Below are 56,632 nucleotides of genomic sequence, written 5' to 3'. Positions count from 1 at the left end.
TCCAGTTGTTCTGCCGCATGGCCATCGTGTTGATCATCGAGCGGGCCCGGCCGAGGTCGAGGGCGCCCGCCGCGACCTGCTCCACGAGGTCGCGCACCTGGGCCAGCTCCTGCCGCAGGTGGTCGTGCACGTCGACGAGGTGCTGGCCCGACGCGCGCTGGCGCGCGCTGTAGCGGACGGTGAGATCGCTCTCGGGGCCCTCCGGGCGCTCGGACTCGTCCCACAGCCGCTCGCTCGACAGCCGGGTGCCGTCGTCCGCCGTGGGGGTCGCGAGGGTCTCGTTGTGCGCGCGCACCGCCACGGCCCCGGGCGACGCGACCTCGATGACCTCGACGGCCTCGGCTTCCTCGGCGCCCTCGGCCTCCTCGGGTGCGTGAGCCGCGCCCGGGCGGGTGCGCTCGGCGGTGACCAGCTCGCGGACCGCCGGCGCCACCTCCATGGCGAAGCGCTCCAGGTCCTCGTCGCCGCCGGCCTGCACCATGAGGATGAACGCGCTCATGCCCTCGGTGACCGCGAGCTCGGCGAGCTGCTCGACCCAGACCTTCGGCGGGCCCTGCAGGAACTCGCGGCCGTCGCCGCGGAAGGTGCCGGCGATGTTGTAGAGGCGGCGCACGTCCTGCGGCCGCCGGCCCGCGGCCTGCGCGGCCTCGTCGATGCGCCGGTTGGACTCGGCGAGCTGCTCCGGCGGCATGTACGGCGAGCTGGGCAGCCACCCGTCGGCGAGCCGGCCGGTGAGGGCGAGCGCGCGCGGCTTGATCGCGCCGACCCAGATGCCGATGTCGTGCGCCGCACCGGGGCCGGGGTGCGCGCCCCGCAGCCGGTAGTACTCCCCGTCGACGCGGGCCGAGCGCTCCTCGCTCCACAGCGCCCGGATGACCGCGATGCCCTCCTCGAGCGCCTGCAGCGCCTGGCCGGGGGTGCGCCGCGCGACGCCCATCCCCTCGATCGCGTCCCAGAACCCGCCCGCGCCGAGGCCGAGCTCGACCCGGCCGCCGGTGAGCAGGTCCAGGCTGGCCGCGGCCCGGGCGAGCACCGCGGGCGGGCGCAGCGGCAGGTTGGCGACGTTCGGGAACACCGTGATCCGCTCGGTGTGCGCGGCGATCACCGACAGCTGCGTCCAGGAGTCCAGGAAGCGGCCCTGGTACGGGTGGTCCTGCAGGCTCGTCAGGTCCAGCCCGAGCTCCTCGGTGCGCACCGCGAGCCGCAGCGCCTCGGCGGCGTTGGCGGCCTCGGCGGGCAGGAACGTCCCGAAGCGCAGATCGTGGCCATAGTCGGTCATGCAGATAATATTTCACACAGAAGGTTCACGGTCCAAGCGGTGTGGTGCAGAACTCCTCGATCGCGTCGAGGTGGGTCGGCTGCAGCCCGCGCCGCGGGTCCGGCCGGATGAGCAGGGCCCGGCCGTCGCGGACCAGCTCGTCGTGCAGCGGGCCGGGCCCGGGCACCTCGACGTCGTCGGTCCACACCAGCCGGCGCCCCTCGCGCAGCACGGTGCGGGCCGCGGCGAGCTTGGCCACCGAGAAGTCGGGCACCTCCCCGAACGCGCGGTCCAGGCCCGGCAGCTTGAAGAGGCGCTCGACCTCGCCCGGCCACGCGCACCACGTCGAGCACCAGCGCACCTCGGCCACGCCGTCGCGGTGCAGCCGGCGGATGCGCTGCACGAGCGCGGGCGCCCAGCGCAGCCGCCACTCGGCGCCGAGCGCGTGCGCGCGGCCCTGGAACGGCGCCGCGCCCCAGCCCGGGCGCTTCACGTTGATGACGCCGTCGACGTCGAGCAGCCACACCGGCGGCGGCTCGCTCCACAGCTCGTCGCTCAGGTCCGGCATGGGGGGAAGGTACCTCCTCCGCGCCCCGGCACCAATGGGCCGATTCGAACAACGGCGCGATAAATACATTGTGCGGGCGGCACGGAATGCGTAGGGTATTCATCAGCACCGAGAAGACACGAACCGGGAAGAAGGAGGAAGCCATGCAGCGGCGCCGCGAGCTCGAAGCCAAGCGCGCCATGGGCGGCCTTACCCTTCCGGTCGCCGGTTATGCCTGTCTGACCTGCGATAACGCCTCGGGTCGGTGGAGCGGCTAGCAGCCCGCTAGCGATGCCTCCGCCGCCCTCCCCACCGGGGACCGGGCGGCTTTTTCGTACCTCCGCTCCACCATTCACGACGATTCGTGAATGGGCGATCGAACGCGCCCCGTGCATTCGTGCAATTGATAAGTACACAGTGGATGGCACACGCATGGTGGTTCTTTGTGTGCCGCACGGCGGGCTGTCCCGCCGGCGGCGCCATGGGCTTGTGGCGCAGCGGTAGCGCATCGGTCTGGCAGACCGAGGGTCAGCGGTTCGAATCCGCTCAGGTCCACTCACGCCGTCGTAGCTCAGTGGAAGAGCAAGGTCCTGTCGAGGCCGAGGTCGCCGGTTCGAACCCGGTCGGCGGTGCGTGGTGCAGTTGCCCTCGTAGCCCAACGGCAGAGGCACGACGTTGAGGACGTCGACGGTGCGCGTTCGAATCGCGCCGGGGGCACTTCGTGTGTGACGTGCGTGTCTGACGTGCGTGTCTGGCGGGGCGCGGTGGACGAATGGGGAGAGTCACCGGGTTTTCACCCCGGAACGTTGCGGGTTCGAGTCCCGTCCGCGCTTCGACGTGCCGCTAGCTCAACGGGTAGAGCAGCCGACTCTTAATCGGCGTGTTCGGGGTTCGAGTCCCCGGCGGCGCACTAGCAGGGTAGAGGAGCTCGGTCGTCCTCGCCGGTCTCATAAGCCGGAAATCGCGTGGTTCGAATCCCGCCCCTGCATCCACGTTCCGATGTCGCCCAACGGCAGGGCAGACGGCTGTTAACCGTCCAGGTCCCGGTTCGAATCCGGGCATCGGAGCCCGCACCACCTTTCCGACGGGACCGGCCGCGTCAACGGGGGCCGGCCGGTCCCGTCCCTCGAGCGGGCGCGCCGACGCTGGAGAGTCGGGGCTGGCTGTAACCCAGCTGCTGTTGCTGAGGGGGTTCGAATCCCTTCGCCCGCACACCTGCCTTCGTAGCTCAGCGGAGAGAGCACCAGGTTCCGAACCTGAAGGCCGCTGGTTCGAGTCCAGCCGGAGGCACGCACGGCCATATGCCCGAGTTGGTCCAAGGGGCTCGACTGCAAATCGAGACATGCCGGTTCGAATCCGGCTGTGGCCTCGTCACCACCCCGCGTGTCGCCATCCACTGTGGACTGACCACCGCAGGCGGAGCGTCGGCTGCTCGGCCGCCCCTCATAAGGGCGGAGTGCCCGGATCGACACCGGGGCCTGCGACTCGTCCCGGCCGTTTCGCATCCGGGCGTATCCGATTTATACCCCGGCAGGCGGCAAGTGGCTTGCAAGCGCCCGGGCGGCGGGGTCAGGCCGGCGGGGCGTTCCACAGGCGCAGGGACGGGGCGCCGTGCTCGTGGCCGAGCACCGAGACCGTCGCGGTGCCGAGGGTCAGGTGGGCGCCGAACGCCAGGGGCTGCTCCAGCCACCGCGCCGCCAGCGAGCGCGACGCGTGGCCGTGGCTCACCACCGCCACGTCGCCCAGGACCAGCATCGGGCGGAGCTTGCTGATGAAGCGGTCCATCCGGATCGTCACCTGATCCGGGGACTCGCCGTCCGGGCAGCCGTCGCGCCACAGGTCCCAGTCCGGGGCCTCGGCGCGGATCTCGGCCGTCGTGCGGCCCTCGTAGGTGCCGTAGTCCCACTCCGCGATGTCGTTGTCGATCTCGGTGACGATCAGGCCGGCCAGCTCGGCGGTGCGGCGGGCCCGGTGACGGGGGCTGCTGACGACGGCCACGAAGGCGCGGTTGGCCAGCGCTCGGGCCAGGGACCGGGCGCCGTCCTCGCCCGCGGCCGTGAGGTCCAGGTCGGTCGTCGAGGTGTGCTTGCCTGCGGCGCTCCACTCGGTCTGCCCGTGCCGTACGACCACGATCTCACCCATCCGCACATTGTGCCGGTTGCGGCCGCGCCGTGCCCGCAAACGTGCACGACCGCGGCCCGCCTGGGCGATCGGCGGGCGGCGCACTACGCTGCACCGGGTGGACGGGGTTCTGGTGCTCTGGGATGTGGACCACACGCTGGTCAACGTGGACGGGCTGGGGCGGGAGGCCTACAACCTGGCCTTCAAGCGGCGCTTCGGGGTCGAGCCGGCGCATCAGCCGCCGATGGCCGGGCGGACCGACCTGGCGATCGCGAAGGACATGCTGCGCCTCAACGCGGTGCCGGTGACCGTGGGGAACCTCGAGGACCTGCGCGCGGGGGCCGAAACGGCGATGGACGAGCTCGCGCACCTGCTGCCGGTGCGGGCGCGGGCGTTGCCGGGGGCGGCCGAGGCCGTGGCCGAGGTCCGCACGCGCACGGTGCAGTCGCTGCTGACCGGCAACGTGCGGCACATCGCCGAGGTGAAGCTGACGCCGTTCGGGCTGGCCGAGCACCTGGACCTCGAGGCGGGGGCGTACGGGTGGAGCCACGAGGTGCGCGCGGAGCTGGTGGGGATCGCCCGGCACAACGCGCACAGCCGGCACGGGCGGCGCTTCGACCGGGTGGTGCTCGTCGGGGACACGCCCGAGGACGTGGTCGCCGCGCTGACCAGTGGCGTCGGGGTGGTGGCGGTGGCGACGGGGCGGTACACCCGCAGCGAGTTGGAGACCGCGGGAGCCCACGAGGCCCTGGACGACCTGGCCGACCTGGACCGGGTCCTCGACGCGATCAGGCGGGCCGCGCGCTAGGGCGGTGCTCGTAGGGCGTCGACAGCACGACGGTCGTGCGGGTCGTGACGTTGGCCGCGGAGCGGATCTCCTGCAGCAGCCGCTCCAGGGCGAGCGGGTTCTCCACGCGCACGAGCAGCATGTAGAAGTCCTCGCCGGCCACGGAGTAGCAGCTCTCGATCTGCCGCAGCTTGGCCAGCCGGTCGGGGGCGTCGTCGGGCTGGGACGGGTCGAGCGGCCGGATCGCGACGAAGGCGGTCAGCGAGAGGCCGAGCGCGTCGTGGTCGACCTTCGCGGTGTACCCCTTGATGACGCCGCGCTGCTCCAGCCGCCGCACCCGCTGGTGCACGGCCGACACCGACAGCCCGACCCGCTCGGCCAGGTCGGTGTAGGACAGGCGGCCGTCGACGGCGAGGGCCGCGACGATCGCGCGATCGGTCTCTTCCACGTGCGAACCCTAACCTGCCGGGCAAGCGGTTACAGCGATCGGGAGATCACCACCCGCTGGATCTGGTTGGTGCCCTCGAAGATCTGCAGGACCTTGGCCTCGCGCATGTACCGCTCGACGGGGTGGTCCGACACGTATCCGGCGCCGCCGAGCACCTGGACCGCGTCGGTGGTGACCCGCATCGCGGTGTCGGTGCAGAACAGCTTGGCCTTGGCCGCCTCGGCGGTGTGCGGGAGCCCGGCGTCGCGCAGGCGGGCGGCGGCGAGGTACAGCGCCCGGGCGGCGGCGATCTGCGTCGCCATGTCGGCGAGCATGAACCCGACGCCCTGGAACTCGGCGACCGGCCGGCCGAACTGCTCGCGCTCGCGGGCGTAGGCGGCGGCGTAGTCCAGCGCGGCCTGGGCGAGCCCGACGGCGCAGGCGGCGATGCCGAGCCGGCCGCCGTCCAGCGCGCTCAGCGCGATCCGGAAGCCGCCGCCCTCCTCGCCGATGAGCCGGTCGGCGGGCACGACGGCGCCGTCGAAGACGAGCTGGGCGACGGTCGAGGAGCGCAGGCCCATGGTCTTCTCGGGCGCCTGGGCCTCGACGCCGGGGGTGGCGCCGTCGATGAGCAGGCAGGAGATGCCGGCCGCGCGCCCCTCGGTCTGCGGGCCGCCGGTGCGCGCGAAGACGTTGTAGAAGTCGGCCTGGCCGGCGTGGGTGATCCAGGCCTTGGTGCCGCGCACCGTCCAGCCGTCCGGCCCGGCCGCGGCCCGGGTCTTGAGGGCGGCGGCGTCGGAGCCGCTGTGCGGCTCGGAGAGGCAGTAGGCGCCGAGCTGCTCGCCGCCGAGCATGTCGGGCAGCAGCTGTTTGCGCTGCTCGTCGGAGCCGAAGGCGGCGAGGGGGTAGCAGGCGAGGGTGTGCACGGAGACGCCCTCGGCCACGGCCAGCCAGCGGGCCGCGAGCTCCTCGAGGACCTGCAGGTAGAGCTCGTAGGGCACCCCGGCCCCGCCGACCTCCTCGGGGTAGGGCAGGCCGAGCAGCCCGGCCCGGCCGAGGACCTTGAACAGCTCGCGGGGGAAGCGGCGCTCGGCCTCGAACTCGTCGACGCGCGGCGCCAGCTCGCCGTCGGCGATCTCCCGGACGAGCCCGATGAGCGCCGCGCCTTCGTCGGAGAGGAACGGCCGGTCCACGGTCATGCCGACACCTCCGCTTCGCTCCGGCGCCGGCATGACGAAGCCCTGCGCCTCTGGTGAGCGGCCACTCCGCTTCGCTCCGTACCGCTCACAGGATCACCAGCTCCGTCCCGATGGTGTTGAGGCGCTCGACGCCGTCCTCGGTGCACACGACGATGTCCTCGATCCGCGCGCCGTGGCGGCCGGCCAGGTAGATGCCCGGCTCGATCGAGAACGCCATGCCGGGCTCGAGCGGGGTCTCGTTGCCGGCCACGATGTAGGGGTCCTCGTGCCCGTCGAGGCCGATGCCGTGGCCGGTGCGGTGCAGGAACGCGTCGCCGAAGCCGGCCGCGGCGATGTGCCGGCGGGCGGCGGCGTCCACGGACTCGGCGGTGACGCCGGGGCGCACGGCCGCGACCGCGGCGCGCTGGGCCTCGTGCAGCACTGCGTAGTAGGCGGCGAAGTCCGCGGGCGGCTCGCCGACGCAGTAGACGCGGGTGGAGTCGGAGCAGTATCCGTCCGGCATCGCCCCGCCGATGTCCACGACGACCGGCTCGCCCGCGCGGATCACCCGGTCGGAGACGCCGTGGTGCGGGCTGGCCCCGTTGGGCCCGGCGGCGACGATGGTGAACTCGACCGTGGCGTGCCCGGCCTCGCGGATGGCGGCCGCGATGTCGGCGGCGACCTCGGCCTCGGTGCGCCCGGGCCGCAGCCACTCCCCCATCCGCCCGTGCACCGCGTCGATCGCGCGGCCGGCCCGGCGCAGCGCCTCGACCTCGGCCGGGGTCTTGCGCAGGCGCAGGCCGCGCAGGACGGCGCCGGCGAGGGCCTGGGTCGCGTCGGGCAGCGCGTCGCGCAGGGCGAGGACCTGCTCGGCCCACATGCGGTTGCCGAGCCCGACGGCCTTGGCGCGGTCACCGAGGAGGTCGCGCACGATGTGGTACGGGTCGCTGCCGTCCTCGTGATCCACGAGCCGCACGCCGACGGACTCGGCCGGGGACGCCTCGGCCGCCGGGCGCTCGAGGCGCGGGACGATGAGCACCGCGTCGCCGTCGGCGGGCAGGACGAGTAGCGTGAGGCGCTCCAGGGCGTGCGCGTCGTAGCCGGTCAGGTAGCGAAGGTCCGCGCTCGGGCCGATGAGCAGGGCGTCGAGCCCGGCCTCGGCCGAGGCGCGCTGGGCGGCGGCCAGCCGGTCGGGGGAATACAGCTCCACACGCACAGCTTAACGTTCGTTTGGTTTTTGTGTGACCCGTGGGACTCCGGGCCGCGGGGCGATCCCGGCGGACAGGGTGATTGATCTCGGAAGGTGGCGTAGTCTGAGCGCGAAGCTTGAGTAAGGGCCCGACCTCCAGAGACGAGCCGCGCATCTCCATGAGCCGCCCAAGCGCGCTGACGCCCACCGAACGGGTCGCCGACCCGTTCGTCCACGAGGCGTTGCTGTACGAGGGCGTCGTGGGCTTCCTCGACGGCACCATGAAGGTCATCTACGAGGGGTTCTCCCTCGACGAGCCGACCATCGTCGCCGCCACGCCCACCAACGTCAAGCTGCTGCGCGAGCGGCTGGGCGCGTTCGCCGAGGGCGTCGAGTTCCTCGACATGACCGAGGCCGGGCGCAACCCGGGCCGGATCATCCCCTGGGTGCTGTGCCGGTTCATGGACCAGCACCCGGGCCGCCGGGTGCGCATCGTCGCGCAGACGGTGTGGCCCGAGCGCAGCGCCGAGGAGTATCCCGGCTGCCTGCAGCACGAGGCGATGGTCAACGTGGCCCTGTCCGGCCGCGACGTGACGCTGCTGTGCCCGTACGACCTCGCCCGCCTCGACCAGAAGCGCATCGACGACGCCCAGCGCACGCACCCGGTCATGGTCGACGACAACGGCCGCTACCCGTCGGGCACCTACGACCCCTACGGCGCCGTCGACGCCGGCAACGTGCCGCTCTCCGAACCCCCGGCCGGCGCGACCACGCTGCGCTTCGAGCTCGAGAGCCTGGTCGAGGTGCGCCGCCGGGTGGCCGAGGTGGGGCTGGACGCCGAGCTGGTGCCGGATCGGATCGTGGACCTGCAGAGCGCCGTCAACGAGCTCGCCACCAACAGCATCCAGCACGGCGGCGGCTCCGGCACGCTGCGCACCTGGTACGACGACCGCCGCGTGATCTGCGAGGTGCGCGACTTCGGCCACCTCACCAACCCGCTGATCGGCCGCCTGCGCCCGCCGCACGGCCGCGGCCGCGGGCTGGTGATGGTGCACTTCCTGGCCGATCTCGTGCAGCGACACACCAGCACGACCGGGACCACCACCCGCGTCCACGTTCTGCGCTAGCCTCCCCAGGGTGGACCGCCCTCTGCTGCTGATCGACTCGGCCAGTCTCTACTTCCGCGCGTTCTTCGGCGTGCCCGAGGCCGCCGCGAAGGCCCCGGACGGCACCCCGGTCAACGCCGTGCGCGGATTCCTCGACATGCTCTCCACGCTCATCAAGGGCCGCCGGCCCGACCGGATGGTGTGCTGCCTCGACGAGAGCTGGCGCCCGGCCTGGCGGGTCGCGCTGCTGCCCTCGTACAAGGCGCACCGGCTCACCCCGGCCGGCGGCGAGGAGGTGCCGGACGCGCTGTCGGCCCAGGTGCCGATCATCCTCGAGTTCCTGACCGCGCTCGGCATCACCGCCGTGGGCGCGCCGGACTTCGAGGCCGACGACGTCATCGGCACGCTCGCCTTCCGCGAGCCCGGCCCGGTCGAGGTGGCCACCGGCGACCGGGACCTGTTCCAGATCATCGACGACGACAAGCCGGTGCGGGTGCTGTACTGCGGGCGCGGCGTCGCCAAGCTCGAGGTGCTCGACGACGCCGGGGTGCACGGCAAGTACGGGGTGCCGGCGGCCGGCTACGCGGACCTCGCGGCCCTGCGCGGCGATCCGAGCGACGGGCTGCCCGGGGTCACCGGCGTCGGAGAGAAGACCGCGGCCCGGCTCGTGGACCGCTACGGCAGCCTCGACGGCATCCTCGCGGCGCTGGACGACCCGGGCTCGGGCTTCGCGCCGGGGCTGCGGGCGAAGATCGAGGCCGGGCGGGAGTACCTCGCGAGCGCGAAGGACGTCGTGGCGGTCTCGCGCGCGGTGCCGCTGCCCTCGCTGGAGACCAGGCTGCCCTCGGCGCCGGCCGACCCCGACGGGCTCATCGCCCTGGCCGAGCGGTGGGGCCTGGCCGGTGCCACCAAGCGGATCGTCGACGCCCTCTCAGCCTGACCTGTCAGCCTGAGACGCGCACCGGCTCCACGCGCCAGATCCGGTCGCAGTAGTCGCGCACGGTCCGGTCGGAGGAGAAGAAGCCGCACCGGGCCGCGTTGAGCACCGACATGCGGGCCCAGCCGTCCTGGTCCCGCCAAGCCCGCTCGACCTGCTCCTGGCAGTCGAGGTAGCCGCGGTAGTCGGCCATGGCCAGGTACTCGTCGCGGCCGAGCATCGCGTCGACGACCGGCGCGAAGAGGGACCGGTCGCCCTTGGCGAAGGCGCCGCTCGCGATCAGGTCGATGGCCGCACGCAGGTCCGGGTCGGTCTCGTAGTACGCCCGCGGGTTGTAGTCCCGGCGCAGCTCGGCCGCGTGGGCGGCGTCGAGGCCGAAGAGGAAGAAGTTCTCGGCCCCGACCCGGTCCCGGATCTCGATGTTCGCGCCGTCGAGGGTGCCGATGGTGACGGCGCCGTTGAGCGCGAGCTTCATGTTGCCCGTGCCCGACGCCTCCTTGCCGGCCAGCGAGATCTGCTCGGACAGGTCGGCGGCCGGGATGATGACCTGCGCCTTGGTCACGTTGTAGTCCGGCTGGAGCACGACCTTGAGGTGGCGCGACACCACCGGGTCGGTGTTGACCGCCTCCGCGACCGCGTTGACGAGCCTGATCAGCAGCTTCATGGAGTGGTACCCCGGGGCGGCCTTCCCGCCGAAGAGCACAGTGCGCGGCACGACGTCCAGGCCCGGGTCGTCCCGCAGCCGGTTGAACAGCGTGATGACGTGCAGCAGCTTCAGATGCTGGCGTTTGTACTCGTGGAAGCGTTTGATCATCACATCGCACAGCGAGTCCGGGTCGAGGACCACCCCGGTCGACTTCTCCACCAGCGCCGCGAGGCCGACCTTGTTCGCGCGCTTCACGGCCCGCCATTGCTCCAGGAACGCCGGGTCGTCGGCGGCCGGCACCAGGCCCTCGAGCCGGTCGAGATCGGTGATCCACCGCTCGTCGCCGAGCCGCTCGGTCACCAGCTCCGACAGCCGCGGGTTGGCCAGGCGCACGAACCGGCGTGGGGTGACGCCGTTGGTGACGTTGTGGAACTTCTGCGGCCACAGCTCGGCGAAGTCACGCAGCGTCGTCTCGGCGAGCAGCTTCGTGTGCAGCTCGGCGACGCCGTTGACCGCGGTGGAGGCGACGACCGCCAGGTGCGCCATCCGCACCCGCTTCTCCGGCTCCTCCTGGATGATCGAGAGCCGGCGCATGCGGTCGCGGTCGCCCGGGTACGTCGCCTCGACCTCCTGCAGGAAGAAGTAGTTGATCGCGTAGATGATCTCCATGTGCCGGGGCAGCAGCCGCTCCAGCACGGCCACCGGCCAGGTCTCCAGGGCCTCGGGCAGCAGCGTGTGGCAGGTGTAGTTGAAGGTGCGCCGGGTGATGGACCACGCCAGGTCCCAGTCCAGCTTCTGCTCGTCGACGAGCAGGCGCATGAGCTCGGTGACGGCCATGACCGGGTGGGTGTCGTTGAGCTGGATGACGACCTTGGCGGGGAACGCGTCCCAGCCGGAGTTGCGCAGGCGGTACCGGCGGATGATGTCGCGCAGGGAGCACGCGACGAGGAAGTACTGCTGCTTCAGGCGCAGCTCGCGGCCCTGCTCCGTGCTGTCGTCGGGGTAGAGCACCTTGGAGATGTTCTCGGCGCGCGTGATGTCCTCGACGGCCTCCTTGTACTGCCCGGCGCCGAACCGCGACAGGTCGAAGGACTCGCGGCTGGCCCGCGCCTGCCACAGCCGCACGATGTTGACGGTCTGCGTGCCGAAGCCGGGCACCAGCATGTGGCTGGGCTCGCCGCGCACGGTCTCGCCGGGCGTCCACTGCCGCCGCAGCCCGCTCGGGTCGTCCAGCGCGGGCGCGGTGGTGCCGTAGAACCCGACCCGCTGCCGGTCGTCGGGCGCGGAGAACTCCCACGGGTTGCCGTAGAACGTCCAGTCGTCGGGCCGCTCGACCTGGGCGCCGTCGCGGAAGGCCTGCTTGAAGATGCCGAACTCGTACCGGATGCCGTAGCCGACCGCCGGGATGTCCAGGGTCGCCATCGAGTCGAGCAGGCACGCGGCGAGCCGACCCAGGCCGCCGTTGCCCAGCCCCGGCTCCACGTCGAAGCCCTCGAGGTCCTCGAGGCTCGTGCCGAGCTTGCTCGCGATCTCGCGCACGTACCGCTCGGTGTCGGTGTAGAGCAGGTTCTGCCGCAGCTGCCGGCCGAGCAGGTATTCGGCGGAAAGGTAGTACACGAACCGCGGGTTGGCGTCGTAGTGCGCGGCGGCGGTCTTCGCGTACCGCTCGATCAGCCGGTCCCGCACCGTGAGCGCGAGCGTGTGATACCCGTCGGAGCCGCTGGCCGACTCGAGGGTGGTGCCGCGCTGGTAGTACAGGTTGCTGATGAGATCCTGCTCGAACTCATCGAGCGTGCTGCCGACGGAGCGCATTCTGGGGCGGGGCCGGGCATCGGTCACTGCCCTATTATCCGCTTTCGGTCGCGCGGCTCGCGGGAGTTCACGGTCCCGCCGACGAGCTGCCCCCGCACGGTCGCCATCGTCGGGCGAGATGTCGGACGCTCCGCGATCCGACATCTCGGACTTTTCGCCCGACAGGCGATATGTCGGCATCTAACGCCCGGAGACGGCCGTCGGCCGCCGACCACCCCGAAGCGACCCGGCCGCCGGCGCGGTCGCGCAGCGCCGGGGCGAGGGCTGGTCGGGGCGAGGGCCGCCAGAGCGGCACCAGGCGTGCGGGCGGCGCGGGCCCGGCCAGCGCGTGTCCGGCGAACGGCCGTCGGCCACATCGCCGCCAACCACCCCGACGCGGCCCGGCCGCCGGCGCGGTCGCACAACGTCGGGGCGAGGGCCACCAGAACCGCACCGGGCGCGCGGGCGGCGCGGGCCGGCGCCGGCATGGCTGGCGCGGGCCGACGCGTGTCGGGCGAGATGTCGGACGCTCCGCGATCCGACATCTCGGATTTTTCGCCTGCCAGGCGATATGTCGTGAATCAGCGCCAGGAGACGACCGTCGGCCAACGCGGGACGGGCCGACGCCGCCGGTGCCAACGCGGCCAACACGGGACGGCCGACGCCGCCGGTGCCAACGCGGCCAACGCGGGCACGCGCTGGAATACAAGCCGGACGTCTGCTGACAGCTGTCGGTGCGCCGCGACCAAGACTGGCGCAAGCGCCGCGGACGACACCAAGGTGCTCACCAGCGCCGCCGCCCGTGCCGCCGGCGCGGGGCCAGCACGCGGCCGACGCCGACGGTGCGGGCCGATATCGCCCGGCCGCCGCCGACCAGGCCGAGGCGCGGCGCGGCGCGGCGGGCAATACAGCACGCCGTCGGCCAACCGTCGCGCTCCGCACAAGTAGGGCCGGGCGCCCTGCCGACCTTCACGGAAATGGGCGCGAAGAACCGCGCCTCATCCGTACCGCCGTGTCCGATAAATCGGACAGCCCCGGTTTACCCAGAGACGACGGGCAATGCGAAATGGATCACCCGGAAATGCGACGCTCAGCGGCCGCGCTGGCGACGGGCGTCCGCGATGCCGTTGGCCGCCCGGGCCGCGAAGCCCTGCCCTGGAGCCTTGCCGCCCTGCGCCGGAGCCGCGCTCGCGCCGCCGCCGATGGGGCCGCCGCCGAAGATCGGGCCGGCGTCCTCGCGCATTGCGCGGCCGGCGGCGATCTTGTCGCGCACTGCGGCCGCCTCGGCCTGCTCGCGCTCCGACGGCACGGCCATCACGGCGCTGGCCAGCGCGATGACCACGACCAGGACAAAGAGGACGATCGGGGCCAGGAACCAGTTGACGTCCACGCCCGGCACGGTGTCGGTGGTGTGCGTGAGGTGGACCTGCATGGCGTACATGCCGGTGTAGTGCATGCTGCAGACCGCCACGCCCATCACGGCCGCCGCGGCGACGGTTGCGATCATGCCGCGCACGACGATCGTGAACCACAGGGCCACGGTCGCGGCGACGATCGCGATCGCGTAGGAGGCGATGAACAGGCTGGTCTTGTACTCGAAGTTGCCGTTGACGTTCATCGCCTTCATGCCCGTGTAGTGCATGAACGCGACCGAGACGCCGGTGATCGGGCCGCCGACGAGGACCTTCCACAGCTTCGGCTTGCCCAGCCCGACGATGAACAGGCCGATGCCGACGGTGATGACCGCGATGAAGAAGCTCGCGACCGTGATCGGCACGTCGAAGCGCAACGGGCTGTCCTGCACGCTGAAGCCGACCATCGCCATGAAGTGCATGACCCAGATGCCGGTGCCGCCGATCGACCACGCGGCGAGCACCAGCAGCCAGGCGCGGCGGCGGGCGTCGGTGGCGATCCGGGCCCGGGCGGTGCTCACCAGGCCCAGCAGGGAGCCCAGGAATGACATGGCGAAGGCGAAGATCGGCGTGATGGCGCCGTAGGTGAAATGGTGCAATTGGCCCACGATGTCCTCCGTCAAAGCACGCGTGCAGATATGCACCGCGAACCGGCGAGAGCATCATTGCGGATCCGAGGGATTTTTGCGAATCCCCCTCACGTGCGAAAACGCAAAAACTATCCCATTACGCTATACGCGAGTACGCCACGAGTAACGGCCGTCATCGCCTGCCGCGCCGTACGCCGGATCGTCTCGGGCGCCCCGGAGGCGTCGGTGAGCTGCCCGAGCAGGTCCAGCACCTGCCGCGACCAGCGCACGAAGTCGCCAGCTGGCATATCGCCCTCCAGCCCGTGCACGCTGCCGAGCACCTTGGTGAGCGATTCGCCACGGGCCCAGCGGTACATCGGCCACGCGAACCCGAGATCCAGCTCACGGGTCAGCTGCAGGCCCCGCGAGTCCTCGTCGTCGCGCAGGTCGGCCCAGAGCTTCAGGGTCGCGTCGATGGCGTCGGTGACCTCGCCCCGCGGTACCGATGCCCGGTCTTCCGCTTCCCGGCGGGCCTCGTAGACGAGCACGCTGACCGCGGCGGCCAGCTCGGCCGGGCCGAGCTTGTCCCACACCCCGCGGCGCAGGCACTCGGCGACGAGCAGGTCGGTCTCCGACCAGATGCGGGCCAGCATGCGCCCGGCGTCGGTGACCACGCCGGCCTCGGAGAGGTAGCCGCGGTCGGTGAGCAGCCCGCAGACCCGGTCGAAGGTGCGCGCCAGCGAGCCGGTGCGGCTGGCGACCTTGCCGCGCAGGCCCTCGGTGTCGCGCTCGAGGCGGTGGCGACGCTCGGCCCAGCGCGCGTGCTCCTCGCGGTCGGGGCAGCGGTGGCAGGGGTGGCGGCGCATCGACGCGCGCAGCGACTCCAGCTCGTGGTCGTCGGCTGCGGCGGCGTTGCGGGACCGGGTCGGCCGGCCGCGCTCCGGCGGGGCGAACTCGACCCGGCGCAGCTGGGAGGCGAGGTCGCGGCGGTCCTGGGCGGAGCGGTAGTTGAACTGCCGCGGCACCCGCACCCGGCCGAGCGGCTCGACGGGCTGGGTGAAGTCGGCGCCGGAGATGCGCCCGGCCCAGCGGTCCTCGGTGAGCACGAGCGGGCGCGGCTCGCCGAAGCCGCCGGTGCCCGGGTCGATGACGATCGCCAGGCCCGAGCGGCGCCCGGCGGGCACCCGGATCACGTCGCCGGAACGCAGCCGCTCCAGCGACTCCAGCGCGGCCGCCCGGCGCTGCTGCACGCCCTGGCGCGCGATCGTCTTCTCCCGGTCGGCGATGGCCACGCGGATCGAGAAGTACTGCTCGAAGTCCCCGAGGTGGCAGGCCATCTCCCCGGCGTAGGTCGCCATGGTCTCGGCGTTGCGCTGCACCTGGCGGGCCAGGCCGACGACCGAGCGGTCGGCCTGGAACTGCGCGAAGGAGCTCTCCAGCAGCTCGCGCGCCTCCGCGAAACCGACGCTGCCGACGAGGTTGACGGCCATGTTGTACGACGGACGGAAGCTCGACTTCAGCGGGTACGTGCGCGTGGAGGCGAGCCCGGCCACGTGGCGGGGATCGATCTCCGGGGCCCACACCACGACGGCGTGGCCCTCCACGTCGATGCCCCGGCGCCCGGCCCGGCCGGTGAGCTGCGTGTACTCCCCCGGGGTCAGGTCGACGTGGGCCTCGCCGTTGAACTTGACCAGCCGCTCGAGCACCACGCACCGGGCCGGCATGTTGATGCCCAGCGCCAGGGTCTCGGTGGCGAAGACGGCCTTGACCAGCCCGCGGACGAACAGCTCCTCGACGACCTCCTTGAACGCCGGCAGCATCCCGGCGTGGTGGGCGGCGAGCCCGCGCTCGAGGCCGTCGAGCCAGTCCCAGTACCCCAGGACCTGCAGATCCTCGCTCGGGATGTGCTTGGTGCGCTCCTCGACGATGGTGCGGATCTCGACGCGCTCGTCCGGCCCGGTCAGGCGCAGCCCGGCGCCGAGGCACTGCTGCACGGCGGCGTCGCAGCCGGCCCGGCTGAAGATGAACAGGATCGCGGGCAGCAGACCCTCGCGGTCGAGCCGCTCGACGATCTCCTGGCGATAGGGGCCGGTCCAGCGGCCGCGCTTGCCGCGGCGCAGGTCGCCGCCGGCCAGTTCGACGCGGCGGAGCATTTCGCGGTGGTACCGCAGCAGCTCCGGATGCACGTCGTGCTTCTGCGCCGCCTCGGCGTCGTGGAACAGGTCGAACATCCGCTTGCCCACGAGCATGTGCTGCCAGAGCGGCACCGGCCGGTGCTCGCTGACGACCACGGTCGTCTCGCCGCGCACGGTCACGAGCCAGTCGGCGAACTCCTCGGCGTTGGAGACGGTCGCGGACAGCGAGACGAGCGTGACGGACTCGGGCAGGTGGATGATCACCTCCTCCCACACCGCGCCGCGGAACCGGTCGGCGAGGTAGTGCACCTCGTCCATGACCACGAAGGAGAGGCCCTGCAGGGTCGCGGAGCCGGCGTAGAGCATGTTGCGCAGCACCTCGGTGGTCATGACCACCACGGGCGCGTCGCCGTTGATCGCGTTGTCGCCGGTGAGCAGGCCGACCCGCTCGGCGCCGTAGCGCTCGACGAGGTCGTTGTACTTCTGGTTCGACAGCGCCTTGATGGGCGTCGTGTAGAAGCACTTGCGCCCCTGCCGCAGGGCCAGGTGCACGGCGAACTCGCCGACGACCGTCTTGCCGGCGCCGGTGGGGGCGCACACGAGCACGCCCGTGCCGCGCTCCAGCGCCGCGCACGCCTCGGCCTGGAAGGGGTCGAGGGCGAACGCCAGCTCCTCGGCGAACTCGGTGAGCGCCGGCTGCCGCGAGGCGCTCGCGGCACGCTGCCGCGCGGCCTCATAGCGGTCTGCGGGGCTCGTCCCAATGTCCTCAGTACCGCTCACGCTCCCAAGGCTAGGCGAAGCAAGCCCGGATCCGCTCCTAGGTATCGTGCTGGCGTGCCGGAAAGCGACGAGTCACTCCCTTCCCGACGGCCGATCGAGGCGGTGCTGCTGGACTTCCACGGGACACTTGCGCAGGTCGAGGACCCGGTGCGGTGGGTGACCCGGGCCGCCGAGAGCCTCGGCAACACCCTCGACCGCGGCAAGGCGACTGTTCTCGCCGACCGGCTCACCACCGCCGGGCGGGCCGGCGGCCCCAAGCCGCAGCGGGTGCCGGCGCACCTCGCCGAGGTGTGGGCGGATCGCGACCTCTCCGCGCACGCGCATCGGGCCTGCTACACGGGCCTGGCCGCGACCGTCGACGAGGAGCTGGCCACGCCGTTGTACGACCGGCTGCTGCTCGCCGACGGCTGGGAGCTCTACGCCGACACCGTGCCGACGCTGCGGGCCCTGCGCGCGGCCGGGGTGCCCGTCGCGGTGGTCAGCAACATCGGCTTCGACCTGCGCGCGCTCGCCGCCGAGCTGGGCTTCGCCGACCTGGTGGACGCGTTCGTGCTCTCCTACGAGGTCGGGCGGGTCAAGCCGGACCCGGCCATCTTCTGGAACGCGTGCGCCGCCCTGCGCGTCGACCCCGAGCGGGCGCTCATGGTCGGCGACACCCCGGCGGACGCGGGCGCCGCGGCGGCCGGCTGCTCCGTGCTCGTACTCCCGGAGAGTGAACCGGGCAAGGTACACGGACTGGGAGGAATCCTGCGGCTGCTGTAAGGGCCGGTTCGGGACGGGATTGAATTCCGGCCGCGCCGGGAAACAGTGTCGCAACACCGCCTCTGTGCTTGTCGCGATGGTGTTCGGCGACGACAGTGCAGGCAACGACACGAATTCTTGCTGCGGAGGTACATCATGCCGTTGAACCGCTGGGACCCCACGAACGCCCTCGCCCGCCTCGAGCAGGACATGGGCAACGCCGCGCATCACGCCCACGCCGCGTCGGTGCGCACCGCGACCGACGGCGACGATCTCGTCATCACCGTCGAGGGCATCGACCCGTCCAACGTCGACGTCCAGGTCTCCGGCGGGCGCCTGACGATCAAGGGCGCGGGCGGCAGCAGTACCTCGGAGAGCCACGACGCCGGCGGCGCGCACTTCTCGTCGTCCTCGTCCAGCTCGTCCTCGTTCTCCCGGAGCTTCTCGGTGCCGGAGGACGTCGAGCAGTCGGACGTGTCCACCGAGCCCTCGGCCAACGGCGTCAAGGTGCGCATCCGCAACGCCGCCTGAGTGCTCAGGCCAGGAGGGTGAGCGCTCCTGGTACACACGACATGGTCACGGGGAGTGGACAGATCCGCTCCCCGTCGGCGTATGCGGTGATCCCCGCCCCGTCGAGCCTGATCTCCTTGGCCCGGTGCGTGCTGACCCGGCGGTCGCGCACGTGCGTGCCCTTGAGCACCTTGGGCCGCAGCCGCATGAGCGTGAGCCGCCCGAGCGGCTCGGCGACGACGACGTCGAGCAGCCCGTCGGTGGGGTCGGCCCCGGGCACGATCCGGAAGCCCCCGCCGTAACTCTCGGTGTTGCCGACCGCGACCAGCACGGAGTCGAAGACGGTTTCCGCGCCGTCGAGGCTCATCGTGTACCGCCTGGGCCGCAGCGCCAGCAGCTCCTCGACGATCGCCCGGTTGTACCGCTGCGGCCCCTTCGGCCACCGCATGCGATTGGCGCGCTCGTTGACGAACGCGTCGAACCCGGCCGCGAGCACCGCCCCGAACCAGGCCCGGGTTCCGTCGCCCCCTTCCAGCCACACCAGGTCGATCGCGCGCGTCCGCCCGCTCCGCAGCGCGTCGGCCACGTTCCCGGCGGCCTCGATCGGGTCGGCCGGCAGCCCCAGCCGCACCGCGAAGTCGTTGCCGGTGCCCGCCGGGACGATCCCGAACGGCGTCCCGGTCCCGGCCACGGCCTGCAGCCCGAGGTGGACGGTCCCGTCACCACCCATGGCCACGAGCGCGTCACACCGCCCCTCGGCAACCGCTCGGCGCGCCTGCTCCTTCGCGTCCGCGGCCGTGCTCCCGCCGAGGATCTCGACGCTCGCCCCGTACGCGCTCAGCCTCTCCAGCACCGCGGGCAGCAACGCCGCCCGGCGACCCTTGCCGGCGGTGGGGTTGGCGAGCAGCGCGATGTTCACGGGCGAGACTGTAAACGTTCAACGACTCCACCGCGACCAACCGCCGCGCCGCTTCTCGCCGCGGTTCCGCCTCGACCGCGCCGCACCACTTCCCCATGCCGCCCGCGCCGCCGCACTTCCGCCGCGCCGCGCCGTCTCGCCATGCCGCCGCCGTTTCTTTGATGCGCTCGCTTCGACCTCGCCGCACCACTCAGGCATGCCGCCCGCGCCGCTTCTTTGATGCGCTCGCTTCGGCCTCGCCGCGCCGTCTCGCCATGCCGCCCGCGCCGCTTCTTTGATGCGCTCGCTTCGACCTCGCCGCACCGCTCCGGCATGCCGCCCGCGCCGCGCCGCCGCGCTACACCGCTCCTTGAGGCCCTCCGCGCCCCACCACCGCGCTTTCGGCCGCCGACCTCGCCGCATCGCTTCTTGATGCCACTCACGCCGCCGCATCGCTGTTTCATCCCGCCGGCCGCATCACCGTCGCGCCGCCGCCCGCCTCGACCTCGCCGACCGGGTCCCACCCGCGGGCTCGTGGCTCCTCCGCCTTCGCGCCTCGACTTCCGCCGCCTCACCTCTGCACCGCGAGACCTCGCGCTCCCCCGCCCGGACACCGCGCCGGCCGCATCGACCCGCTGCTCGGCCGCGCCGCTGACTCGGGGCCGATCCGCCTCGCACCTCGAACTTCCGCCGCCTCGGCCCTCGCACCGCCAGCCCCGCCCTTCCCCGCGCCCGGGCGCGCCGCCGCCCGATCCGCCGATTCCGGATTTATCACCCGGCGGGGCATAAGTCCGAAAAGTCGCGGCGCGGAGCGCCCGACTTTTCGCGCAAAAACGGCGCCCCGGTCTCGAAAGACCGGGGCGCCGTGAACGAGCGTTGTTTACGTGTAATCGTCGAAGCGGCTGTCCAGCGGCTTGGGCTTGTCGACCGCCGTCGGCGCCGCCACCGGGGTCGGGGCGTCGATCTGGTCGAAGCCGTCGATCGGGCTCGCCGCCTCGACCGGTTCGACCTCGTAGTCGTCCAGCGAGGAGACCTCGTCGTCGCCGATGCCCGCGTACGACGGGCGGTTGCGGTTGCGCCGCTTGTCGTTGACCAGGGCGAAGATCACCGCGCCGAAGTACAGCAGCGACATGCACAGGGCCAGGAACGTCATGCCGAACGGGTCGGCCGTCGGCGTGGCGACCGCGGCGAAGACGAAGAAGATGAAGACCGCGATGCGCCACCAGCCCAGCAGGCGCTTGCCCGTCGCAATCCCGGCGACGTTGGCCAGCATGATGCCGAGCGGGAACTCGAAGGCGACACCGAAGACGGCCATCATGCCGGTCACGAAGTCGACGTACGACATCGCCTCCAGCATGATCTGAGTCTCTGGATTGACGAAGCCCACGAGGAACTCGAGGCCCTTCGACACCACGATGAACGCCAGCACCGCGCCGCCGGCGAACAGCGGGGCGGCCAGGCCGGCGAACACGTAGGCCCAGCGGCGCTCATTGCGGTGCAGGCCGGGTGCGATGAAGGCCCAGAGCTGGTACATCCAGAACGGCGCCGACAGGATCAGGCCGACCCACAGCGAGATCTTCAGCTTCAGCAACAGCGGGTCGGTGACCTTCAGGGCCACGAACCCGCAGCGCCAGTCGGCCGGCAGGACCCCGTTGTTGTGCTGCAGTTCGAGCTTCTCGGCGAGCTGGCAGTACGGTTCTTGGAGGATCGCCAGGACGTGCCCCGAGAGCAGGTAGCCGACGATCATGCCGAGCACGATCGCGATCGAGGCTCGGAAGAGCCGGGTCCGGAGCTCCCGCAGATGCTCCAACAACGTCATGGAGCCATCTGCGGCGCGCTCGAAGTTCGACGGCGGCTTACTCCGCCGCCGGGCGAGGATGCTCACGACCGGAGCGCGCCTCAGCGCTCGCGAGCGTGGTCAACCGGGTCGACGCGCGGGCTCGGGGAGGCCTGGTTGTCGGCGATCTCACCCCGCAGCGGCTCACGACCCGACTGCGCCTCGGCCTTGGCGTCGACGTCGTCGTCCGCGAGGCCCTTGGTCTCCGCCTTGATGATCCGCATCGAGCGGCCGAGCGAACGCGCCGCGTCGGGCAGGCGCTTCGCGCCGAACAGCAGGATCAGCACCACCACCAGGACGATGATGTGCCACGGCCTAACTGCACCCATGTGAAGCCACCTCACTATGTTTGAGCTGCCGCACCCATCGTACTGACCACCGGAGGGTGAGGGCAGAGGCCGGGGTTTGCGGGATGGAATCCGGCCGCTGAAGTCCTGACGAGTGTTGACGCCGCGCGGCCCGATCGTCAACCATCCGACCGGACAAAGGTGCGGTTTGCCCTGGTTTAACTGCCAGGATTGTTAACTGTTCTCAACCGCCCGCTGCTTGGCGGCCTGCTGAGCGGCCATCGCCTCCAGCTGCGGCAGCATCTGCTCGACGGTCTGCTGGAGCGTCGCGAGGCGCGGCTCGACCCGGCGCTGGCCGTCCTCCAGGCGCGCCTGCATCGCCCGGGCCGCGTTGTCGAACGCGCGCAGCCGGCTCATGACGCTGAGCGCGACGACGATCAGGACGATCAGCGCGAGCAGGACGATGCCGCCCGAGATCCACCACAGCACGTGATCGACCTTAGTGCACGTAGGCCGCCAGCGCCGCGTTCGCCTCGGCGACGACCGCCTCGGCGAGCACGGCCGGGGCCACGACGGTGACCTCGGCGCCGAGGCGCAGCACGAGCCGCCGGGCCCAGTCGAGGTCGGAGGCGCGCAGCGAGACCGTCCAGTGCTCGCCGGGGCCGCGCTCGACCGTCTCGCACGGGTACTGCTCGGTGATCCACCGCGCCCCCCGCCCCACGCGCAGGGTCACCAGCGGCAGGTCCGGCGTCGGGGTGAACAGCGTGCCCGTGCGGGTGTCGGTCGGCCGGGCCCGCAGCGGCACCTGCGCGGCCTCGTCGAGCTCGGTGGAGGCGTCGATGCGGTCGACCCGGAAGAGCCGGACGGCCTCGGCCCGGCGGCACCACGCCTCCAGGTAGGCCCACCGCCCGACGACGAGCACGCGCATCGGGTCCACGACGCGCTCGGTGGTCGCGTCGCGGGTGGCCGTGTAGTACGTGATCCGCAGCGCCCGCCGCCGGTCGACGGCCCCGCGCAGCTCCTCGAGGCGGTCGGAGGCGCCGGGGAGCCGCACCGCGACGGGCGCGTCGGCGAGATCCCCGGCCGCGTGCTCGATCTTCGCGAGGGCCCGGTGCACGCCGTCCCCGGCGGTGACGCCCGGCGTCTCGGCGAGCATGCGCAGCGCCACGATGAGCGCAAGCGCCTCGTCGGGCGTGAGGCGCAGCGGGCGGCCGATGCCGGCGTCGTAGGTCAGGGTCACGCTGTCGCCGACGAACGCCATGTCGATGAGGTCGCCGGGGCCGTAGCCGGGCAGCCCGCACATCCACAGCAGCTCGAGGTCCTCGCGCAGCTGACGGTCGGTGATGCCCTGGTCGGCGGCGGCCTCGGCGATGGTGATGCCGGGGCGGGCCTGCAGGTAGGGCACCAGGTTGAGCATGCGCGCGAGGCGGTCCGCGGAGTTCGTCATGCCGGCACCCCGACCTGCGAGCCGGCGGGATCGTAGGCGGCGGCGATGGCCCGCAGCCGGCGCACGACACCGTCACGCAGCTCGGGCGGGTCGAGGACGACCAGATCCGCGCCGTACCCCACCAGCCAATCGGCGAACAGATCGGCGTCGGAGTAGCTCAGGGTGAGCCGGTCACCGTCGGGCCCCGGCACGCACTCCTCGGCCCAGCGCCTGACCCCCGCGGCCTTCTCCGGCCGCACGAGCACCGTGGCGCGGCCGACCCGCTCGACGGGCCCCGAGAAGCCCGCGACCTTGGCGATGAGGTCGGTCTTGGGCGGCTCGTAGGCGCCGCGCCGGCCGATCCGCCGCACCCCGCTGACGATCCGGGACAGGCGGAAGCAGCGCTCGGCGCCGCGGTCGAGGTCGTGGCCGACGACGTACCACCGGCCCCGCCAGCACACCACGCCCCACGGCTGCAGGCGCCGCACGCCGGCGGCGTCGCGCTCGGGGACCTCGTAGGAGAAGGTAACCGCCTGCCGGTCACGTACCGCCGCCGTCAACGGCTCGAAGGCCGGGTCGACGGTGACGACGGCCTCGACGCCGAGGGTGGCGTGCGGGTCCACGTCGATGCCGCCGGCCCGCAGCTTGGCCAGGCCCGAGGACGCCGCCGCGGCCAGGCCGGTCTGCTGCCACAGCCGCACCGCGATGCCGACCGCGGCCGCCTCGTCCGGGGCGAGCGGGATGTCGGGCAGCGCATACTCCCGCCGGGCGATGCGGTAGCCCTGCTCGTTGTCGAAGATGCTCGCCGTGCCCATCTCCAGCGGCACACCGAGCTCGCGCAGCTCCGACTTGTCCCGCTCGAACTTGCGCTGGAACGCCTCGTGGTCGCGCTCGTCGTTGGGATCGTGCTCGTAGCCCGGCACGATCGCCGCGATCTGCTCGGCGGTCAGGAAACGGCGCGTAGCGAGCAGGCAGATCACCAAATTCACCAGGCGCTCGGTTCGAGTCCGCGACACGCAAGCGAACCTACCAGCCCGAACGCCTGTTCTGCGCCACCCACGCGGTGAGCGTTCACACCGTCACCACGGCAGCGCGCTGTGTCGCTGCGTTACTGTGTGCGCCGTGATTCGCTGGCGCTGGGGAACCGTTGTCGACACCCGCCGGGAGTGGCACGGGAGCCTCGAGCTCGACGTCACCGTGGAGGCGCGACGCCCCGAAGATCCGGCTTCGGTACGGGCCCTGGCCTACCCCGCCCTCGTCGGCGTCCCCCGCGCGGGTGACCGGGTGCTGCTCAACCTCAACGCGCTCGCCCTCGGCCTCGGCACCGGCGGCTACGCGCTCGTCGTGGCCGTACCGGACCGGCTGCCCGACGACGTGGACGTTCCCGGGCACGTGGTCAAGGCGCGGTACACCCCGCTGCAGGCGATCGTCCTCGCGGCCGACGAGGAGGCCTCGCCCCTGCGCGGGGAGCTGGCCGGCGCCGTGGACCTCGGCGGCATGCCCGTGGTCGTGGCGGACCTGCACTCGGCCCTGCCCGCGGTGCTCGCCGGCGCGCTGGCCGAGCGGCCCGGGCTGCGCGTCGCGTACGTGATGACCGACGGCGGCGCCCTGCCCGCCTGGTTCTCGCGCACCCTCGACGGCCTGCGCCCCCTGCTCGCCGGCACGGTGACCACGGGCCAGTCCTTCGGCGGCGACCTCGAGTCGACGAACGTGCACAGCGGCCTGCTCGCCGCCCGGCACGGCCTGCACGCGGACCTCGCGATCGTCACCCAGGGCCCCGGCAACCTCGGTACCGGCACGAGCTGGGGCTTCTCGGGCGTCGCGGCCGGCGAGGCGGTCAACGCGGTGCACGCGCTCGGCGGGCGCCCGGTCGCGGCCCCGCGCATCTCGGACGCCGACCCGCGCCCGCGCCACAACGGCGTCTCCCACCACAGCCTCACCGCCTTCGGCCGCGTGGCCCTGGCCCCGGCCGACCTCGTGATGCCCTCGGACCTCTCCCCCGCGCTGGCCGGGCCGGTCCGCGCGGCGCTGTCCGCGCTGTGCCCGCCGCACGCGCTGGTGGAGGTCCCGTCGGCGGATCTGGCGGGGCCGCTGGGCGAGCTGCCGGTGAAGCTGTCGACGATGGGCCGCGACCTGACGCAGGACACGGCGTACTTCCTGTCGGCGGCGGCCGCGGGCCGCTATGCCGCGACACTCGCCGTTTGACGCGACCGGCCCGGTCCGCGCGGCGCTGTCCGCCCTGTGCCCGCCGCACACGCTGGTGGAGGTCCCGTCCGCGGATCTGGCGGGGCCGCTGGGCGAGCTGCCGGTGAAGCTGTCGACGATGGCCGCGGGCCGTTATGCCACGACGCTCGCCGTTTGACGCGACCGGCCCGGTCCACGCGCCGCTGTCCCGCGCTGCGCCCGCCGCACAGGCCGGCTCTCGACGATGGGCCGCGACCTGACCGACGACACGCGCCCTCGCCGGCCGCTATGCGGCGACTCTCGCTGTTTGACGCGATTCGTCCGCGCGTTGCCGCGATATGTCGGGCGCTTCGCTAACCCGACATATCGGATTTATCGCCTGACGAGGTATAAGTCCGATATGTCGTGGCGCGGAGCGCCCGACATATCGAAGATCGCCAGAGAGAGTTTCCCACGACGCTTTCGAGGGAGCCGGCAGATGAAACCAGCGTGACCCGCCGCGGGCCTGGCAGCGTCGGCGCGCCAGCGCCGAGCGGTGTCTGGCGGGAGCGACGGTCCGCACCCCCGCGGACCCGAGTCAGGCTTTGGCGAGGGCCGCGTTCGCGACCGACCGCAACTGCGGCAGGTGGTCCGCCTCCGGGGCGGCCGCCACGACCAGATAGACCGCCACGATCGCCTTGCCCCGGCGGGTCAGCAGCGTCTTGGACTTGTCGCTCAGCGCCGCCTCCCCCACGCCGCCGACGGCCTCGAGGGACACGATCGTCGTCCAGAGCTTCTGGGCCTGGGCCGCGTCCGTGAACGTCAGGGCCACCACGGTCACCTGGTCGCCGGCCGGGTTGCCGAACGGGCACATCCGGGCGCGGGCGTTGAGGCCGAGGGTCTGCACCGCCTGGCCGTACTGCGCCACGGCCGCGGCCCCGTCGCCCTGGCTCGGCTGGACCGGCAGGCCCGTCGACTGCTTCACCTGGTCGGCGCCGATCAGGCCCTGGCAGCCGTCGGAGTTCACCACCGGGGGCAGGGTCGGGGACGGCAGCGGCTGGTGCGAGACGTCCGGGGCGCCGGTCGGGCCGGCCGGCAGCGGGGTGCGCTTGAGGCCGTCGTCGGTGCACGCGGACAGCAGCGCCGCCAGCAGGGCCAGCGGGACCAGGCGACGGATCATGCGTAGATCACGATCAGGGTGAAGCCCACGATGATCACGATCAGGATGGTGGCGAGCAGCCAGGTCGGGTACTTCGGGCCGACCGTGCGGTTGCGCTCGACCTCCTCGCGGATGCGCTGAAGCCGCCGGCCGAACCGGTTGGTGGCCGGCCGGTCGGGGTTGAAGTCGGCCCCGAGCTTCTTGGGCCTCGGGGGCTGGTGGTCCGGCAAGTCATCCATAGCGCGGGCCAGCCTAATCCCCCGAGGGCCGCAACGTCACATGCTCGCGATCAGCCGGTCCACGCGCTCGTCGTAGGCGCGGAAGGGGTCCTTGCACAGCACGGTGCGCTGTGCCTGGTCGTTGAGCTTCAGATGCACCCAGTCGACGGTGAAGTCGCGGCGGCGCTCCTGGGCGTGGCGGATGAACTCGCCGCGCAGTCGGGCCCGGGTGGTCTGCGGCGGGGTCTCCTTGGCCTCGAAGATCTCGAGGTCGGTGGCGACCCGGTCGACCGATCCGCGCTTCTCCAGCAGCCCGTAGAGGCCGCGGCCGCGGCGCAGGTCGTGGTAGGCGAGGTCCATCTGCGCCACCCGCGGGTGGGACAGCGGCAGGTCGTGCTTGGCCTGGTACCGCTCGATGAGGCCGAGCTTGGTCACCCAGTCGACCTCGCGCTCGACCTCCTTGTGGTTGCCGGTGTCCACGGCGTTGAGCACGCGGCCCCACAGGTCCATGACGCGCTTGGTGGCCGCGTCGGCGCCGCGGCGGTCCAGGAACTCGGTCGCCTTGTCGAAGTACTCCTGCTGGATCTCCAGCGCCGAGATCTCCTTGCCGCTGGCCAGGCGCACCCGGCGGCGGCCGGTGATGTCGTGCGACACCTCGCGGATGGCCCGGATGGGGTTCTCCAGCGACAGGTCCCGCATCGCCACGCCGGCCTCGATCATCCGCAGCACGATGTCGGCGGTGCCGACCTTCAGCAGCGTGGTGACCTCGTTCATGTTCGAGTCGCCGACGATGACGTGCAGGCGGCGGTACCGCTCCGCGTCCGCGTGCGGCTCGTCGCGCGTGTTGATGATGGGGCGGGACCGGGTGGTCGCCGACGAGACGCCCTCCCAGATGTGCTCGGCGCGCTGGGACAGGCAGTACACGGCGCCGCGCGGGGTCTGCAGCACCTTGCCGGCGCCGCAGATGAGCTGGCGGGTGACCAGGAACGGGATCAGGATGTCGGCGAGGCGGCCGAACTCGCCGTGCCGGCTGACCAGGTAGTTCTCGTGGCAGCCGTACGAGTTGCCGGCGGAGTCCGTGTTGTTCTTGAACAGGTAGATCTCGCCGGCGATGCCCTCGTCGTGCAGCCGGCGCTCGGCGTCGACCAGCAGGCCCTCGAGAATGCGCTCGCCGGCCCGGTCGTGGACCACCAGGTCGGGCACGGAGTCGCACTCGGGCGTGGCGTATTCCGGGTGCGAGCCCACATCGAGATAAAGGCGCGCGCCGTTGCGCAGGAAGACGTTGCTGGAACGGCCCCACGAAACGACGCGCCGGAACAGATAGCGGGCGACCTCGTCCGGCGACAGGCGGCGCTGTCCCCGGTAGGTGCACGTGACCCCGTATTCGGTCTCAAGGCCGAAAATTCGCCGGTCCATGTACAGACATTAGCCGCCTGAACGCCGATTCGAACCTATTGGGAGCGGAGACTTTCCGTATACCTCTGGCAGGTGGCGTAGTCGGGCAGCGAGCCCTCCTCGATCCGCTGCTTGAGCGTCGGCGCCTTGGCGTCCTTGGCCGACAGCTGCGGCTCCTCGACGGGCCACGCGATGGCCAGGTCGGGGTCGAGCGGGTGCAGGTCGTGCTCGCCCGTCGGGTTGTACGTCTCCGACACCAGGTAGGTGAGCGTGGCGTCGTCGGTCAGCGCGCAGAACGCGTGGCCGAGGCCCTCGGAGAGGTACACCGCCCGGCGGTCCACGTCGTCGAGCTGCACGCCCTCCCAGCGGCCGAATGTCGGCGATCCGACCCGGATGTCCACGACCACGTCGAGCACGGCGCCGCGGATGCAGGTGACGTACTTGGCCTGGCCCCGCGGCACGTCGGCGTAGTGCACGCCGCGCACCACGCCGCGGGCCGAGACCGAGAGGTTGCCCTGGGCCAGGCGCAGCGGGTGGCCGATCTCGGCGGCCAGGTGGTCGAAGCGGTAGAACTCGGTGAACAGGCCCCGAGGGTCCCCGTGCAGAACAGGGGTGATCTCCCAGGCGCCGCCGATCGAGAGCTGTCGGATCTTCACGTGCTCACTCCAGCGTGTCGGTCGTGGTGGCGGTGCTTTTCGTGCGGTGCGTCAATGCTGCCAATCGAGCAGGTTGAGCAGATACTCGCCGTACCCGCTCTTGCGCAGCGGCTCGGCGAGCTCGCGCAGGCGGTCGTCGTCGATCAGCCCCGCGCGCCAGCAGACCTCCTCGACGCAGCCGATCTTGAAGCCCTGCCGTTCCTCGATCACGCGCACGAACTCGGCCGCCTGGACCATGGTGTTGAAGGTGCCCGTGTCGAGCCACGCCGTACCCCGGTCGAGCACGCCGACGTGCAGTTCACCCCGCTCGAGGTAGGCCGCGTTCACGGCGGTGATCTCGAGCTCGCCGCGGTCACTGGGCTTGAGGTCGCGCGCGATCTGCACGACGCGGTTGTCGTAGAAGTACAAACCGGGCACCGCGTAGCGGGACTTGGGCCGGATCGGCTTCTCCTCGATCGAGAGCACCCGCCCGTCGGCGGCGAACTCGACCACGCCGTAGTCCTCCGGGTTGGACACCGGGTAGGCGAAGACCCGCCCGCCGGTGATCTCGGCGTTGTCGGCGAGCCGCTGGCCGAGCGCGCCGCCGTGGAAGATGTTGTCGCCCAGCACCAGCGCCACGCTGTCGTCGCCGATGAAGTCCGCGCCGATGATGAACGCCTGGGCGAGGCCCTCGGGCCGGGGCTGGGCCGCGTACTGCAGGCTGAGCCCCCACTGCGACCCGTCGCCGAGCAGCCGGACGAACTGGTCCCGGTCCTCGGGCGTGGTGATGACGAGGATCTCCCGGATGCCCGCCATCACCAGCGTGGTGAGCGGGTAGTAGATCATCGGCTTGTCGAAGACGGGCATCAGCTGCTTCGACACGGCCTTGGTCAAGGGCCACAGACGGGAGCCGGTCCCACCGGCGAGGATGATGCCGCGCACCCGGCCACCGTACGGGAAGCATCCGGCCGGGGTCGACCCGGACGCGCCCAGGGTCAACCGGCGCACCAGCGGCGTTCCACTAGACTCTCGAACCCGTGAGAATCCTCGTCACCGGCGGTGCCGGTTTCATCGGCTCGCATTACGTGCGCACGCTGCTCAGCGGCGGGTACCCCGCGTACGCGGGCGCGGCCGTGACCGTCCTCGACAAGCTCACCTATTCGGGTAACCGGGCGAACCTCGCCCCGGTCGAAGGCGACGCCGCGCTCACGTTCGTGGAGGGCGACATCTGCGACTCGGCGCTCGTCGGCGAGCTCATGCCCGGCCACGACGCGGTCGTGCACTTCGCGGCGGAGTCGCACGTCGACCGCTCCATCCTCGGCGCCGGCCCGTTCGTGACCACGAACGTGCTGGGCACCCAGGTGCTGCTCGACGCGGCCCGCGCGGCCGGGGTCGGGCGGTTCCTGCACGTGTCGACCGACGAGGTGTACGGCTCCATCCAGGAGGGCTCCTGGACCGAGGAGTGGCCGCTCGCGCCGAACTCGCCGTACTCCGCCTCGAAGGCCGGCTCGGACCTGCTGGCGCTGGCCTACCACCGCACCCACGGGATGGAGGTGGTCGTCACCCGGTGCTCGAACAACTACGGCCACTACCAGTTCCCCGAAAAGGTGATTCCGCTCTTCGTCACCAATCTGATCGACGGCGGGACCGTCCCGCTCTACGGCGACGGCGGCAACATCCGTGACTGGCTGCACGTGTCCGACCACTGTGCGGGCATCCAGCTCGCGCTCGAGAAGGGCCGGCCCGGCGAGGTCTACAACATCGGCGGCGGCCGCGAGCTGACCAACCGCGAGCTGACCGAGGTCCTGCTGGCCTCGACCGGACGGGACTGGGACTCCGCCGTGCGCTACGTCGAGGACCGCAAGGGCCACGACCGGCGGTACTCGCTGAGCCACGACAAGATCAGCGACGAGCTCGGCTACACCCCGGCCGTCACGTTCGAGCAGGGCATCGCCGAGACGGTGGCCTGGTACCAGGACAACCGCGCCTGGTGGGAGCCGCTCAAGGCCCGGGCGGCGCTGAACTCATGACCGGTCCGGAGCGAAGCGGAGGGGCCGGTCATCAGGGGCTCAGCTCTCCGGTCGTGCGGCCGGAGCGAAGCGGAGGGCGCGCGACCCGCTTTCTCGTCACGGGCGCCGGCGGCATGCTCGGCCGCGACCTGCTGGCCGTGCTCGACGGCCGGGACGTGACCGCCGCGACCCGGGCGGAACTGGACATCACGGACGCCGCGAAGGTGCGCTCGCTCGTCGAGGGCCACGACGTGGTCATCAACGCCGCGGCCTGGACGGACGTCGACGGCGCCGAGGCCGACGAGGCCGCCGCGACCGCGGTCAACGGCACCGGCGTGGCCGCCCTGGCCGCCGCGTGCGCCGCGACCGGGGCGAAGCTCGTGCACGTCTCCACCGACTACGTGTTCCCGGGCGACGCCACCGAGCCCTACGCCGAGGACGCCGCGACCGGGCCGATCAACGCCTACGGCCGCGGCAAGCTCGTGGGCGAGCGGGCCGTGCTCGACACGCTGCCCGAGTCCGGGTACGTCGTGCGCACCGCGTGGCTCTACGGCACGACCGGCCGCAACTTCGTGCTGACGATGCTGCGCCTGGCCGCCGAGCGCGAGTTCGTCGACGTCATCGACGACCAGGTCGGGCAGCCGACGTGGGCGCGTGACCTGGCCGAGCGCCTGGTGGCGCTGGCGGACTCGGACGCGCCCGCCGGCATCTACCACGGCACCGCGAGCGGCCGGACGTCCTGGCACGGGCTGGCGGCCGCCGCGTTCGAGCTGGCCGGGCACGACCCGGCCCGGGTGCGCCACACCACCAGCGAGGCGTTCGTGCGCCCGGCGAAGCGGCCCGCGTTCAGCGTGCTCGGGCACGAGCGCTGGGCGGCGGCCGGGATGCCGCCGATGCGGGACTGGCGTGCAATGCTGCACGACATGATGCCCGGAGTTGCCCGGTGAAGCTCACGATCGTCACCGGCCTGACCGCGCTCGCGGTGCTCGCCTTCATGGTGGAGCTGCTGCGGCGGCGGCAGCTGCAGGAGAAGTACGCGATCCTCTGGCTGGTCGTCAGCGTCGTGATGCTGCCGCTGGCGTTCTTCCCGTTCATCACCGACCGCACGGCGAAGCTGCTGGGCATCGCGTCCGGCGTCAGCCTGGTGCTGTTCCTCGGCATCGTGTTCCTGCTGCTGGTGACGGTGCACCTGAGCTGGGAGGTCAGCCGGCTGGAGGAGGAGACACGCACGCTGGCCGAGGACCTGGCCCTGCTGCGCAGCGAGCTGGGCCGGCCCCGCCCCCAGGACGAGATCCCCCACGAAGCGGTCAGCGCTCAGGAAACGGCTTTCGATGATCAACGGTAAGAAGGTCCTGATCATCATCCCCGCGTGGAACGAGGCGGAGTCGATCGCCGACGTCGTGCGGGAGGTGCGCGGCGAGCTGCCGTCGGTCGACATCATCGTGGTCGACGACGGCTCCGGCGACGACACCGCGATCAAGGCCGCCGAGGCCGGGGCGATCGTCGCGAAGCTGCCGTTCAACCTGGGCGTCGGCGGGGCGATGCGCACCGGGTACCGCTACGCCCGCGACCACGGCTACGACGTGGCGATCCAGGTGGACGCGGACGGGCAGCACGATCCGCGGTACATCCCGAAGCTCGTCGACGCGCTGGACGAGCACGATCTGGTGATCGGCGCCCGGTTCGCGGGCGAGGGCGGCTACAGCGTCAAGGGCCCTCGCAAGTGGGCGATGAAAATGCTGTCGGCGGTACTGTCGAAGCTCTCCCGCACGCGCCTGACCGACACGACGTCCGGGCACCGCGCGTGCAACCGGCGCACGATCGAGTTCTTCGCGCACTGGTACCCGGCGGAGTACCTCGGCGACACGATCGAGGTCCTGGTGCGGCTGGCGCGCAACGGCTACAAGATCACGCAGATCCCGGTCGCGATGCGGCCGCGGATGGCGGGCACGCCGAGCAATTCACCCGTGAAGGCCACGATTTACTTGGGACGCGCCTTTGTCGTACTGCTCCTCGCGATGATCCGCGCCTGATCCTGCGTGACGTGAAGGGCCGGTCCCCCGCTTCGGGCGACCGGCCGTTTCACGTTTCGGGGTGGAGCCGCTGCCCGTTTCGCGCTTCGGGCGGAGCTGCTGCGGTTTGCCTCCGTGTGCCTTCACCGCCGATTGCGTTCAGCATCCGGCCCGTTCGCTTTTGTTCGGAATCCGGCCGGTTTGCGCGCGTCAGACCCGCCTGCCGGGCCGCTCTTCCGCGATGACCCGTGCGCCGAGGCACACTCGCGCTGCCGAGCTGCGCGACGGGCTCCTCGCCGGGAGCGGGCCGCTGCGTGCTCCCAGGTCCGGCCGTCGCTGCCTACCCCCATGCGCGCTCTGCCGGGGCCGAGATGGCCCCGGAGCGCGTCGGGACCGGCTATTCGGCGTCGGGCTTGTTCTTGTCCTGGTCGGCCGTGTCGTCGGGGGTCGCGAGTTCGCCGGGCTCGTCGGGGCTCGGGGCCGGGCCGCCCGACGCGTTGTCCGCGGGCGTGCTCGGGGACGCCGGCGGCTGCGGCTTGTCCTCCAGGCCCTCCTCGACGTCCTGGCTGCCGGCCGAGGTGTCCTCGAGGATGGCGGTCAGGGCCAGGCCGGTGAGCCGGCGGAAGGTACGGCCGGAGCGGTTGCGGTCCAGCACCGCGACCTCGAGCTGGTGGGCCGCCAGCTTGCGCGGCTGGCCGCCCTCGCCACCGACATTGCCCAGACCCTCAACCGCCAGCCGCAGGGCCTCAGCGAGCGTCTGGTCGGGCCGCAGACGGCTTTTCACCGCGGTGGCGATGGCGTCCGACTGGCCGCCCATGGTCACCATGCCCTGCTCGTCCTGGACGGAGCCGTCGTAGGTGATCCGGTAGAGCTCGTCGTCCTCGGCGGTGGTGCCCGCCTCGGCGACGCAGATCTCGACCTCGTAGGGCTTCTGCTCCTGGGTGAAGATCGCGCCGAGGTTGCGGGCGTAGAAGTTGGCGATCTGCCGGCCGGTCACGTCGCCGCGGGCGTAGGAGTAGCCGTGCAGGTCGGCCAGGCGCACCCCGGCGGAGCGCAGGGCCTCGAACTCCGGGTAGCGGCCGACGGCGGCGAACCCGATGCGGTCGTAGATCTCGCTGACCTTGTGCAGCGCGGTCGAGAGGTTCTCGGCCACGAACAGCACGCCGCCCTCGTAGCTGAGCACCATGACGCTGCGGCCACGAGCGATGCCCTTGCGCGCGTACTCCGAGCGGTCCCGCATGATCTGCTCGGGCGAGGCGTAGAACTGCATGGCCACGGTGGCGGGTTCTCCTTCGGCTGGTTGGTGGGCGTTCGGGCTGGTGGGTCGAGGCGTCGGGTTCGTCCGGTCGGCGGGTGACCCGGGTCGGTGAGGGCTGACCCGAGTCGGTGCCTGTCTAGACCCCGGGGTTCTCGGAGCGCTCGGCGATGATCTGCTCGGCGGCGGCGCGGGTCTCGTCGTCGCCGAGGCGGCGGGTGCCCTCGACCGTCGCGGTCATGATCACCGGGAAGATGTTGCGCAGGAGGTCGGGGCCGCCGGTCGCGGTGTCGTCGTCCGCGGCGTCGTAGAGCGCCTCGATGGCGAGCTTCACGGCCTCGTCGGTCGTCACGCCGGGCCGGTAGCGCTTCTTGAGCGACGACTTGGCGAACAGCGAGCCGGAGCCGATCGAGTCGTAGCCGCGCTCCTCGTAGACGCCGCCGGCGACGTCGAAGCTGAAGATGCGCCCGGCCTTGTCGACGCTCTTGGCGTCCACGTCGAAGCCGGCGAAGAGCGGCACGACGGCCAGGCCCTGCATCGCGGCGCCGAGGTTGTTGCGCACCATGCTGGCCAGGCGGTTGGCCTTGCCCTCGAGCGAGAGCATGCTGCTCTCGATCTTCTCGTAGTGCTCCAGCTCGACCTGGAACAGCCGGATCATCTCGAGGCCGAAGCCCGCCGTGCCGGCCATGCCGACCAGCGAGTAGGCGTCGGCGGCGAAGACCTTCTCGATGTCGCGCTGGGCGATGAGGTTGCCCATCGTCGCGCGCCGGTCGCCGCCCATGAGCACGCCGTCGGAGCACGCGATCGCGACGATCGTGGTCGCGTGGGCGCTCACGTCGGCCGCCATGCCCGGCGGCAGCGGGCGCCGGCCGGGGAGCATCTCGGGCGCCACGTGCGACAGGAACTCGGTGAAGGACGAGGTCCCGGCGGCGTGGAACGCCGCGGGCGGGCGCCCTGAGTGGTCAAGACCCGACGGCAACGGAGCCCCTCCTTGGTTGCGTGGTGATCGACTGTGGTGGGCCAACAATATACGCCGCGACACGGCCGGATTGCGCCGCGCCACAACGCTGTGGGCGAACAGGCGGTGCGTCGTGCGGGCCGCTGCCGCGCCCGGGCAGGTCAGGGCGCCTCATGCGAGCCGCCGCCCCCTTCCGGACGTCCGGGCGAGCCGTCGGGCCGGCCCGCGACTTCGAGAGTCGCCTCCGAACCGTCCCGCTGTCTGAGCGAGGAGTCCGAGCCGTCCGAGCGAGCCGTCCGAGCCGTCGCCGTCGGAGCGAGCCGGCCGTCCGAGCGAGCCGTCCGTCCGAGCGGAGCCGACCGTCCGAGCCGTCCGAGGCGTCCGAGCGATCGAGCGAGCCGACCGAGCGGAGCCGACCGAACGAGGCGTCCGGGCGAGCCGTCTGACGCGTCCGAGCGAGCGGACGAGCTGTCCGTGGGCCGGATGAGAGCGCCCGCGGGTGGCCCGCAACGGGCGCCGCCCGCCCGGGGTTCCGGGCGGGCGGGCTCGTGTGCGGCTACTCGCCGCCCTTTTGCACGTATCCGCGGACGAACTCTTCGGCGTTCTCCTCGAGCACGGAGTCGATCTCGTCGAGGAGGTCGTCGACGTCCTCGCCGAGCTGCTCGACCCGTTCGGCTGTCTCCGGGTTCACCTCAGGCGCGGCGACGTCCTCTTCCTCGTCGCGCCGGGATTTGCCGGACTGAGACTGTCCGCCCGTATCCCTCGTAGCCATGACTCATCCTCCTCGGGGGGACCACCAAACGAACCGCTGCATCGAACTTACCCGGAAGTGATCGCTTCGAGCAGATCCTTGGCGCTCGGGCATTTGTCGAACAGCGCGCCGACGTGTTTCTTCGTCCCCCGCTCGGGCTCCATCATCGGCACCCGCACGAGCGACTCGCGGCCCACGTCGAAGATGACGGAGTCCCAGCTGGCCGCCACCACCTCGGCGGGGTATTTGGCGAGGCAGCGACCGCGGAAGTAGGCCCGGGTGTCGTCCGGCGGCTCGACGATCGCGCGCTGGACCTCTTCCTCGGTGAACAGCGTCGCCATCGAGCCGCGGGCGACCAGGCGCTGGTAGAGGCCCTTCTCCGGGCGGACGTCGGAATACTGCAGGTCGACGAGCTGCAGCTTGTGCGAGCTCCAGCCGAGCGACTCGCGCTCGCGGTAGCCCTCCAGCAGCCGCAGCTTGGCCACCCAGTCGAGTTCGCCGGCGCACAGCATCGGGTCGCGCCCGAGCTTGTCCAGCGCGTCCTCCCAGCGGTCGAGCACGTCGAGGGTGATCTCGTCGGCGTCGTCGCCCTCGCGGCCCTCGACGAACGCGCGGGCCCGCTCGTAGAAGGCCCACTGGACGTCCAGGGCGGTGAGCCGGCGGCCGTCGCGCATGCGGATGAGGTGCTTGAGCGACGGGTCGTGGCTGACCGACCTGAGCTCGGTGACGGGGTCGGCGATGCCCAGGTCGGCCGAGAGCACCTTCTCCTCGATCATGGCGAGGATCAGCGACGTGGTGCCGACCTTCAGGTACGTCGAGATCTCCGACAGGTTCGCGTCACCGATGATCACGTGCAGCCGGCGGTACTTGTCCGCGTCGGCGTGCGGCTCGTCGCGCGTGTTGATGATGGGCCGCTTCAGCGTGGTCTCCAGCCCGACCTCGACCTCGAAGAAGTCGGCGCGCTGGGAGATCTGGAAGCCGGGGCCGGTGCCGTCCTGCCCGATGCCGACCCGCCCGGCGCCGCACACGATCTGCCGCGTGACGAAGAACGGCGTGAGGTGCATGACGATGTCGGCGAAGGGCGTCTGGCGGCGCATGAGGTAGTTCTCGTGCGCGCCGTAGCTGGCGCCCTTGTTGTCGGTGTTGTTCTTGTACAGGTGGATCGGCAGCGTGCCCGGGATGCTGGCGGCCCGCCGGGAGGCCTCGGCCATCACCCGCTCGCCGGCCTTGTCCCACAGCACGATGTCGCGGGGGTTGGTCACCTCGGGCGTGGAGTACTCCGGGTGGGCGTGGTCCACGTAGAGCCGCGCGCCGTTGGTCAGTATCACGTTGGCGAGGCCGAGGTCCTCGTCCGCGAGCGCCTCCGCGGGATCGTAAAGAGCACCCGAATAGGTGAATCCGCGGGCGTCGCGCAGCGGCGACTCCTCCTCGTAGTCCCACCGGGCCCGGCCGTTCTTGGAGAGCTCGGGCCGCGCCCCGTAGGCGTTGACCACCTGGGAGGACGTGACCATCGGGTTCGCACCCGGCTGGCCGGGCACGGACACGCCGTACTCGACCTCGGTGCCCATCACGCGCCGCACACTCATGAGACAACCCTAGTCGTATCGTCGGCGACCCGGCCCACTCGGACGGGCCAGCTTGCCTGCAAGCTTAAGCGGGCGGTGACCAAAAGGTCACCGCCCGCTCATAGATGGATCACCGTTTACAGGTATTGGCCGGTGTTGGTGGCCGTCTCGATGGAGCGGCCGGCCTCGGCGCCCTTGCCACCGGAGACGAGCGTGCGGATGTAGACGATCCGCTCACCCTTCTTGCCGGAGATGCGGGCCCAGTCGTCGGGGTTGGTGGTGTTGGGCAGGTCCTCGTTCTCCCGGAACTCGTCGACACACGAGTCGAGCAGGTGCTGCAGGCGTACGCCCTTCTGCCCGTTGGAGAGGAAGTCCTTGATCGCCATCTTCTTGGCCCGGTCGACGATGTTCTGGATCATCGCGCCGGAGTTGAAGTCCTTGAAGTACAGGACCTCCTTGTCGCCGTTGGCGTAGGTCACCTCGAGGAAGCGGTTCTCCTCGGTCTCGGAGTACATCCGCAGCACGACCGCGTCGATCATGGCCGCGACCGTCGCGTCGGGCGAGCCACCGTGCTCGCTGACGTCGTCGCTGTGCAGCGGCACGTCGGTCAGGATGTACTTCGAGAAGATGTCCTTCGCCGCCTCGGCGTCCGGCCGCTCGATCTTGATCTTCACGTCGAGCCGGCCGGGGCGCAGGATGGCCGGGTCGATCATGTCTTCCCGGTTGGACGCGCCGATGACGATGACGTTCTCCAGGCCCTCCACGCCGTCGATCTCGCTGAGCAGCTGGGGGACGATCGTGTTCTCCACGTCGGAGGAGACGCCGGAGCCGCGGGTGCGGAACACGGAGTCCATCTCGTCGAAGAACACGATGACGGGCGTGCCCTCGCCGGCCTTCTCCCGAGCGCGCTGGAAGATGAGCCGGATGTGCCGCTCGGTCTCGCCGACGTACTTGTTGAGCAGCTCGGGACCCTTGATGTTGAGGAAGTAGCTGGTCTGCCGCTCCTCGCCGCGCCGCTCGGCGATCTTCTTCGCCAGCGAGTTGGCCACCGCCTTGGCGATGAGGGTCTTGCCGCAGCCGGGCGGGCCGTAGAGCAGCACGCCCTTCGGCGGGCGCAGCTTGTGCTCCCGGAACAGCTCGGCGTGCAGGAAGGGCAGCTCCACCGCGTCTCGGATCATCTCGATCTGCGAGGAGAGTCCGCCGATGTCGTGGTAGTCGACGTCGGGCACCTCCTCCAGGACGAGCTCCTCGACCTCGCTCTTCGGAATCCGCTCGTAGGCGTAGGCCGACCGCGGCTCGATCATGAGCGAGTCACCGGCGCGCAGCGGCGCGTCGGCGATGGTGTGCGCCAGGTGGACGATCCGTTCCTCGTCGGCGTGTGAGACGACGAGGGCCCGGTCACCACCCTCGAGGACCTCCTTCAACATGACGACCTCGCCGGCCCGCTCGAACCCGAGCGCGTCGACGATGTTCAGGGCGTCGTTGAGCAGGACCTCCTGGCCTCGGCGCAGCTCCTCGACCTCGATGGCCGGGGAGACTGCCACGCGCAGCTTGCGCCCGCCTGTGAACACGTCGACGGTGCCGTCGTCGTGGCGGGCGAGGAAGACGCCGTAGCCGCTCGGCGGCTGCGCCAGGCGGTCAACCTCCTCCTTCAGCGTCACGATCTGGGCTCGGGCCTCCTTGAGGGTGGCCACGAGCCGCTCGTTGTTTTCGGTCAGCCGGGCAATCTGCGCCTGCGCTGCGGCGAGCCGCTCCTCGAGCTGTCGCACGTGTCGCGGAGTCTCCGTCAGCTTGCGCCGCACCAGGGCGAGTTCCTCCTGAAGAAACGCGACCTGCGTGGAGAGATCGTGGGCGTCCTTCTCCCATCGTGCGGCGCGCGTCTCCGCGTCGTCGCTGCGTGCCACGTCCCACCTCCCCGGGGGCTTTGAACGTTGTGCTCTAACACTAACTGCTGATCGGCGGTTCAGGCCCCCTCGAACACGTGCGCCACAGGGTGTTTACAAATCCGGGATGCGCGAAGGGCCCTATCCAGTACCCTTTCCGGCCCTCTGCGGCGTGTGTCACGGCCCCCTGCACGGTTTCGCCGGAGTCGGGTAGCGTCAGGCCGGTGAGCGTGGAGACCACCCAGGACGAGCTGCAGGTTTGGGTCGACCAGGACCTGTGCACCGGCGACGGGCTGTGCGTGCAGTATGCCCCGGAGGTCTTCGAGTTCGACGTCGACGGCCTGGCCTACGTCAAGGGCGCCGACGGCGAGCTGTTGCTGGCGCCCGGCAGCCGGGTCGGCGTGCCCGATCACCTGCGCCTCGAGGTGATCGACGCGGCCAAGGAGTGCCCGGGCGAGTGCATCTACGTGCGGCGCGCGGCCGACGACGCCCCCGTCGCGGGTCCCGAATCCGAGGTCTGACCTGCGGTTTTGCCCTTGGCACCGCGGAGTCGCAGGGGCCGGGCCAGCGGAGCTGGGCCCCGCCCCGAGTCGCGCGGGAGCAACGGTCCGCAGGTGACGCGGTCCGGGCCATGAATGAACGTGAATGAATGCGTTATAGCATCGGCTTGCCGACCAGCGAGCTGACCAGGCGGGCGAACTCCTCCAGGCGGGCGATCTGACCCGCGCCGCCGTCGTCGAGGGTCTTGCCGAAGCGCAGCGCGTCGTGCCGGATGACCGAACCGGCCTCCTCGGCCGCCACGTTGGCCTCGTCCAGCGACGTGAGCAGCAGATACACGTCCACGCTGTCGACCCGGTGGGTGCCGTTGGGGTTGCGGCTGATGCGCCGCCGGCAGCCGACCTCGGTCACCGCGGACAGGGCCACCACCCGCAGGGACGACGTCATCGAGCCCGGCGGCGCCTCCTCCGGCGGGATGTCCTCGCCGTGCCAGAGGATCAGCCGGTTGCCGTCGCAGACGACGACCTCCTGCCAGACCCCGTTCACGTCGTTGACGAAGCGCTCCAGGGTGAATCCGAGCACGCTCTGGCCGCGCAGGACGCCGGCCATGGCGTCGAGCGCGATGTCCGGGTCGCGCAGGTATGCCCGGGCCGCCGACTCGAGGTCTGGATACGGCGACCAGTCGGGAAAGACCGCGGGTAGGTCACTGAAGCTCGGTCGGCTCATGCCCTTCGGCCTCCTCGTCTGCCCGTGCGGCCGCGGCGGCCGCCAACCGCCGTGCCGCGTACGCCTCGGCCCCCTTGCTCGGTTTGCGCCGGCGCGGCGGCGCGGTGACGCCCGGCGCGAGCTTGCGGGCGCTGACCAGGAACGCCGTGTGCGCGATCATGCGGTGGTCCGGCCGCACGGCCAGCCCCTCCACATGCCAGTCCCGCACCAGACTTTCCCATGCACGAGGTTCGGTGTACCCACCATCCTCGCGCAAGGCCTCCACCAACTCCGACAATTGGGGTGTGGTCGCCACATAGCCGATGAACACCCCGCCGGGGATCAGCGCCCGCGACACGAGCGGCAGGATCTCCCACGGAGTGAGCATGTCCAGGATTATCCGATCAAACCCGGCATCTTCGCAGCCGGCCACGTCACCGACCCGCAGGGTCCACCCGGGCTGCGGTCCGAGGAAGGCCTCGACGTTGCGCCGGGCGATCGCCGCGAAGTCCTCGCGCATCTCGTAGGACGTCACGCTGCCCTGCGGCCCCACGGCGCGCAGGAGTGAGCAGGTCAGCGCGCCGGAGCCGGCCCCGGCCTCAAGCACGCGGGCGCCCGGGAAGATGTCGCCCATGGCCACGATCTGGGCGGCGTCCTTCGGGTAGATCACCTGGGCGCCGCGCGGCATGGACAGCACGTAGTCGCTCAGCAGCGGGCGAATGGCCAGGTAGAGGGTGCCGCCGATGCTCGCCACGCTGCCGTCGGGCGCGCCGATGAGCTCGTCGTGCGCCAGCCGCCCACGATGGGTGTGGAACTCCTTGCCCGGCTCCAGCACGATGGTGTGCATCCGGCCCTTGGGGTCGGTGAGCTGCACCCGGTCGCCGGGGACGAAGGGGCCCCTCCGGACGGCGGACGGGGTCTGGGCGGGGCTTTCCACGGTCACGTGCTGTTCCTCCGGACGGTCGGCCTGCGCGGCCTCCGGGTGGGGGCCACGAGGGAGACGAGCTCGGCGCCGCGCAGGACGCCGTGCACATCCTCCCCGGTGACCACCAGGTAGTCGCCGCCCGGGTCGTCCCTGATCGCCGTGAGCAGGTCGGCGCCCCGCAGATCGCCCGGGAGCACGTGCGCGCGGTCGATGCGCCGGGTCACGTCGCCGAGCGGCACCCAGGGCCGCCGCTCGGCCGGCACCGCCCGGGCCGAGGCGCCGTGGACGAAGCCGACGAGGCTGCCGGCCGAGTCGACGACGGCGACGACCGGCTGGCGCTCCTGGTTCTCGCCGAGGGCGGCGATCCGGTCGGCCTCCGACAGCGGGGTCGTGGCGGTGAGGGCCACCACCGGCCGGGCCAGCTCGCGGGCGCTGAACGGGGGCAGGTTGCCGACCGCCTTCGCGTGCCGGATCGCCTGGCCGGCGCCGACCCACATGGTGAGCGCGACGAGGAGGGTGAACAGGACGCCGAAGTACCCCTTGACCAGGGGCGAGTAGAGCAGGAGCACGGCCACCGCGGCGGTCGCGAGGGCCAGCAGCCGGCCGACCCAGCCGGCCACGATCCGGCCGGTGTTGGGGTCGCCGGTGAGCTTCCACACGAGCGCCTGCAGGGCCCGGCCGCCGTCCAGGGGCAGCCCGGGCAGGGCGTTGAACAGGGCGACGACGATGTTGGACAGGGCCAGCTGGAACGCGAAGGTCTCCGGGATGCCGCCGCGCGGCAGGATGGCGGCGGCACCGGCCGCGAGCAGGCCGAGCACGAGGGAGACGGCGGGGCCGGAGAGAGAGACGTACAGCTCCACGCCCGGCCGGGGCGCCTCGCGCTCCATCTCGGTGTAGCCGCCGAGCATCTCCAGCGTGATCCCCCGCACACCGATGCCGCTGTGCCGGCTGGTGACCGCGTGGCCGAGCTCGTGCAGCAGTACCGAGACCAGCAGGCAGACGACGAAGCCGAAGCCGATCGCGAGGCCGGTGGTGAGGGTGAGGCGCTCGGAGCGGGCCGAGAGGTACTGGCCATAGGTGATCGTGATCAGGGCCGCGAGCAGCAGCCAGGACGGCGCGAGGGAGATCGGCACGCCGGCGATCCGGCCCAGCGGGATTCCCGATCCGCGCTCCCGGGGCTGCGGGCGGGCAGCCGGCGACGCCGGCGCGGATGCCGTGCGGTGTTCGTCCATTGCCCCCGATGCTACGGGTTCGGCGGTTCGCGACACGTTTTCTGTCGTACCCCCCGTTTAACCTCTTGGACATGACGGTGCCCGTTACCTCCGCCCTGCCAACCCTGTCGCCGTCGCGCGCCGCGGACTTCAAGACGTGCCCCCTGCTGTACCGCTTCCGCAGCATCGACCGGCTGCCCGAGCGCCCGACCGCCGACCAGGCCCGCGGAACGCTCGTGCACGCGGTGCTGGAGGTGCTCTTCGACAGCCCGGCCGGGGACCGCACGCCCGAGCGCGCGGCCGAGCTCGCGGCGCCGCAGTGGGCCCGGCTCGTCGAGGAGGAGCCGGAGCTGGCGTCGATCTTCGCCGGCTCGCCGCTGACGCTGGACGAGTTCCTCGCCGAGGCCCGGGAGTTGCTCGGGGGGTATTTCGCGCTCGAGGACCCGAATCGGCTGGAGCCGGCCGACCGGGAGGCCTACGTCGAGGCCCAGGTGGACGACCGGCTCGTCATCCGGGGCATCATCGACCGGCTCGACGTGTCGCCGGCCGGGGACGTCCGCGTCGTCGACTACAAGACGGGCGGGGCGCCGCGGGAGGCGTTCGAGGCCCGGGCGATGTTCCAGCTCAAGTTCTATGCCCTCGTGCTGTGGCGGACCCGGGGCGTCGTGCCGCGGGTGCTGCGGCTGATGTACCTGCGGGACCGGGAGGTCTGCGACTTCGCCCCGGACTCGGACGATCTCGAGAGGTTCGAGCGGACGCTGCTGGCGCTGTGGGAGGCGATCGCGGCGGCGACGGCCGCGAAGGACTTCCGGGCCAAGCCGTCGCGGCTGTGCGGGTGGTGTGCGCATCAGGCGCTGTGCCCGGCGTACGGCGGGACTCCCCCGGCGTTTCCGGTCGGGGCTTCGGATTCGGGGTCCGTGGTGGTCGAACGGGACTGATTGCACCGCGCACGCCTGGGCGCGGGGCCGGTTGGTTGGTGGTTTGCGGCCTGGTCCGGCTTTCCTGCCGGGCTTTGGCCGGCGTGGCGGCGGGCGGCGGCGACTGCGCCGGCGTCGGAGCGGGTCCGGGGCCGTCGGAGGCCGCGGAACGTTTCCGGCTGCGGTCGAGCGCGGGATCGGCCGGCATGCTCGCCGCCGGCGATGGACTCGGCAACGCGGCCGCCGAGCGACGCCGGGCGGCCGCAGCCCGAACATCTGGACGAACGCCGCCTACTTAAAGGCTGGTAGGCGCATTGACCGCTCATGGCCGACGTCGGCGACAGCCCAGCGGCGGGCCGGGCCGAGTTGGCCGACATGCTCGCCGCCGGCGACGGCCTCGGCAACGCGGCCGCCGGGCGACGGCTCGGCCATCCGGACGACGCGGTCGACCCGACAACCTGCACGCCTCGTGACCCGCTCACAGCCGACGGCCGGACCGAATTCGCCGACGTGCTCGCCGTCGGCGATGCGACGCCGGGCGACTGGCGTCGAGCCGCGTCGGAATTATCACGAACGGGCAAGAATGACGCTTTGCTGCCTTTTTACGAGCCCATGACGGAAGTTAGCGGAATCAGCGCAATTGGCCGTCGCGGGGCGGGTCCGACTTGCGGGGATGGCGGCGGGGCGTAGCGGATGATGGCGTCTCATCCCTGAGGAGGAGCCCCCGCCAGCTGCGGCGTCTACCGTCGATTGCGTGGGTCGGGTCAGGGAGTTTCTGTGGCGTCGTGGGGATCCGTTCGCCCAGGACATCGTGCTTGCCCTCGTGCTCCTGGGGATCAGCACGCTGCTCGAATCGCTCGCGCGGCGGGCGTTCGGGGTCGTCGACCTCTCCGCGCAGCTGGTCTACGACACCATCGGGATGGTCGCCGTCGCGCTTCGGCGGCGGGCGCTCTGGGTGGCCGTCGGCTGGATCTCGCTGCACATCCTGGTGCCGTTCGCCGGGCAGATGGAGCTGGTCGACGGCGGGCTGGCGGTCATCGTCGTCACCTACACCGCCGCGGCGTACCTTCCCGTCCGCCCGGCCATGCTCGCCACCGTCGCCATGTGGGCGCCCGGGATGACGCTGGCCCTGGTGGTCGGGCGGACCGGGGCCAGCTCCTTCTATCCGGACGCCAAGATCTTCCTGATCTTCAACGCCATGAGCGCGCTCGTCTGCTTCACCGTCGGGCGGACCGTCGCCACCCGGCGGGCCTACATCGCCGCGCTCGAGGACCGGGCCCGGACCGCCGAGAACACCCAGCGGGCGCTGACCGAGAAGGCCGTCGCCGAAGAGCGGCGGCGGATCGCCCGGGAGCTGCATGACGTCGTCGCGCACCACGTCAGCGTCATGGGGGTGCTCGCCACCGGGTCCCGGCGGATGCTCTCCCGGGATCCCGGCGCCGCCGACGAGGCCCTGGCCACCATCGAGGAGACCGGGCGGACCGCGCTGCGGGAGATGCGGCGGCTGCTCAGCGTGCTGCGCACCGAGACCGAGCCCGCCGGGGAGCTGGCGCCGCAGCCGGGGCTGGCCGGCATCGAGGGGCTGGTCGAGCAGATCCGGGAGGCCGGGCTTCCGGCCGTCCTGCGCGTCGACGGGGAGCCGGGCATGCTCGATCCCGGGGTTTCGCTCACGCTGTACCGCATCGTCCAGGAAGCGCTCACCAATGCGCTCAAGCACGCCGGCGCCGCCACGGTCGAGGTTCGGCTCACGTTCACGCCCACCGAGTCCACGGTGGAGATCTGCGACACCGGGCGCGGGCCGCAGCTCGGCTCGGCCGCCGTCGGGCACGGGTTGCTCGGGATGCGGGAGCGGGTCATGTTGTACGGCGGAACGCTGCGCACCGGGCCCCGGCCCGGGGGCGGTTATCGTGTGCACGCACGGATTCCGATCGAGATTCCCGCAGAAAGGCAGTTGGCGAGTTGACTCAGGCGCGACCGATTCGGCTGTTGCTGGCCGATGATCAGCCGCTGCTGCGGACCGGGTTCCGGATGGTGCTGGGCGGGGAGGCCGACCTCGACATCGTGGCCGAGGCCGGGGACGGGGTCGAGGCCGTCGAGCTGGCCCGGCGGCTGCTGCCCGACGTGGTGCTCATGGACATCCGGATGCCCCGCATGGACGGGGTCGCGGCCACCCGGGCCATCGTGGACGCCAAGCTGCCGGTCCGGGTGCTGATCCTCACGACCTTCGACCTCGACGAGTACGTCGTCGGGGCGCTGCGGGCCGGTGCCAGCGGGTTCCTGGCCAAGGACGTTCCCGCCGACGACCTGGTCATCGCCATCCGTACCGTGGCCGCCGGCGAGGCCGTCGTCGCGCCGCGGATCCTCAAGCGGCTGCTCGACAAGTTCGCCGACGCGCTGCCCGATCCGTCCGCCGAGCCGCCGCACGACCTGCGGGTGCTCACCGATCGGGAGCGCGAGGTGCTCATCCAGCTGGCCAAGGGACTGTCCAACGCGGAGATCGCGCGGGCACTGTCCGTGAGCGAGACGACCGTCAAGACGCACGTCGGGCACGTGCTCACGAAGCTCGGCCTCCGCGATCGGGTGCAGGCCGTCGTCCTCGCGTACGAGACGGGACTGGTCCGGCCTGGGACCTGAGGTCGTTCTCGGGGACGAGGGAAGCGGGTCGGCGCGGCCCTAGCGTGAGGTGGTCAGGACAGGGGCACCACCTCACTAGGGGGACTGAGCGTGACCACGAACGTCACGACCGGCAACGGCATCGCCGCTCGCGCGGTCGACGTGTGGAAGGTGTACGGCAGCGGCGAGGCTCAGGTCATCGCGCTGCACGGGGTGAGCGTCGAGCTCGAGCGCGGGCACTTCACCGCGATCATGGGGCCGTCGGGCTCGGGCAAGTCGACGCTGATGCACACGCTCGCGGGGCTGGACTCGGTCACGCGCGGGGACATCCTCATCGGCGACACCCGGCTCACCGGGATGTCGGACAAGGCGCTCACCGACCTGCGCCGGACGAAGGTCGGGTTCATCTTCCAGCAGTTCAACCTGCTGCCGACGCTGACCGCGGAGGAGAACATCCTCCTGCCGCTGTCGATCGCGGGGCGCAAGCCGGACAGCGCGTGGTACGACACCGTCATCAAGACGGTCGGGCTCTCCGACCGCCTCGGGCACCGGCCCAGCCAGCTCTCCGGCGGCCAGCAGCAGCGCGTCGCCTGCGCCCGGGCCCTGGTGTCGCGGCCCGAGGTCATCTTCGCCGACGAGCCCACCGGCAACCTCGACTCGCGCTCGGGCGCCGAGGTGCTGGCGTTCCTGCGCAACTCCGTGCGCGAGTACGGCCAGACGATCGTCATGGTGACCCACGACCCGAACGCGGCCTCCTACGCCGACCGGGTCATCTTCCTCGCCGACGGCCGGATCGTCGACGAGCTGCGGGAACCCACCGCCGAGGCGGTCCTCGACAAGCTCAAGGGCCTCGACACCGCGCCGGGCCGCCTGGCCGACGAGGTGGCCTGACGCCATGCTGAAGGCGACCCTCAAGAGCCTGCTGGCGCGCAAGCTGCGGCTGACGCTGTCGACCCTCGCGGTCGTGCTGTCGGTCATGTTCGTGTCCGGCTCGCTCGTGCTCACCGACACGCTCGGGCGCACGTTCGACAACCTCTTCGCCAACATCTACACGTACACCGACGTGCAGGTCTCGGCGAAGGCCGCGGTCCAGCAGCAGGGCGGCGGCGACCCGAGCACCCCGTTCCCGGCCTCGACCGTCGAGAAGGTCGCGGCCATGCCCGGCGTGGCCAAGGCGACCGGCGGGGTGTTCCTCAACGGCGCGACCCCGATCGGCAAGAACGGCAAGGTCGTGGTCAACCAGACCGGCCAGCAGTTCGGCGGGAACTGGAGCGGCGAGGACGACCTGGTGCACCTCTACCAGGGCCGCGCCCCGTCGGCCGGCAACGAGATCGTCGTCAACAACGGGCTGGCCGTCACGGCGAAGATCAAGCTCGGCGACTCGATGGACGTCATCACCCGCGACCAGAAGCGGGCCACCTACACCGTCGTGGGGCTGATGCAGTACGCCGGCGGGCGGGACTCGATGGCCGGCGAGAGCGCGGTCTTCTTCACCACCGCGAAGGCCCAGGAGTCGATGCTCGGCGCGCCCGGGCAGTTCAACGCCATCGACGTCAGGGCCGCGGCCGGGGTCAGCGACGAGCAGCTGCGCGACACCGTCAAGGCCGGGCTCGGCGACCAGTTCGTGGTGCAGACCGGCAAGGAGCTCTCCGAGGAGAGCAGCAAGGGCATCAAGGACATCCTGAAGTACTTCAACTACGTCCTGCTCGGCTTCGGCGCCGTGGCGCTGCTCGTGGGCGTGTTCCTGATCCTCAACACGTTCTCGATCATCGTCGCCCAGCGCACCCAGGAGCTGGCGCTGCTGCGGGCGATGGGCGCGGCCCGGGGCCAGATCCTGCGCTCGGTGCTGCTCGAGGCCGTCATCATCGGCGTGGTCGGCTCGATCTTCGGCTTCCTGGTCGGCCTCGGCCTCGGGGCCGGCGGCGCCCAGCTGTTCGTCGGGCTCGCCGACGGCGCCCAGGTCGCCAGCCTCGGCTTCCCGATCTCGGCGATCGTCGCCTCGTTCGTGATCGGCATCGGCGTGACCATCGTCGCGGCCCTGATGCCGGCGCTGAAGGCGGCCCGGATCGCCCCGATCGCGGCGATGCGCGAGTCGGCCACCCCCGACCGCCCGCTGACCAGGCTCACCGTCTCCGGCGCGATCGTCACCGCGCTGTCGGCCGGGGCGCTGATCTGGGGCCTGGCCGGGGCCGGCGGGGCCACCCTGGCGCTGGTCTTCGGCGGGGTGCTCGGCGTGCTCATCGGCGTGGCGCTGCTGACCCCGATCATCTCCAGGCCGCTCGTCGCCGCGCTCGGCGCGGCCGTGTCCTGGTCGGTGCCGGGCAAGCTCGGGCGGCGCAACTCCTCGCGCAACCCGCGCCGCACCGCGATCACGGCCGGCGCGGTGATGATCGGCATCGCGATCGTGACGGCGATCAGCACCATCTTCACCTCGCTGTCCACGGCGCTCGGCGACACCATCGACAAGGACCTCGCCGCCGACGTCGTCGTGCTCGGCATGCAGACCAACGAGATCCCGCCGGTCCTCACCGACGAGCAGTACCAGGGGATCCAGCGGCTGCCGGACGTGCGGACCGTCGCCGGGTTCACCCTCGACGCCGTCGACGTCGACGGCGAGCAGCAGTACGTGGCCTCCTACCTCGACCCGGCCGCGGCCGGCACCGTGCTCAAGATCAAGGCGGAGGAGGGGCGCACCGACCGCCTCGGCCCCGGCGAGTTCATGGTGGACCGCAAGACGGCGGACGCGCGCAAGCTCAAGCTCGGCTCGACGGTCGAGATGACGTTCGCGAAGGGCCAGCGCAAGACGATGACGCTCGTCGGCATCACGGCGCCGTCGAACGTGGCCGGCGGCATCGTGGTCGACTATGCCGACGCGAAGGCGGGCTTCGCCTTCCCGCAGGCGTGGCGGGCGTTCATCTCGATCAAGGACGGCGCGTCCGTCGCCGCGGTCAAGGACGCCGTCGACGCCGTGGTCAAGGACAACCCGCAGGTGCAGGCGTACACCAAGGACGAGTACATCAGCACCAACCAGCAGGGCTTCACCTTCGCCCTGGTCATCGTCCAGGTGCTGCTGCTCATCGCCCTGGCCATCTCGGTGCTCGGCGTCATCAACACGCTGCTGCTGTCCGTGATCGAGCGCACCCGGGAGCTGGGCCTGCTGCGGGCCGTCGGGCTGCGGCGCGGGCAGACCTGGCAGATGGTGACGACCGAGTCGATCGTCATCACCGTCTTCGGCACGGTGCTGGGCCTGGCCGTCGGGGCGGCCCTGGGGGCGGCTATCGTGACGGCCCTCAAGGACGTGCTCGGGTTCGGAGCGGTGACCCTGCCGTGGGGGCTCATGGTGGTGTACTGCATCGCCTCGATCGTCGTCGGCGGCATCGCCGGTCTCATCCCGTCGATCCGGGCCGTGCGCCTGAACGTCCTGGGTGCGATCGCGTACGAGTAGATCCTGCTCCTGGCGCGTGTCTGAGAAAGCTGTGCGGTCCCGGGTCAGGGTCAACCCCGACCCGGGATCCGGGCTGCTCCCCCACTCGAATATCCGTGGCGGCGTCTACCCGCAGGCGGACGCTTTCCCCTCCGGCCGCCGAGACGATATGGGCACACCATTCACCAGGGGGAATCATGACTGCATCGGTTGCGACGCGCACCGAGGTGGCCGCGCGGGCGGTCGACGTCTGGAAGGTCTACGGCTCCGGCGAGGCTCAGGTCAACGCCCTCGCCGGCGTGTCCGTGGAGCTGGAGAAGGGCCGGTTCACCGCCATCATGGGCCCGTCGGGCTCGGGCAAGTCGACGCTCATGCACTGCCTCGCCGGCCTCGACGCCGTGACGCGGGGGCAGGTGTACGTCGGCGACACGAAGATCACCGACCTGTCGGACCGCGGGCTCACGAACCTGCGCCGCAACAAGGTCGGCTTCATCTTCCAGCAGTTCAACCTGCTGCCGACGCTGACCGCCGAGGAGAACATCCTGCTGCCGCTGTCGATCGGCGGGCGGAAGGCCGATCCGGCCTGGTACAACACCGTCATCGACACGGTCGGCCTGCGCGACCGGCTCTCGCACCGCCCGAGCCAGCTCTCCGGCGGCCAGCAGCAGCGCGTCGCCTGCGCCCGGGCCCTGGTGTCGCGGCCCGAGGTCATCTTCGCCGACGAGCCCACCGGCAACCTCGACTCGCGCTCGGGCGCCGAGGTGCTGGCGTTCCTGCGCAACTCGGTCCGCGACTTCGGCCAGACGATCGTGATGGTCACGCACGACCCGAACGCGGCCTCCTACGCCGACCGCGTCGTCTTCCTCGCCGACGGCCACATCGTCGACGAGCTGCACGCGCCGACCGCCGACGCCGTCCTCGACCGGCTCAAGCGCCTGGACAAGGTGGCCTGACCCTCATGCTGAAGGCCACCATCAAGAGCCTGCTGTCGCGCAAGCTGCGGCTCGTGCTCTCCGGGCTCGCGGTCGTGCTCGGGGTCATGTTCGTGTCGGGCGCGTTCGTGCTCACCGACACCCTCGGCCGCTCGTTCGACAGCCTCTTCGCGTCGGTGTACTCCGGCACCGACGTGCAGGTCAGCAAGAAGGCCACGCTGGCCGGCGGCGGCTTCGACGGGCCCGAGCAGGCCGCCACGGGGATGCCGGCCGACCTCGTCGACAAGATCAAGTCTGTGCCGGGCGTCGCCGGGGTGACCCCGCAGGCCGCCGCCGACGGGGCCCGGGTGATCGGCAAGAACGGCAAGGTCGTCACCACGTTCGGCCCGCCCCGCCTGGGCGAGAACTGGACGGGCGAGTCGGACCTGCTCAAGCTGCGGCAGGGGCGGGCACCGAGCGCCGACGACGAGATCGTCGTCAACGCGGAGCTGGCCAAGGCCGCCGGGATCAAGGTCGGCGACGACGTCGGGGTGCTCACCCTGCAGCCGAAGAAGACCTTCAAGCTCGTGGGCATCTTCGGGTACAGCGGCGACCGCGACTCCATCGGCGGCTCGCTCGAGGTCATGTTCACCACGCCGGTCGCCCAGGAGCTGATGCTGGGCCAGAAGGGGGTGTTCAGCAGCGTCGACGTCAAGGCGGAGCCGGGCGTCACCCACGAGGCGCTGCGTGACCGGGTCGCCGCCGCGCTCGGCGACGGCTACCAGGTCAAGACCGGCAAGGAGCTGCAGGACGCGACGACCAAGGACTTCAAGGCGGGCCTCGGCTTCTTCAACAACATCCTGATCGGCTTCGCCGGGGTGGCCCTGTTCGTCGGTACCTTCCTGATCCTCAACACCTTCTCGATCATCGTCGCGCAGCGCACCCGGGAGCTGGCCCTCATGCGGGCCCTCGGCGGCAGCCGCGCCCAGACGCTCGGCTCGGTGCTCACCGAGGCGGTCGCCATCGGGCTGCTCGCGTCGGTGCTCGGGCTCGCGGCCGGCATCGGGGTCGGGGTGCTGCTGGCCTGGCTCTTCGGCAACCTCACCGGCGTCGCGCTGGCCTCGGTGGGCGTGCCCGCCGCCGCGGTCATCAGCGCCTTCGTGGTCGGACTGGTCGTGACGGTGGTGGCGGCGGTACTGCCGGCCCTGCGCGCCAGCCGCATCCCGCCGATCGCCGCCCTGCAGGAGGTGGCCACGCCCGACCGGCCGCTGACGAAGCTCACGGTCAGCGGCGCGCTCGTCGGCGCGGCCGGCGGCACGCTGCTCGGGCTCGGCCTGGCCGGCAAGGGCAGCGGCAACACGACGCTGTGGCTGATCCTCGGCGGCGTGCTCGTGACCTTCATCGGCGTCGCGCTGCTCACCCCGCTGCTGGCCCGCCCGGTCGTCGGCCTGCTCGGCCGGCTGTTCTCGTGGTCGGTGCCGGGCAAGCTGGGCCGGCTCAACTCGGGCCGCAACCCGCGCCGCACGGCGATCACCGCGGCCGCGCTCATGGTCGGCCTCGCGCTCATCACCGGCGTGAACGTCGTCCTCGCCTCGGCCAAGTCGAGCCTGAACCAGCAGGCCCAGAAGGACGTCACCGTCGACCTCATCATCTCCGGCGACGGCGACCAGAACGGGCCGGCGACGTTCGACCCGGCCGTGATGGACTCGGCCGCCCGGATCCCGGGGGTGTCGAGCGCGGCGGCGGAGTACTGGGAGTACGGGCAGGTCGGCGACGACCGCGCCAGCGTCTCCGCGGTGCCGGACGTGGTCGCGTGGGCGGGCATGTTCAAGCTCGCCGCGCAGCAGGGCACGCTCGCGTTCACGGGCAAGAACCAGGCGATCCTCGACCCGGACACGGCGAAGCGCCGCGGGCTGGCGGTCGGGCAGAGCGTGGACATGCGCTTCACCCGCGGCGAGGTGCACCACGTGACGATCGTGGGCATCTACGCCAAGAGCAACGTGGCCGGCGGGATCATCGTGTCGCCCGACGTCATCCCCGACTTCCGGGTGCAGCAGCCGTCGTGGGGATACCTGAAGGTCGCGCCGGGCACCGCCGTCGCGGACGTCCAGCGGCAGGTCGACACGCTGCTCAAGGACAACCCGGAGGTGTCGGTGGCCAACCGCGCCGAGTACGTGGCGGCGCAGTCGGCCCAGTTCGACCAGCTGCTCACGATGATCCAGGTGCTGCTGGCGCTGGCGATCCTCATCGCGGTCCTCGGCATCGTCAACACCCTGGCGCTGTCGGTGCTGGAGCGGACCCGGGAGCTGGGCCTGCTGCGGGCGATCGGCATGCGCCGGGCGCAGACGATGCGGATGGTCACCGTGGAGGCCGTCGTGATCTCGGTCTTCGGCGCGCTGCTCGGCCTGGGCGTGGGCGTCGGGCTCGGCTCGGCGGTGGTGCGGGCGCTCAAGAACGAGGGCTTCACGCAGATGGCGTTCCCGTGGACGCAAATGGGGACGTACCTGGTGCTGGCCGCGCTGATCGGCGTCGTGGCCGCGGTGCTGCCCTCGATCCGGGCCGCCCGGGTCAACGTCCTGCAGGCGATCGCGCACGACTGAGCTTGTCTCATCGGGGGTGGACGCCCGCGGCCTCGGGGCCGCGGGCGTCTTGCCGTCAGGCGACGAGCTTGCGCAGATAGTCGACGTCGACGTCCCGCAGCGAGCCGATGAGCGTGACGCCTTCGGGGTCGAGATCCACCTCGCACGGTACCGCCAGCACGGCACACCCGGCCGCCCGCGCGCTCTTGATCCCGTTGGGCGAGTCCTCGACCGCGACGCAGTTGGCGGCCTCGGCCCCGACCAGCGCGGCGGCGGTCAGGTAGGGCATCGGGTGCGGCTTCGTCTCGTCCACCTCGTCCCCGGCCACGACGGCGTCGAAGTGCTCGGCCCCGATGGTGAGCAGCGCCACATCGACGAGGTGCCGGTGGGTGGCCGTGACCAGGGCCAGCGGTACGCCGGCCGCCTTGAGCGCGCCGAGCAGCTCCTTCGCGCCCGGCCGCCACGGCACTCCCAGCCGCAGCAGCTCCTTCACCCGCTCCTCGAGCCAGACGACGGACTCGTCCATGGCCTCGCGGGTGGCGGGCAGGCCGAGGTCGTCGTGGAGGATGCGCATGGACTCGGCCATGTTCGTGCCGACCATGTCGCGCCGGGCCTGGGCGGACAGGGGGCGGCCGTGGTGGGCGGCCAGTTCCGTGAGGCCTACCTCCCAGATCTTCTCGCTGTCCACGAGGGTTCCGTCCATGTCGAAGAGCACCGCCTGCATCGCCACGGTTCCGGATCCTGCCTCGGCCGGGTTACGGGCCACGGGGCGACCGGGTGTTCCGTGCGCAAACTCACGGAGACGTCGCTGATGATCACGCGCTGCCTGCTGTCCGCGGTCCCGGTTCCGATATTGCACCATTTGCGCAGAGGCGTGGTCCGGAATCACGATTTCGGTCGCATTCTGGGACAATTGTCGGCGTGGCGCAGATGCAGTTGTTCAGCTCGCGGGAATTGGCCGCCATGCGGGACCGGACGAAGGCCCGGAATTGCTGGCCGGGGAAGGATGAATTCCGCCAGGAAGCGCGGCGGCGGCGCGGCTGGGGGCTGGTGAGGCGGCACGCGGAGAAGCTGCGGCGCATCCACGAACCCACAGAAGCCGCCCCGGCAAAACCATCGGCCGATCCCGTCTCAAATGCCGAACGCCACACTGAAGTGATCTCAGCAAGAATTGCTGAGGTAGCGGTGCTCGAAGTGGGTGAGGACGAGTGCTGCCCTGACGAATTCGCTGATTCTGGTTTGGGCCGGCGGTGATGTGTTGCAGGGCGTGCCAGCGTTGGGTCAGCAGGGCGAAGCCGCGTTCGCCTCGGCAGCGCATCGCTCGTAGGAGCGTGTTGTAGGTCCGGTTGTCAGTGGCCAGGGGCTGCCGTCGGCGGGTTGCTTGTACGGGGTGTGTACACCTTGACCTGCGCCTTCGTATCCGGAGTCGGCGAGGGTCGGCAGGTTCAGCTGTGACGCCGCCCAGTACAGGGCGCCGAGCACGTCGTGTTCGTGGGCGACGGTGAGGTCGTGCCGGTGGCCGGGTGAGACCGGTGCGGTCCAGATCGGCAGCCCGTCCGGGCGCATGATCGCTTGGATGTTGCCGCCGAAGTTCCGGTGCTTCCCGGAGTATCAGACGTCGATGGTGTTGCCTTTGACGCTGGTGGTCGTGCCGGCGCAGCGATCGGTGGTGAAGACCTTGCCATCGAGGAGGACGTGGGACCATCCCTCGTCCGTGGAGTCCTCACCGTAGAGCGGCGCTTGTGGTGAGACCTCTCTATCGAGGACTCCACGTCCCCGACCCAACTGTCCAAACAGGACAGAAATGTGCGTGTCGTCCCAATCGATGTACCTACGCTGCTGAGATCACCTCAGTACTGGATCTTGTGCTGGATGAACCTTCGTGGCGTGGCGGTCGTTCTAGGGAGCGTCCGGGGGTGGCAACCGCCCCGAGCGGTCGTGTCGATGCCCCCGGCGCGGATCGCGCAGTGTTCGAGTAGGGAGTTGAGCCACGTGCGGAGATGGCTGGACATGGTCACTCGTCGAAGGACGATCCCGACCACGGTACGCAAGCAGATGGTGGGCCATGACACCGATCAGGCGCCGGCGCGGCCGGCAAGCATCGGCCTCGTGCGCCGGCTCGTCGCGGCCGCGCTGGTCGGTGTAGCGCTCGCGGCGACGGCAGCGGTCGTGCAGGTGGGCGAAGCATCCGCCGCGCCGTACGAAGGGGTCGTCAGACACTTCAAAAACAAGGCGACGGGCAGGTGCATGATGGGGGGCGACGCCGCGATCTATGACGCGACATGCGACCCCAACGAGCTCCGCCAGAAGTGGGAGCGGGTGTACATCAAGACGGATGGCATGCACATTGTGGCCCTCAAGAACGTCAAGACGGGTCTGTGCATTTCCGACACCGGACCCAATCCCCCCGGCCCGGACTTCGGCATGCTCGACTGCTACTTGGCCCGGAAGTGGCAACAATGGAAGGCGTGGGGCAACAATTGGGGCGATGTAATTCTCGAGTCGTACTACTCGACGAGAGACTCTCCGGGAAACCAGTTTTGCATAGATGGTGGGAACCGTGTTTACCTGAATAGGTGCAACGGTAACAATCTTTACCATCACTGGAGTTACACGAACGTCTAGCTATTTCGGCATGAATCGATGTGACGCCCTGGTCTCCGGCTGCATGCCGGGGCCAGGGCCTTTTCGAGCCACCCCCGTTTTCATGGAGCTTCTTGATCATGGCCCGATGGCCGTGGGGAGGAAGCTCCGTGACAGCACCGAAGAAGTACCCCGACGATCCCGATCGGAGCCTCCACCGAGCCCAGGGCGCTTCATGCGTGAACCGTCGTGGTGTGGCGCCCGTTCTTGGGGGGCGTCCGTTTCTAGGGGCGTCCGATAGTGGCCGCCGTGTTGGCGGTCGTGTCGATGCCTCGAGGCGCAGGTTGCGCAGTGTTCGAGTAGGGAGTTGAGCCACGTGCAGAGCTGGCTGGATTTGGTCGTTCGTCGAAGGAAGAGCCCGGCCGTGGTGCGCGAGCAGAAGGTAGGCCGTGACGTCAGTCAGGCGTCAGGGCGGCGGGCAGGTATCGGCCGTATGCGCCGCCTCGGCACGGCCGCGCTGGTCGGTGTTGCGCTTGCCGCGACGGCAGCGGTTGTGCAGGCGGGTCCGGCATCCGCCGAGTACCAGGGCGTCAAGTGGTTCAAGAACAAGGCGACGGGCAGGTGCCTGGAGGCAGGCAACGTCGCGATCTACGACGGCGAGTGCGGACGTGACAGCCGCTACCAGATGTGGGAGCCGATTTACATCAAGAAGGACGGCAACCACATTGTCGCCCTCGCGAACCACGCGTCGCGTCTGTGCATCATCTATCTGGAGGGTTCCTTCAGAATGGAATCCTGCAAAAACCTGACCGCCGACAAGGCGGCGAGCTGGGTATCGTGGAAGGCGATGGGTGCGAGCTGGGCCGATGTCGTTCTCCAGTCGTACTGGACAACGAAGAACGACCCGGGAAACAAGCTCTGCCTGGATGGCAATCACCGCGTCGAGATGAAATCGTGTAACACCAACAGTGCCTACCAGCACTGGAGTTTCATTAAGGTCTGACGTTCTGCGCCGAATTGGACGGCAACATCGGGCAATTGATCCGAGGATCTCCGGCGCTTCGATCCAGTCGAACGGGCGCGGGTGGCTGCTCCAACCGGCGACCCGCGCCCAAAACTCCGGCCAACACGGCCGAACCTCCTGCGGTGGTCCTCGATCGCATCAACCAGGGTTGTCGCCGGGTTCCCGTCAGGGCGATTGCGTGGTCGAGAGACGGGGCGCTGAACAGGGATTCGCACGGTGAGGAGACGCTACCGAGGCCGAAGAAGCGGGTGAGGCGCGAATCGGTGATCATGGAGTTCTCGACGCCCCGTGACCCTGCAAGGACCTCACCCGCAAATCAACGTTGTTGGCCGCTGCCCAGTCCCCGACGGAGGTATCCGTTCTGGTGGTCAGATGCGGGCTGCAGTTATCGCAACGGTCGCCATCCGCGCGTTCGGCGGATACAGCGAGCGCAGGTAGCGGCAGTACTGTCATACCATTCGAGCAATCGGATCAACCCGCCGAGGAAAGCCGCGCACGCGCCTGCTCCGAATCCCGCCCGACCCAGCAATCCTGCGGGCCGAGGCCATTGCATCACACCAGCCATAAGGCACGATCCGGAAGCGGCCGGGACACTATTGTCAGGGCGCGGCGAGTTCGGCCCGAGCCGGCCGCGCCGCTGCCCGAGCCCGGCCGCGC

The 56,632-nt window shown here is 71.1% G+C and carries 52 protein-coding genes, 10 tRNA genes and 1 pseudogene (1 of these 63 cut by a window edge); 33 read left to right on the top strand and 30 right to left on the bottom strand.

Features of this window, described 5'->3' with window-relative positions:
• Positions 1-1,279: the 5' portion of an LLM class flavin-dependent oxidoreductase gene (locus tag ABT369_RS18510; protein ID WP_350613383.1), read on the bottom strand. 317 nt of this gene lie to the left of the window's left edge; the window shows 1,279 of its 1,596 coding nt (coding positions 1-1,279); its start codon is at positions 1,277-1,279; the stop codon falls past the left edge of the window.
• 25 nt (positions 1,280-1,304) lie between these two features.
• A complete protein-coding gene (locus ABT369_RS18505) occupies positions 1,305-1,826 on the bottom strand; it encodes an HAD domain-containing protein (RefSeq protein WP_350613382.1) in 522 nt (173 codons plus the stop codon).
• 462 nt (positions 1,827-2,288) lie between these two features.
• Between ABT369_RS18505 and ABT369_RS18500 the strand changes: the two genes are divergently transcribed.
• The 10 genes from ABT369_RS18500 (at position 2,289) to ABT369_RS18455 (ending at position 3,174) form a co-directional block, all read left to right on the top strand.
• Positions 2,289-2,360: transfer RNA gene (locus ABT369_RS18500), tRNA-Ala, on the top strand.
• Positions 2,361-2,365: 5 nt separating this feature from the next.
• Positions 2,366-2,437: transfer RNA gene (locus tag ABT369_RS18495), tRNA-Asp, on the top strand.
• A gap of 12 nt (positions 2,438-2,449) precedes the next feature.
• Positions 2,450-2,522, top strand: a tRNA-Leu gene (locus ABT369_RS18490).
• 41 nt (positions 2,523-2,563) lie between these two features.
• Positions 2,564-2,638: transfer RNA gene (locus ABT369_RS18485), tRNA-Glu, on the top strand.
• A 4-nt stretch (positions 2,639-2,642) separates the two neighbouring features.
• Positions 2,643-2,715, top strand: a tRNA-Lys gene (locus ABT369_RS18480).
• A 2-nt stretch (positions 2,716-2,717) separates the two neighbouring features.
• A tRNA-Met gene (locus ABT369_RS18475) sits at positions 2,718-2,797 on the top strand.
• A 3-nt stretch (positions 2,798-2,800) separates the two neighbouring features.
• Positions 2,801-2,872, top strand: a tRNA-Asn gene (locus tag ABT369_RS18470).
• 63 nt (positions 2,873-2,935) lie between these two features.
• A tRNA-Tyr gene (locus tag ABT369_RS18465) sits at positions 2,936-3,017 on the top strand.
• Between the two features lie 5 nt (positions 3,018-3,022).
• A tRNA-Arg gene (locus ABT369_RS18460) sits at positions 3,023-3,095 on the top strand.
• A gap of 5 nt (positions 3,096-3,100) precedes the next feature.
• Positions 3,101-3,174, top strand: a tRNA-Cys gene (locus tag ABT369_RS18455).
• A 200-nt stretch (positions 3,175-3,374) separates the two neighbouring features.
• Here the strand turns inward: ABT369_RS18455 and ABT369_RS18450 are convergent.
• A complete protein-coding gene (locus tag ABT369_RS18450; protein ID WP_350613380.1) occupies positions 3,375-3,947 on the bottom strand; it encodes a histidine phosphatase family protein in 573 nt (190 codons plus the stop codon).
• A 97-nt stretch (positions 3,948-4,044) separates the two neighbouring features.
• On the opposite strand from ABT369_RS18450, the gene ABT369_RS18445 reads away from it, so the two are divergent.
• A complete protein-coding gene (locus ABT369_RS18445) occupies positions 4,045-4,734 on the top strand; it encodes an HAD family hydrolase (protein ID WP_350613379.1) in 690 nt (229 codons plus the stop codon).
• On the opposite strand, the gene ABT369_RS18440 is transcribed toward ABT369_RS18445, so the two are convergent.
• The 3 genes from ABT369_RS18440 to ABT369_RS18430 all read right to left on the bottom strand — a co-directional run bounded on the left by ABT369_RS18440 (position 4,715) and on the right by ABT369_RS18430 (position 7,528).
• Complete coding sequence (locus ABT369_RS18440; protein WP_350613377.1) at positions 4,715-5,161, bottom strand: Lrp/AsnC family transcriptional regulator; 447 nt, start codon at positions 5,159-5,161, stop codon at positions 4,715-4,717. The two genes, ABT369_RS18445 and ABT369_RS18440, sit on opposite strands and share 20 nt — an antisense overlap.
• 29 nt (positions 5,162-5,190) lie before the next feature.
• Positions 5,191-6,339 (bottom strand): acyl-CoA dehydrogenase family protein, encoded by a 1,149-nt coding sequence (locus ABT369_RS18435; RefSeq protein WP_350613376.1) that lies wholly within the window; start codon positions 6,337-6,339, stop codon positions 5,191-5,193.
• A gap of 85 nt (positions 6,340-6,424) precedes the next feature.
• Positions 6,425-7,528 (bottom strand): M24 family metallopeptidase, encoded by a 1,104-nt coding sequence (locus tag ABT369_RS18430; protein WP_502891781.1) that lies wholly within the window; start codon positions 7,526-7,528, stop codon positions 6,425-6,427.
• A gap of 158 nt (positions 7,529-7,686) precedes the next feature.
• On the opposite strand from ABT369_RS18430, the gene ABT369_RS18425 reads away from it, so the two are divergent.
• Complete coding sequence (locus ABT369_RS18425; RefSeq protein ID WP_350613373.1) at positions 7,687-8,634, top strand: anti-sigma factor RsbA family regulatory protein; 948 nt, start codon at positions 7,687-7,689, stop codon at positions 8,632-8,634.
• Positions 8,635-8,644: 10 nt separating this feature from the next.
• Positions 8,645-9,553: a 5'-3' exonuclease gene (locus tag ABT369_RS18420; protein ID WP_350613371.1), complete on the top strand. Its 909-nt coding sequence runs from the start codon at positions 8,645-8,647 to the stop codon at positions 9,551-9,553.
• 4 nt (positions 9,554-9,557) lie between these two features.
• Here the strand turns inward: ABT369_RS18420 and ABT369_RS18415 are convergent, their stop codons facing one another.
• The 3 genes from ABT369_RS18415 to ABT369_RS18405 all read right to left on the bottom strand — a co-directional run bounded on the left by ABT369_RS18415 (position 9,558) and on the right by ABT369_RS18405 (position 16,883).
• Positions 9,558-12,035: a glycogen/starch/alpha-glucan phosphorylase gene (locus ABT369_RS18415; protein ID WP_350613369.1), complete on the bottom strand. Its 2,478-nt coding sequence runs from the start codon at positions 12,033-12,035 to the stop codon at positions 9,558-9,560.
• Between the two features lie 1,042 nt (positions 12,036-13,077).
• On the bottom strand, positions 13,078-14,007 hold the full coding sequence (locus ABT369_RS18410) for an MHYT domain-containing protein (protein WP_350613367.1): 930 nt from the start codon (positions 14,005-14,007) through the stop codon (positions 13,078-13,080).
• Positions 14,008-14,117: 110 nt separating this feature from the next.
• Positions 14,118-16,883, bottom strand: a complete 2,766-nt coding sequence (locus tag ABT369_RS18405; protein WP_350613366.1) for a DEAD/DEAH box helicase — start codon at positions 16,881-16,883, stop codon at positions 14,118-14,120.
• A gap of 54 nt (positions 16,884-16,937) precedes the next feature.
• Here ABT369_RS18405 and ABT369_RS18400 point away from each other — a divergent pair, with 54 nt between their 5' ends.
• Positions 16,938-17,645: an HAD family hydrolase gene (locus ABT369_RS18400; RefSeq protein ID WP_350613364.1), complete on the top strand. Its 708-nt coding sequence runs from the start codon at positions 16,938-16,940 to the stop codon at positions 17,643-17,645.
• Between the two features lie 135 nt (positions 17,646-17,780).
• Positions 17,781-18,155, top strand: coding sequence for an Hsp20 family protein (locus ABT369_RS18395; protein WP_350613363.1), 375 nt, complete (start codon positions 17,781-17,783; stop codon positions 18,153-18,155).
• A gap of 4 nt (positions 18,156-18,159) precedes the next feature.
• On the opposite strand, the gene ABT369_RS18390 is transcribed toward ABT369_RS18395, so the two are convergent.
• From ABT369_RS18390 to ABT369_RS18365, 6 genes are all read right to left on the bottom strand, one after another.
• Positions 18,160-19,053: a diacylglycerol kinase gene (locus tag ABT369_RS18390; protein ID WP_350613361.1), complete on the bottom strand. Its 894-nt coding sequence runs from the start codon at positions 19,051-19,053 to the stop codon at positions 18,160-18,162.
• Positions 19,054-19,912: 859 nt separating this feature from the next.
• Entirely contained in the window at positions 19,913-20,851 is a 939-nt protein-coding gene (tatC, locus tag ABT369_RS18385) for a twin-arginine translocase subunit TatC (RefSeq protein WP_350613359.1), read from the bottom strand.
• An 80-nt stretch (positions 20,852-20,931) separates the two neighbouring features.
• Positions 20,932-21,198: a Sec-independent protein translocase subunit TatA gene (tatA, locus tag ABT369_RS18380; protein ID WP_350613357.1), complete on the bottom strand. Its 267-nt coding sequence runs from the start codon at positions 21,196-21,198 to the stop codon at positions 20,932-20,934.
• A gap of 192 nt (positions 21,199-21,390) precedes the next feature.
• Complete coding sequence (locus tag ABT369_RS18375; protein WP_350613355.1) at positions 21,391-21,645, bottom strand: hypothetical protein; 255 nt, start codon at positions 21,643-21,645, stop codon at positions 21,391-21,393.
• Between the two features lie 10 nt (positions 21,646-21,655).
• On the bottom strand, positions 21,656-22,603 hold the full coding sequence (locus tag ABT369_RS18370; RefSeq protein ID WP_350613353.1) for a helix-turn-helix transcriptional regulator: 948 nt from the start codon (positions 22,601-22,603) through the stop codon (positions 21,656-21,658).
• Positions 22,600-23,598, bottom strand: coding sequence for a helix-turn-helix transcriptional regulator (locus tag ABT369_RS18365; RefSeq protein ID WP_350613351.1), 999 nt, complete (start codon positions 23,596-23,598; stop codon positions 22,600-22,602). Before ABT369_RS18365 ends, ABT369_RS18370 begins: the two co-directional genes overlap by 4 nt.
• A 106-nt stretch (positions 23,599-23,704) precedes the next feature.
• Here ABT369_RS18365 and ABT369_RS18360 point away from each other — a divergent pair, with 106 nt between their 5' ends.
• The gene (locus ABT369_RS18360; protein ID WP_350613349.1) at positions 23,705-24,787 is read left to right on the top strand and encodes a DUF3866 family protein; all 1,083 of its coding nucleotides are present in this window, start codon (positions 23,705-23,707) and stop codon (positions 24,785-24,787) included.
• On the top strand, positions 24,765-24,944 hold the full coding sequence (locus tag ABT369_RS18355) for a hypothetical protein (protein ID WP_350613347.1): 180 nt from the start codon (positions 24,765-24,767) through the stop codon (positions 24,942-24,944). The genes ABT369_RS18360 and ABT369_RS18355 overlap by 23 nt, the downstream gene beginning before the upstream one ends.
• Before the next feature lie 399 nt (positions 24,945-25,343).
• Here the strand turns inward: ABT369_RS18355 and ABT369_RS18350 are convergent, their stop codons facing one another.
• From ABT369_RS18350 to rfbA, 5 genes are read right to left on the bottom strand one after another with little or no spacing between them, the layout of a single operon-like run.
• Positions 25,344-25,925, bottom strand: coding sequence for a hypothetical protein (locus tag ABT369_RS18350; protein WP_350613345.1), 582 nt, complete (start codon positions 25,923-25,925; stop codon positions 25,344-25,346).
• On the bottom strand, positions 25,922-26,143 hold the full coding sequence (locus tag ABT369_RS18345; protein ID WP_350613343.1) for a hypothetical protein: 222 nt from the start codon (positions 26,141-26,143) through the stop codon (positions 25,922-25,924). The genes ABT369_RS18350 and ABT369_RS18345 overlap by 4 nt, the downstream gene beginning before the upstream one ends.
• 36 nt (positions 26,144-26,179) lie before the next feature.
• Positions 26,180-27,538 carry a Pup--protein ligase gene (pafA, locus tag ABT369_RS18340; RefSeq protein ID WP_350613341.1) on the bottom strand — a complete coding sequence of 453 codons (1,359 nt, stop codon included), beginning with the start codon at positions 27,536-27,538 and terminating at the stop codon, positions 26,180-26,182.
• Positions 27,539-27,573: 35 nt separating this feature from the next.
• A complete protein-coding gene (locus ABT369_RS18335; protein ID WP_350613339.1) occupies positions 27,574-28,173 on the bottom strand; it encodes a dTDP-4-dehydrorhamnose 3,5-epimerase family protein in 600 nt (199 codons plus the stop codon).
• Positions 28,174-28,224: 51 nt separating this feature from the next.
• Positions 28,225-29,094 (bottom strand): glucose-1-phosphate thymidylyltransferase RfbA, encoded by an 870-nt coding sequence (rfbA, locus tag ABT369_RS18330; RefSeq protein ID WP_350613337.1) that lies wholly within the window; start codon positions 29,092-29,094, stop codon positions 28,225-28,227.
• A 95-nt stretch (positions 29,095-29,189) separates the two neighbouring features.
• Between rfbA and rfbB the strand changes: the two genes are divergently transcribed.
• From rfbB to ABT369_RS18310, 4 genes are read left to right on the top strand one after another with little or no spacing between them, the layout of a single operon-like run.
• Positions 29,190-30,182, top strand: coding sequence for a dTDP-glucose 4,6-dehydratase (rfbB, locus tag ABT369_RS18325; RefSeq protein ID WP_350613335.1), 993 nt, complete (start codon positions 29,190-29,192; stop codon positions 30,180-30,182).
• Positions 30,183-30,235: 53 nt separating this feature from the next.
• Complete coding sequence (gene rfbD, locus ABT369_RS18320; protein ID WP_350613333.1) at positions 30,236-31,108, top strand: dTDP-4-dehydrorhamnose reductase; 873 nt, start codon at positions 30,236-30,238, stop codon at positions 31,106-31,108.
• Complete coding sequence (locus ABT369_RS18315) at positions 31,105-31,506, top strand: DUF2304 domain-containing protein (protein WP_350613331.1); 402 nt, start codon at positions 31,105-31,107, stop codon at positions 31,504-31,506. Before rfbD ends, ABT369_RS18315 begins: the two co-directional genes overlap by 4 nt.
• Positions 31,493-32,194 carry a glycosyltransferase family 2 protein gene (locus tag ABT369_RS18310; RefSeq protein ID WP_350613329.1) on the top strand — a complete coding sequence of 234 codons (702 nt, stop codon included), beginning with the start codon at positions 31,493-31,495 and terminating at the stop codon, positions 32,192-32,194. Before ABT369_RS18315 ends, ABT369_RS18310 begins: the two co-directional genes overlap by 14 nt.
• Before the next feature lie 376 nt (positions 32,195-32,570).
• On the opposite strand, the gene prcA is transcribed toward ABT369_RS18310, so the two are convergent.
• The 5 genes from prcA to arc all read right to left on the bottom strand — a co-directional run bounded on the left by prcA (position 32,571) and on the right by arc (position 38,606).
• The gene (gene prcA / locus ABT369_RS18305; RefSeq protein WP_350613327.1) at positions 32,571-33,449 is read right to left on the bottom strand and encodes a proteasome subunit alpha; all 879 of its coding nucleotides are present in this window, start codon (positions 33,447-33,449) and stop codon (positions 32,571-32,573) included.
• A gap of 118 nt (positions 33,450-33,567) precedes the next feature.
• Positions 33,568-34,407, bottom strand: coding sequence for a proteasome subunit beta (gene prcB / locus ABT369_RS18300; RefSeq protein ID WP_350613325.1), 840 nt, complete (start codon positions 34,405-34,407; stop codon positions 33,568-33,570).
• A 535-nt stretch (positions 34,408-34,942) separates the two neighbouring features.
• Entirely contained in the window at positions 34,943-35,158 is a 216-nt protein-coding gene (locus ABT369_RS18295; protein WP_345129507.1) for a ubiquitin-like protein Pup, read from the bottom strand.
• A gap of 47 nt (positions 35,159-35,205) precedes the next feature.
• Complete coding sequence (gene dop / locus ABT369_RS18290; protein ID WP_350613323.1) at positions 35,206-36,723, bottom strand: depupylase/deamidase Dop; 1,518 nt, start codon at positions 36,721-36,723, stop codon at positions 35,206-35,208.
• A gap of 116 nt (positions 36,724-36,839) precedes the next feature.
• Positions 36,840-38,606 (bottom strand): proteasome ATPase, encoded by a 1,767-nt coding sequence (gene arc / locus ABT369_RS18285; protein WP_350613321.1) that lies wholly within the window; start codon positions 38,604-38,606, stop codon positions 36,840-36,842.
• A gap of 209 nt (positions 38,607-38,815) precedes the next feature.
• On the opposite strand from arc, the gene ABT369_RS18280 reads away from it, so the two are divergent.
• Positions 38,816-39,106, top strand: a complete 291-nt coding sequence (locus tag ABT369_RS18280) for a ferredoxin (RefSeq protein WP_350613676.1) — start codon at positions 38,816-38,818, stop codon at positions 39,104-39,106.
• 133 nt (positions 39,107-39,239) lie between these two features.
• On the opposite strand, the gene ABT369_RS18275 is transcribed toward ABT369_RS18280, so the two are convergent.
• From ABT369_RS18275 to ABT369_RS18265, 3 genes are read right to left on the bottom strand one after another with little or no spacing between them, the layout of a single operon-like run.
• Positions 39,240-39,809 carry a hypothetical protein gene (locus ABT369_RS18275; protein ID WP_223094089.1) on the bottom strand — a complete coding sequence of 190 codons (570 nt, stop codon included), beginning with the start codon at positions 39,807-39,809 and terminating at the stop codon, positions 39,240-39,242.
• The gene (locus ABT369_RS18270; RefSeq protein WP_350613318.1) at positions 39,787-40,731 is read right to left on the bottom strand and encodes a tRNA (adenine-N1)-methyltransferase; all 945 of its coding nucleotides are present in this window, start codon (positions 40,729-40,731) and stop codon (positions 39,787-39,789) included. The genes ABT369_RS18275 and ABT369_RS18270 overlap by 23 nt, the downstream gene beginning before the upstream one ends.
• A complete protein-coding gene (locus ABT369_RS18265) occupies positions 40,728-41,945 on the bottom strand; it encodes a site-2 protease family protein (protein WP_350613316.1) in 1,218 nt (405 codons plus the stop codon). The genes ABT369_RS18270 and ABT369_RS18265 overlap by 4 nt, the downstream gene beginning before the upstream one ends.
• A gap of 71 nt (positions 41,946-42,016) precedes the next feature.
• Here ABT369_RS18265 and ABT369_RS18260 point away from each other — a divergent pair, with 71 nt between their 5' ends.
• The 8 genes from ABT369_RS18260 to ABT369_RS18225 all read left to right on the top strand — a co-directional run bounded on the left by ABT369_RS18260 (position 42,017) and on the right by ABT369_RS18225 (position 52,389).
• On the top strand, positions 42,017-42,862 hold the full coding sequence (locus tag ABT369_RS18260; protein WP_350613314.1) for a RecB family exonuclease: 846 nt from the start codon (positions 42,017-42,019) through the stop codon (positions 42,860-42,862).
• A 303-nt stretch (positions 42,863-43,165) separates the two neighbouring features.
• Positions 43,166-43,531: a hypothetical protein gene (locus ABT369_RS18255; RefSeq protein WP_350613312.1), complete on the top strand. Its 366-nt coding sequence runs from the start codon at positions 43,166-43,168 to the stop codon at positions 43,529-43,531.
• Between the two features lie 64 nt (positions 43,532-43,595).
• Positions 43,596-44,804: a sensor histidine kinase gene (locus ABT369_RS18250; protein ID WP_350613310.1), complete on the top strand. Its 1,209-nt coding sequence runs from the start codon at positions 43,596-43,598 to the stop codon at positions 44,802-44,804.
• Positions 44,801-45,475: a response regulator gene (locus tag ABT369_RS18245; RefSeq protein WP_350613308.1), complete on the top strand. Its 675-nt coding sequence runs from the start codon at positions 44,801-44,803 to the stop codon at positions 45,473-45,475. The genes ABT369_RS18250 and ABT369_RS18245 overlap by 4 nt, the downstream gene beginning before the upstream one ends.
• A gap of 90 nt (positions 45,476-45,565) precedes the next feature.
• Complete coding sequence (locus ABT369_RS18240) at positions 45,566-46,345, top strand: ABC transporter ATP-binding protein (RefSeq protein ID WP_350613306.1); 780 nt, start codon at positions 45,566-45,568, stop codon at positions 46,343-46,345.
• A 4-nt stretch (positions 46,346-46,349) separates the two neighbouring features.
• Positions 46,350-48,899 carry an ABC transporter permease gene (locus ABT369_RS18235; RefSeq protein WP_350613304.1) on the top strand — a complete coding sequence of 850 codons (2,550 nt, stop codon included), beginning with the start codon at positions 46,350-46,352 and terminating at the stop codon, positions 48,897-48,899.
• Between the two features lie 176 nt (positions 48,900-49,075).
• Positions 49,076-49,831 carry an ABC transporter ATP-binding protein gene (locus tag ABT369_RS18230; protein WP_350613302.1) on the top strand — a complete coding sequence of 252 codons (756 nt, stop codon included), beginning with the start codon at positions 49,076-49,078 and terminating at the stop codon, positions 49,829-49,831.
• A 5-nt stretch (positions 49,832-49,836) separates the two neighbouring features.
• The gene (locus ABT369_RS18225; protein WP_350613300.1) at positions 49,837-52,389 is read left to right on the top strand and encodes an ABC transporter permease; all 2,553 of its coding nucleotides are present in this window, start codon (positions 49,837-49,839) and stop codon (positions 52,387-52,389) included.
• A 55-nt stretch (positions 52,390-52,444) separates the two neighbouring features.
• On the opposite strand, the gene ABT369_RS18220 is transcribed toward ABT369_RS18225, so the two are convergent.
• Positions 52,445-53,083, bottom strand: coding sequence for an HAD family hydrolase (locus tag ABT369_RS18220; protein ID WP_350613675.1), 639 nt, complete (start codon positions 53,081-53,083; stop codon positions 52,445-52,447).
• A gap of 206 nt (positions 53,084-53,289) precedes the next feature.
• On the opposite strand from ABT369_RS18220, the gene ABT369_RS18215 reads away from it, so the two are divergent.
• Positions 53,290-53,622, top strand: a complete 333-nt coding sequence (locus tag ABT369_RS18215) for a hypothetical protein (RefSeq protein WP_350613298.1) — start codon at positions 53,290-53,292, stop codon at positions 53,620-53,622.
• A 27-nt stretch (positions 53,623-53,649) separates the two neighbouring features.
• Here ABT369_RS18215 and ABT369_RS18210 read toward each other — a convergent pair.
• Positions 53,650-53,967, bottom strand: a pseudogene (locus ABT369_RS18210) (transposase family protein); the annotation flags it as partial.
• A 393-nt stretch (positions 53,968-54,360) separates the two neighbouring features.
• Here ABT369_RS18210 and ABT369_RS18205 point away from each other — a divergent pair.
• Positions 54,361-54,993, top strand: a complete 633-nt coding sequence (locus ABT369_RS18205) for an RICIN domain-containing protein (RefSeq protein WP_350613294.1) — start codon at positions 54,361-54,363, stop codon at positions 54,991-54,993.
• A 334-nt stretch (positions 54,994-55,327) separates the two neighbouring features.
• On the top strand, positions 55,328-55,954 hold the full coding sequence (locus ABT369_RS18200) for a ricin-type beta-trefoil lectin domain protein (protein WP_350613292.1): 627 nt from the start codon (positions 55,328-55,330) through the stop codon (positions 55,952-55,954).
• Positions 55,955-56,632 lie beyond the last annotated feature (678 nt).

The organism is Dactylosporangium sp. NPDC000244 (assembly GCF_040300725.1).
Lineage (GTDB): Bacteria > Actinomycetota > Actinomycetes > Mycobacteriales > Micromonosporaceae > Dactylosporangium.
This window is presented reverse-complemented; position numbering and strand designations above follow the sequence as displayed.

What these genes read in the sequence shown, in the direction of transcription:
- ABT369_RS18505 (WP_350613382.1), bottom strand. Translation starts at nt 1,826, where the DNA reads ATGCCGGACCTGAGCGACGAGCTGTGGAGCGAGCCGCCGCCGGTGTGG.
- ABT369_RS18450 (WP_350613380.1), bottom strand. Translation starts at nt 3,947, where the DNA reads ATGGGTGAGATCGTGGTCGTACGGCACGGGCAGACCGAGTGGAGCGCC.
- ABT369_RS18435 (WP_350613376.1), bottom strand. Translation starts at nt 6,339, where the DNA reads ATGACCGTGGACCGGCCGTTCCTCTCCGACGAAGGCGCGGCGCTCATC.
- ABT369_RS18425 (WP_350613373.1), top strand. Translation starts at nt 7,687, where the DNA reads ATGAGCCGCCCAAGCGCGCTGACGCCCACCGAACGGGTCGCCGACCCG.
- ABT369_RS18395 (WP_350613363.1), top strand. Translation starts at nt 17,781, where the DNA reads ATGCCGTTGAACCGCTGGGACCCCACGAACGCCCTCGCCCGCCTCGAG.
- tatC (WP_350613359.1), bottom strand. Translation starts at nt 20,851, where the DNA reads ATGACGTTGTTGGAGCATCTGCGGGAGCTCCGGACCCGGCTCTTCCGA.
- tatA (WP_350613357.1), bottom strand. Translation starts at nt 21,198, where the DNA reads ATGGGTGCAGTTAGGCCGTGGCACATCATCGTCCTGGTGGTGGTGCTG.
- ABT369_RS18370 (WP_350613353.1), bottom strand. Translation starts at nt 22,603, where the DNA reads ATGACGAACTCCGCGGACCGCCTCGCGCGCATGCTCAACCTGGTGCCC.
- ABT369_RS18355 (WP_350613347.1), top strand. Translation starts at nt 24,765, where the DNA reads ATGCCGCGACACTCGCCGTTTGACGCGACCGGCCCGGTCCGCGCGGCG.
- ABT369_RS18350 (WP_350613345.1), bottom strand. Translation starts at nt 25,925, where the DNA reads ATGATCCGTCGCCTGGTCCCGCTGGCCCTGCTGGCGGCGCTGCTGTCC.
- ABT369_RS18345 (WP_350613343.1), bottom strand. Translation starts at nt 26,143, where the DNA reads ATGGATGACTTGCCGGACCACCAGCCCCCGAGGCCCAAGAAGCTCGGG.
- pafA (WP_350613341.1), bottom strand. Translation starts at nt 27,538, where the DNA reads ATGGACCGGCGAATTTTCGGCCTTGAGACCGAATACGGGGTCACGTGC.
- ABT369_RS18310 (WP_350613329.1), top strand. Translation starts at nt 31,493, where the DNA reads ATGATCAACGGTAAGAAGGTCCTGATCATCATCCCCGCGTGGAACGAG.
- ABT369_RS18295 (WP_345129507.1), bottom strand. Translation starts at nt 35,158, where the DNA reads ATGGCTACGAGGGATACGGGCGGACAGTCTCAGTCCGGCAAATCCCGG.
- dop (WP_350613323.1), bottom strand. Translation starts at nt 36,723, where the DNA reads ATGAGTGTGCGGCGCGTGATGGGCACCGAGGTCGAGTACGGCGTGTCC.
- ABT369_RS18275 (WP_223094089.1), bottom strand. Translation starts at nt 39,809, where the DNA reads ATGAGCCGACCGAGCTTCAGTGACCTACCCGCGGTCTTTCCCGACTGG.
- ABT369_RS18265 (WP_350613316.1), bottom strand. Translation starts at nt 41,945, where the DNA reads ATGGACGAACACCGCACGGCATCCGCGCCGGCGTCGCCGGCTGCCCGC.
- ABT369_RS18260 (WP_350613314.1), top strand. Translation starts at nt 42,017, where the DNA reads ATGACGGTGCCCGTTACCTCCGCCCTGCCAACCCTGTCGCCGTCGCGC.
- ABT369_RS18255 (WP_350613312.1), top strand. Translation starts at nt 43,166, where the DNA reads ATGGCCGACGTCGGCGACAGCCCAGCGGCGGGCCGGGCCGAGTTGGCC.
- ABT369_RS18235 (WP_350613304.1), top strand. Translation starts at nt 46,350, where the DNA reads ATGCTGAAGGCGACCCTCAAGAGCCTGCTGGCGCGCAAGCTGCGGCTG.
- ABT369_RS18230 (WP_350613302.1), top strand. Translation starts at nt 49,076, where the DNA reads ATGACTGCATCGGTTGCGACGCGCACCGAGGTGGCCGCGCGGGCGGTC.
- ABT369_RS18225 (WP_350613300.1), top strand. Translation starts at nt 49,837, where the DNA reads ATGCTGAAGGCCACCATCAAGAGCCTGCTGTCGCGCAAGCTGCGGCTC.